A 57,435-nucleotide genomic window follows, 5' to 3' on the forward strand; every position below is an offset into this window, starting at 1 on the left:
AGCGCGATGAAGACGATCTTGAGCGCCTCAAGCCCTTCCTGGATGACTTCCGTAACGCCTCTGTTGAAGAGATGGAAAAGCTTCTCAAGCGCGCCAAGAAAAAGAAGCACGTGCCCCTGACCAAATCGGACCGCAAGCGGCTCAAGAAAATCTACAAAGAAGAAATGGTTAAACGCTCACACCTTGTGCGGATTGCGGCTGCGTGGATTATCACCGTGCCCGCCTCAGCCATTATGGCGGCTCTGTTGTTTTTCACCTTGCGTGGGCTGTTCGTCTGATTGTAGTGGCTGGTTGTAACGCTTAGGTTTGGCCATACTGTGTATATGCTACGGGAGCTGTGCGCTCCCTCAGAATTTATTTGCCCCGGAGGGTGAGGTATGAGTACACCGATTGAAAGCCGTCGCCAGGCCAAGGTGATTGATGAGCTTCGAGTGTTTATCAAGAAGGTGTTAAGTGATCCGACTATCGCGGTAAAGTCTATCGACATTGCCCGAAAGTATCGGTCTCAGCCCGGCTCCGACGAAGTAATCGCCCGGGAAATCAGCGCTAACACAACCATCCGTATCCCGGAAAAGTGGAGTGATGCGGATCGAATGTTTCTGGAAATTATTGATGAAGTATTGGATGACGAAGAGGCACTTTACTGAGTTAGTTGCCCCCGGAAATCCGGTATTAGAGGCTAGCACGGAGCGAGGGAGGGAATCAGGCTTCCAAAACCGTGCGGAGCCATGGATGGCGGAGCCGAGCGTACAGGGAGGTATTTACAGCGTGTTTTGGAAGCCTGATTCCCTCCCTTGCGGTTCCTGAAGGGTAATTCCACTACGTCAGGCTTGCTTCTGACCCTGCTCATGCTGTTTCAGCACCGCATCCGCCATCTGATGCAATATCCTGATTTCGTCCTGAATTCCCTCTTCTCCTGAAAGCTCACGCTGCTCTTCCAGAATGTCCGCCAAAATCTTCGGCGTGGTCAGAGGATTCGCCAGAACAACCCGGAATACGATGCACGGAAACTTGTAGTAACAGGCAGGCTCCAGCCGGGTTCTTGAAACAAACGCCTTGCCCCGTTCCCGTTGGGTTTTCTGGATAAATTTGGTGACGCTGTTCAGGCATGCATTAAGCTTTTCCGCCTGAAGCGGGTCCGCCAGAGCCAAGGCTTGCTGCACGTTTTCCGGGCAGTAGCGGTAGGTAAGAATGTTCAGCTCAGGCCGGGTCACCAGCTCAAAATCTGGTTGAGCATCAATCATTTCGGCAAAGCTTGCCGCCTTTTCAATGCCCTGATCAATCAGTATCTCGTAACCTTCCCGAGCCAATATTTTCAGGCCGGAATGGATCAGCATCGACATGCCGGGGCGTGAGCCTTCCAGTGTGGTAGAGCCCAGATCGCGAGAGCCTTTGCGGATGATGTATTGGGCATGGTGCTCAACTGCACTGGCGAGACTGGGGTCTTTGAACACCACCAATCCAACACCCATAGGAACATACAGTTGCTTGTGGGCATCGAAGGTGACTGAGTCTGCCTTTTCTATGCCGCGCAATAAATGACGGTAGGTTCGGGAGAACAGTGTTGGGCCGCCCCAGGCTGCATCTACGTGGAAATGGGCACCGAATTCCCGTGCGATGTCTGCCATAGCATCCAGAGGGTCAACGTTGCCGGTCTCGGTGGTGCCGGCGATGCCGCAGATGGCCATAACCTTGATTTTCTGTTTCTGCAATTCCAGACACTTGTCGCGCAGGGCGTCTGTCTGGATTCGGTTGTCATCGTCTGTGTCTACTGCAACCAGAGATTCACGGCCAAGGCCTAGCACGTCGGCGGCTTTACCCAGAGAGTAATGCCCGCGGCGGGATACCACTATGGCAGCGCCTTCGTAGCCATAGTATTTCAATGCACGGAACAGGCCTTCCTGGTGCAGGCCGCGGAAGCTGCCTTCAGCCGGGAAAGCACGGTTGCGTGCAACCCAGAGTGCGGTGAGGTTGGCGACGGTGCCCCCGGAGCACATGGCTCCCAGGGAGTGGCGGGGGTCGTGCATCCATTTGCGATAAAAGGCGCCGTCTTCCTGATACACCAACCGGTGAATCATGCCCAGCACTTGCCGCTCCATAGGCGTGAAGGCCTTGGAGGTTTCAGTTTTTACCAGGTTCTGGTTCAAGGCAATCATGATCTTGGACAGCGGCAGCATGAAGTATGGCAGTGCTGAGGTCATGTGGCCGATAAAGGCGGGTGATGCAGTGTGAACGGAGTTAGCAACCAGTTTGTCGAGCAGGAATTGCGCCTGCTCTGAAACGAACACGGGCTTTTCCGGGATGGTGTAGTCGGAGAAGTTTTTCTCAACGTCTGCAAGATCCCGTTCAACCGCAACGATATGCTCCTGCAGGAAGCCTGCAAGGTTGCGGGAAATGTTCTGGTCAATACGGCTGAGCGTGGACTCCGGTGCCTCGGGCACGGTGAACACGCGATACATGGCTTCAACTGAGGCCTGAGCCGTTTTTTTCTTGCCGGTCATAGATACCACACACAATCAGTGGTCACCGCAGGGCCTGTTCCCGATGCCCAACGGATACAGCCGGGGTCTGTTTCCGGCATTGGTTACTTGTCACCTGTCGCTTCCAGGCACACTGGCATCCCTGAGGGGGCGTAGTATACGGGCTGCTTAAATGTTGTGCCACTGAGCTTTTTCAGAGAATTTCCCGGTGAATGTCGAGTATAGCGGCATCGACCTTTTCCTGTATGGCTTTCTCTACTTGGTCGAGGCGCTGGGTGATTTGCTGCGACGAGGTGCCCAGGGCAGCGATTGTCCAGGTGGCACAATCGAGGGCTTCCAGATCGGCGGTTTCTGCTACGGCCAGGTCGGGCTCTTTGCCCCAGATGGCACGAAGTGGGGTGAAGACTTTGCGTTTGGCCTTGAGGTCTTCGCAGCCGTAGAGCTGGAAGTGCAGGGTGAGCACGCCTACGTGGGGTGTGATCGCGGTGTTGTGTTGGGGCGCATTGCCTTCTTTGAGTAATTTTCTTAGTGCTTCTGACATGTTACTCCGTGAAAGAGCAGGTGGGGCGCAGCTTCTGAAACACGCTGTGGATACGTCCGTGTACGCTTGGCTCCGCCATCCCTGGCTCCGCACCGCTTCAGAAGCTGCGCCCCACCCGCTCCCTTAAGCTGCTGATAGGTTTTGCTTAGCCTACTACAGGCGTTGCCCGCTTGATAATAGCCGCAGCATCAATGCCCGAGGGCAGGTTGCCGTAGTTCATGCCGCCATTGGACTGCAGTCGTGAGGCGCAGAAGGCATCGGCCAGCGTTTTGTCGCCGTTGCGCAACAGCAAAGAGGCTTGCATGACCAGTGCCATTCGGTCTACCAGGTTGCGGGCTCGGTACTGGAAGTCGCTGATGTCGGCGAAGTCGTTTTGTAGCTGCGCAAGGAACTGGTCGAAACGGCGATCTGCACCTTTTGCCTTGGCGGCTTCGAGGAAGAAGGCGTCGAGGGTTTCGGGTTCTTTCTGAATGGCGCGCAGGGTGTCCAGGCACTGCACGTTACCGCTGCCTTCCCAGATGGCGTTCACCGGGGATTCACGGAACAGGCGGGGCATGATGCAGTCTTCCATCACGCCGCTGCCGCCGATGCATTCCATAGCTTCGTAGGCGTGGTTGGGTGCGCGTTTGCAGATCCAGTATTTGCCTACGGGTGTTGCCAGGCGGGCAAACAAGCGTTCGTGTTCCTGATCCTGGTTGTCGAGGGCGCGGGCGACTCGCATGGTGTAGGCAAGGGCGGCTTCATTTTCCAGAGCCAGGTCAGCCAGTACATTTTGCATTAATGGCTGGTCGTTCAGTCGGCTCCCGAAGGCGCTGCGATGGCGGCAGTGGTGTGTGGCCTGAGCCACGGCCTGGCGCATGCCAGCAGAGCTACCGATCATGCAGTCGAAGCGGGTCATGGCAACCATTTCTATGATGGTGGGTATGCCTCGCCCTTCTTCGCCGATCATCCAGGCCAGGGCCCCGCGCAGCTCTACTTCGCTGGAGGCGTTGGCTACGTTGCCCATTTTGTTTTTAAGGCGCTGGATCTGCCAGGGGTTTTTGGTTCCGTCCGGGCGCCAGCGTGGCATCAGGAAGCAAGACAATCCGGCGGGCGCTTGGGCCAGGACCAGAAAGGCATCGCACATGGGAGCCGAGACAAACCACTTATGGCCTACCAGCTCATAAGCCTGTCCGGGGCCCTTGGCGCCTACCGGGTAAGCCAGGGTGCTGTTGGAGCGTACGTCGCTGCCACCCTGTTTTTCGGTCATCGCCATGCCGATGGATACCGAGCGTTTTTGACTGTCGGGCAGGTTGCGGGAGTCGTAGCTGTTGGCCAGTATGCGGGATTCCCAGAGCGCCGCCAGTTCCGGTTGTTTTCGGATGGAGGGTATTGCAGCGAAGGTCATGGTGACCGGGCAGCAGTGTGCAGCCTCTACCTGGGAGTGCATATAGTACTTTGCTGCGCGGGTTACATGAGCGCCTTTGCCGGGGTTTGTCCAGGGGCTGCTGTGAAGGCCGCTCTCGAAGGCAATGCTCATCAATTCGTGGTACGAGGGGTGGAAATCCACTTCGTCGATGCGGTGGCCAAAGCGGTCGTGGGTATTGAGTGCCGGTTTGTTGTTATTGGCCCGGAAACCGAGGTCGATCGTTGCAGCGCTGCCGGCAAGGGTGCCGAAAGCCTTCAGATCGCTTTCCGCTTTTCCGGCGCCTTCGCGATGAATCGCATTCTGCAGGGCAATATCCTGCTCATACAGGTTGTAGTTTTCCAGCGCTGGCGGCTGGTTGAGTACTTCGTGTGTGATCGCCAAATAGCGATCACTGGGTGCTTTTTCGGGTGTTCCGGACACGGGCTGTGGGGTATTCATAACTACCTCCTGATGCCGGTCAACCCCTGTAAGCAAAAGCAGATGATTGTGTTGACCAGCTGGTCGTTGTTTTCAGTTTCTTTCGCGGCTGCCAGGTTGGTTTGGGTTGGTGACAAAGGGCCAACCAGGCTTTCCGCAATAGCGCCAACCAGACAAGTACTGCTTTGGCGGGCGTTTTGATCCGGAATACACCCTTCTTCGATGCCCTCCCGGATAGCTTGTTCAAACAGGCCGGCGTAGGCCTTTCTATAAGCCAACCGCTCTTCTTCAACCTTAGGGTCCACCGGCTCTGCAATGAGGGACCAAGCCATAACAGGTCCCTTCAGTGCGCGCTCGGCAAACTGCCGCAATGCTTTCTCCAGTCGCTCAGTAGCACTTCCCGACGTTGCCAGGGCCTTTGTTACCTTGGCTATTTCGCGCTGTGTGGCTTGCCTGAATATTTCAGCGAACAGGTCCTCCTTCGACTCGAAGTGCCGGTAAATCGTTCCTGTGGCAACATCAGCGAGCTGGGCAATGCGAGTAATTCGTGCATTGCGAAAGCCGCCCTCCGCAACGCATTTGTAGGTGCATTCAGCGATCCGCTGACGCGCGGCGGCTTTACGCAGTCGCATCTTCTCTGTTTCACGATAAGCCATTCCGGGCTCCCGCTATTAGTGAATATTGATTCATTCTTTTGTTTGGTGCAAACACTTATTTGTCACCTTTATTTTATCCATTAAATTCATGAGGATGCGGTTAGTTACAAAAAGTTACAAAAAACTTATTGGTGGTAATAGCTCTGCCATGAAAAGCAGATTATAAAGACGCCAAGACGGCGCCGCAGTAGCGGCTGGTCGAGACGAAGTGCGGCTGCTTAATTTGGGTTGCCGCGCTTGTAACACTGTTTTCGTTGATGGAGATAACCATGAGCGAGTTCGACGAAAGCAATCTGGAGCAATCCGGTAACTGGGCTAACTCAAACAGCGAAAGTGACGATACACATTCAATCGCTGGCAGGGCGCGGGTGCGGGCGCAACTACAGCAGGATATCGAAGCTTTCCTGAGTCAGGGAGGCAGAATCCAGGAAGTTGAGACATCGTTTCGCGTTGACTCCCCTCGTAAGGTGGAGACGGGCTTTAATAACCGCGCACTTTGAGTGTTGTCTTTGCAGGCCGGGGTTTATGCTCCGGCCTGTTTTTGCGGTCTGTCTCGGTCAAACGTCCAGTTTCCGCCTATTATGGCCCGCATAGGCGCCTCGATCTTCGTTACCCAGGTCGTAGCCAAGCCACCCATGGCCGGAGCTGCTCATCATCATGAAATCTGTTTCCAAACTTTCGTTTGCCGTCCCTGTAATCATAGCAGTTGTAATTGCACTCTGGCTGCTTGCTGATAGCGCCCAGCATCAGCCCACCTCCGTTCGCACTGTTGAACGCCCAGACAATCTGAAAACGGATGACGCAGGTTTTTCTGCAGGCCGCCCGCAGTATCCTTCCAGGCTGGTTAATGACTCCGCTGAACTTACCGTGCCCGATCATCTACCGCCTTCGCTGGAAGGCACGACGGAGCCCGGCGGTTGGGCGATAACAGACCGTTTTGGCAACCTCATCCCTACAGGGGAATTGCGGCAGTTGTTTGAGTACTATCTATCGGCACTGGGCGAAGAAGAGTTGTCTCAACTGGTGGCAAGAGTTCGGCTTACCCTGTCTGTGCTGGAGGAGCCTGCGCGGGGCCAGGCGCTTGATATCCTTGGTCGCTACCTAGATTACAAACTCGCATTGTCTGATCTGGAAGCGGCATACGGTGAGGCAGGGGTGTCCGGTGCGGGTGAGATGGAGCGCCGGATGCTGGAGATTCAGGCTCTGCGCAGAACCTGGATGAAGGCAGATACTGCGGAGGCTTTCTTTGCGGATGAGGAAGCTATAGATCGGTATCAACTCGAAAAGCGACGCATTGGAGGTGACGGCAGCCTGACGGCTGAACAGCGCGAGGAAGCCTTCGCTGAGGCCGAAATGGCCTTGCCAGAACCTCTGCGGCAGGCGCGGGAGAATACTCATAAATTCGCCCGTTACGAGCAGGCGCGCGAGACGATGGCGAACGATCCGGAGGCGCTGCGGGCCTGGCGTCGGCAAGAATTTGGCGATGAAGCAGCCCAAAGGCTGGAGGCCCTGGACGCAGAGCAAAAGGATTGGAATCGTCGGTGGCAGTCATACGTTGAAGAGCGTGAAGCCCTAAAGACTTCAGGCCTGGCAGAGCCGGAAAAGGAGGAAAGCCTGAGCCAATTACGCGAGAAATATTTCAGCGAAACTGAACGTATTCGGGCCAAGGCGCTGGATTCCATTCAGTAACAGGACTTGTGCAAAAGGCGCCGTCCGGGACCTGCTTTAGATCGATTATCGGTTCGGACGCATTGCCTGCATACGTTGGTAGCCTGCAACCAGAGGCCCCGGAGGTGTATGATGGTGCAAACGGCGCCGCCAGGGTGTCAGGATTTTCAATCCTACTCATTGTTATGCCATTCAGGAGGTTTTCTGTGCCTTTATCAACGCCACGAGTCTTCCCAAGTACCCGTCTGCGTCGCAACCGCGCCAGCGACTTTACCCGTCGGCTGGTAAGGGAGAACCAACTGACGCCGGATAACCTGATTTACCCGGTTTTTGTATTAGAGGGCGAAGGTCAGCGCGAACAGGTGCCGTCCATGCCCGGGGTGGACCGCCTGAGTATTGATTTGTTGGTGGAGCAGGCCGCAGAACTGGTGGAGCTGGGTATCCCTGCGATAGCGCTATTTCCTGTGGTTGCGGCGGACAGAAAGAATCTTTCTGGCTCCGGGGCCTGGGATTCAGACGGGCTGGCACAGCGAGCCGTCCGGGCGCTGAAGAAGGCGCATCCCGAACTGGGCGTTATCACGGATGTCGCATTGGACCCATTCACCACTCACGGGCAAGATGGCATCATCAATAATGAAGGTTATGTGCTGAACGACGTTACCGTCGAAGCCTTGGTGAATCAGGCGGTTTCTCACGCTGACGCCGGTGCCGACATCGTTGCGCCTTCAGACATGATGGACGGCCGAGTTGCTGCCATTCGTGAGGCGCTGGAGTCTGCGGGGCATATTAATACACGTATTCTGGCGTACTCTGCCAAGTACGCTTCCGGTTATTACGGCCCGTTCCGGGACGCCGTTGGTTCCGCCGCCAATTTGGGGAAAAGTGATAAAACCACTTATCAAATGGACCCTGCCAATAGTAACGAAGCGATTCAGGAAGTGATGATGGATCTTGCTGAAGGTGCGGACATGGTGATGATCAAGCCCGGCATGCCATACCTGGATATCGTGCATCGGGTAAAAACCGAATTGCAGGTGCCCACATTCGTGTACCAGGTCAGTGGCGAGTACGCTATGCATATGGCAGCAGAGCAGAATGGCTGGCTCGATGGTGACACCGTAATGATGGAGAGCTTGATGTCCATGCGTCGCGCGGGAGCAGACGGCATCCTGACCTATTTTGCAGTGCGCGCAGCCCGATTGATGCGGGCCAGGCAGCGCTGAAGCTGTTAACGGACTACCCCGGGCCGGGAAGCGGCAGGCGGATAATCAGATAGGAATTGAGAGGCCATGAGAGCGGAAATCGTCAGAAATCTCACAACGGGTGGTGGGCAAAGTGTACCTGCTCCCATAGATCTTCCATCCGAAGGAGAATTGGTCGATCTGGATGCCAGTGAAAACTACTTTAACCGTGAACTGAGCCAGCTTCAGTTCAATTACCGTGTGTTGAAACAGGCGCTGGACACCACTCATCCGCTGATCAATCGGTTGATTTTTTGCTGCATTTTCAGCAGCAACATGGATGAATTCTTTGAAATTCGTGTGGCTGGCCTGCGCCAGCAGATCAAGTACGGCAGGGAAACTCTGGGTGCTGACGGCATCATGCCGGAACAGGCGCTGGGTGAGATCAGCCGTATTGCCCACGAGTACATTGATGAGCAGTATGACATTCTGAATCATGTGCTTATTCCGGAGATGGAAAAGCAAAACATCCATTTTGTGCGCCGCAGAGAATGGACGCCGGAGCAGGCCGAGTGGGTGCGCAATTATTTCGATGAAGAAATTCTCCCGGTAGTCAGCCCCATTGGATTGGATCCTTCGCATCCGTTCCCTCGGTTGGTTAATAAAAGCCTGAACTTTATTGTTGAACTGGATGGCAAAGATGCCTTTGGGCGCGAGACGGGCATGGCCATAGTGCCTGCGCCGCGCTCTTTGCCACGGCTCGTGCGCTTACCGGACGAAGTCTGCACCGGTGGAGAGAATCTGGTTTTCCTGTCATCTGTAATCCACGCTCACGCCGATGAGTTGTTCCCGGGGATGGAGGTCAAAGGGTGTTATCAGTTTCGGCTTACTCGCAACGCCGATCTGGAACTGGAAGACGACCTGGAAGATTTGGCATCTGCGCTACGTGGCGAGCTTCTCAGTCGCCGCTTTGGTGATGGGGTTCGGTTGGAGGTTGCGGACAACTGTCCTCAGGAACTCGTGCAGTTTTTGCTGACGGAATTCGGCCTTGGGCAGAGAGATTTGTACCAGGTCAACGGGCCGGTGAACCTCACACGGTTGATGGCGGTTACCGGATTGGTGGATCGTCCTGATTTGCACTATTCCAGCTTCTCGCCTGCCATCCCCCGGCAAATCCGCAGCAAAGAAACCATCTTTGATGCCATCCGTAAGCGGCCAATATTGCTGCATCATCCATTTCAGAATTTCAGCCCTGTAGTGGATTTGCTGCGCCAGGCCGCGAAAGATCCGCAGGTTTTGGCTATCCGCCAGACGCTATACCGCACGGGTGCCAATTCAGAGGTTGTAGAAGCGCTGGCAGATGCGGCCCGGCGCGGTAAAGAAGTCACTGTAGTTGTTGAATTGCGGGCTCGATTCAGCGAGGCGGAGAACCTGGAGCTGGCCAGCCGGCTGCAGGAAGCCGGTGTGATCGTGGTCTATGGCGTTGTGGGCTATAAAACCCATGCCAAGATGATCCTCATTGTACGTCGTGAGGAAGGGAGGCTGCTCCGTTATGTTCATTTGGGAACCGGAAACTACCATGCGGTGAATGCGCGGCTCTATACCGACTACAGCTTCATGACCTGTGACGAGTCCATTGGGGACGACGTCAATAAAATCTTTCAGCAGCTAACCGGTATGGGGAAGGCCCTGAAAATCAAAAAATTGTTCCATGCCCCGTTTACCCTCCATAAACGCTTGATCAGTCTGATTGAACGTGAAACGGCCTTGGGAGAGAGAGGGCAGATCATCATAAAGATCAACGCCTTAACAGAAGTGCAGCTTATCAAGGCGCTGTATCGAGCCTCCCAGGCGGGAGTGCAGGTTGATCTGATTGTGCGTGGTATCTGCAGCATCAGGCCCGGGGTTCCGGGGCTGTCAGATAACATTCGTGTGCGCTCCATTGTGGGGCGTTTTCTTGAGCACACGCGAGCCTACTATTTTGGTAATGACGGTAAGCCCGACGTGTTCTGCTCAAGTGCAGACTGTATGGAGCGCAACCTGCTAAGCCGGATTGAAATTGCGTTTCCAATTGAAGACCCGGAGCTGATAGCGCGAGTGCGCGAAGACCTGGACACGTACCTGGCGGATAACTGCCAGTCATGGATGTTGCAGCCCGATGGCAGTTACGTTCAGAATCAGTTGGCCGAAGGTGAGGAACGAGTGGCCTCGCAACTGGTTCTTCTGGATCGCCTGACAGGCAAATCCTGACATTTTCAGACGGAGAGCGTTTTTTGAAAGCAAAATGGATCATTGCCGGTGTAGGTGTATTGGTTGTCGCCGGCGCAATGCCTTGGGTCGTGGGGTATGTAACTGAACAGCAGTGGCAGCAAGCTACCCATGAGCTGAATCAGTCGCAGCCATTTATCCAGATGCAGACGGACGACTATCGCCGGGGCTATTTTGGCTCGGACTTGAGCGGTGCGGTCACGATGGTTGATCCGGAAAGTGGACAAACACACCGGATAGCCTACCGTGCCGGCGTGACCCATGGCATCACCGGGAGCTTTATGGATTTTGTGCCCGTTGAAGGCTGGGCGCCGAAGGGCGCTGACTGGTTTCAGGAGCGGCCAAGGCTGACTCTGGAAACGCGTCTTTGGGGTACAGCTGTGCTTGAGCTGGAAGCGCCAGCCATGGCCATCAATAACCCGGAGACCGGTGAATCATTGAGAGCCAGTTCTGGTGTTGCTCGTATTGAAGTAAGTGACGCAGGCTCTCAGGCTGAAGCGTTGGTCGTTTGGCCACAAATCAGTCTCTCCGGGCCGGATATGAACATCCGGGTTAATAACTTCCGGATTGAGCAGAGTATGGCTCATCTGATTGGTGGCGTCTGGACAGGTACCATGGACGCGTCGATAGCCTCTGTTGAATTGACGCCTCCTGACGCCGCCCCTTTAACCATCGAAGGTTTGCTTGCCCGCAGTAGCACTGAGGCGAAAGACAGGGCAGAGCGCCTGGATTCCCGGTTGTCGGTCGAGGTGAAAAAGGTTCGGTTTGAAGATCAAACCTACGGCCCACATAAACTGGCGTTCGCACTGGAAAACCTCGATGTAGAGAGCTGGAACAGTTTGAGCACCAGCATGACCGAACTCCAAGGTATGGTCTTTGCGCCAGATGCCGGCGGCCGCGAAACGTTTGAGCGGCAGATGGAAGCCATGGGGCAGGTGAATACGGCCATGAGGAACTTGGCAGCAGCAGGATTTTCGATAGGTGTTCCGGAAGTGTCTTTGGACACGCCAGAAGGCGCTGTAACCGGTAACCTGGTGCTCAGTCATCCGGAACTGACTGGCGAGCAGAAAGAGAACATGTTGATGGTGATGCAGCAACTCACCGGAGATATGAACTTGAGCGTACCTGCCGTGCTGGTGGATGAGTATCCGGCTGTGCGTATGCAGCTTGCGCCGCTTGTCAAACAAGGCCTGTTGGTGCCCGATGGTGACCGGTTGGTGTTGTCAGCGAAACTGGCCAACATGGTTGTTGAGGTTAATGGCCAGGAAATTCCTTTGCCTCCGGTGTTTTAACGGGACAAAGCCAACAAAAAAGCCCCATAACGGGGCTTTTTTGTTGCTAAACACTGTGTGTTAGAGCTCGCTGAATTTCTTTTTCAGCGCTTTTGCCACAATCGGATCCACGAAATCCGATACATTCCCATCCAGAGAGGCTATTTCCCGGATCAGGCTTGAGGAAATATAAGACAGGTGGTTGGAGGGCGTTAGAAACACGCTTTCCAGTTCCGGAGCCAAACTGCGGTTCATGTCTGCAAGTTGAAACTCATACTCGAAATCGGAAACTGCCCGTAGGCCCCGGAGAATCACCGTGGCATTCTGGTCCCGGACAAAATCGGCGAGAAGATAGCTGAAACCGGTCACACTCACGTTCGGAATGCCGACGGTTGCCTGCCGCACCAGCTCACAGCGTTCTTCCAGATCAAATAATGGCTGCTTCTTGGAATTGTAGGCGACGGCAACTACTACCTCATCAAACAGATTGCTGGCCCGTCTGATCAAGTCAGTATGGCCGTTGGTAATAGGGTCAAAGGTGCCCGGATAGATGACTTTAGGCATTCACAGCTCCTTTTTTAACAGGCGCCCAGAGTATCAGTATTCCAGGAGTTTCTGTAGACCGGGTGGCAAGCTCTTCACCAAAGCGAAGAGCCATGGTGATTATGCTTTCAGCCGTTGTGCCAATCGTGCGCTGTTTCTCGCGGCCAGGGCATAAACCGAGAGCTGAGGGTTTGCACCAATACTGGTGGGGAAAATCGAGGCGTCGTGAACGCTCAGATTGCTCACGTGATGATGCTCGCCAAAGCCGTTAACCACAGACTCTTCCGGATTGCTTCCCATAGCACAGCCGCCCATCTGATGGGCGGTGAACAAGCGAACCCGGTGAGGCTCCATGGAAAAGCGATCAATGGCTGCCTTCGCGTCCGCCCAGTTGGAGTACCAATCAGAATCCAGGTGCATCAAACGCACTTTGTCCGCGCCGGCGGCAAACTGGATTTCTGCCATGGTGTAGAACGCGCTACGAAGGCCTTTCCAGAGATAGTCGCTGACAGGGTAATCCAGCATTGGGCTGCCATCGTCCCGGAGGGACACAGTACCGCCGGGGCTGTCCTCGTGAAAACCGTCCCGAACTAAAGCGATAACCGATTGCATCCATGGCAGGCCGGCCAGGTTCTTAGCCTGCTCATCGCCGTGCCCGGGGACAACGCCTGCCGACATGGCCGGGTGCAGAGGGGGGACCTCCAGCTTATAACCTGCCTCGCCATCCACGCCGTTGCGGAAATTGAACTCATCGGAATAAATTGACTGCGGTGCGCCGTAAAATGGGTCGACCAGTTTGGGCATTTGCGCAACGCTGGCGTTAACGGGGTGAATAAATGACCGCTTGCCAACCCGTTCGTAAGGATCGGGCAGCTTGGAGCGCAGCAGCAGGCCGGGCGAGCCTATGGCACTTGCAGCAACCACAAAGTGCCTGGCTTTGAGGGTTACCGTAACTCGGGTAGGCGTGATGCCATCGCTGGCCATCGCAGTGGCTTCGAGGGACTCGATTCGATCCTGATTCATCACCAGTCGTTCAGCGCGCAGCCCGTGGTACATGCTGGCGTTGTTATCCAGCGCACCGGGAATGGTGGTCATCAGCGCGCCCTGCTTGGCGTTGGTCGGGCAGCCTACGCCGCAGTATCCGAGGTTCCAGCAGCCTTTCACATTGCGCGGGATAATCTGCCAGCTAAAGCCGAGCTTTTCGCATCCCTGCCGCAATACGTCGTTATTGAGGTTGGGATCCATGTTCCAGGGCGACATGGAGTGGCGAGTTTCACGGCCGTCAAACCAGGGCGCCATAGCCGCCGGGCTCAGAGCATCCAAGCCAAATCGCTTGCCCCAGTAGTTAAGTGTTTCGTCGGGAGTGCGAAAACTGCTGGTCCAGTTGACTGTTGTTGAACCACCCACGCAGCGCCCCTGCAAAATAGCGATGGCACCATCTTTTGTAGTGCGGCTCATGCCTTCCTGATAGAGGTTTGCGTAGGACGTGAGTTCGTCCATTTTGAAATCTTTTTGATAGTACAGGCGGCCTTCCTCAACCAGGATAACTGAGAAGCCACTTTTGGCGAGTATCTCGGCGGTGGTGCCGCCACCCGCTCCAGTGCCCACAATAACCACATCCGCCTCAGCAGTATGATTTTCGGTAAGCGTGGCGCCGTCGATAACTTTCCAGCCGGATTCCAGGCCTTGGGCAATGCGATCGCTGAACGACATGGTTGGTGGTTCCCCTTTGGGTAAAATAGCAGGCTGAGTGTCAGGCTTTGCGGAATTGTGGCAGAGCTTTAACGGCCCAGTCGGGTGGTCCCGGATAGCCCGAAAGCTGCCAGTTCTCCTGGTAGCCATAGAATGCCACGTTGCTTATTTTGGTCAGCGCCATGTAGCCATTGTTGAAAAGGCCAATGCTGCTCGAGCGCCATCGCTGTAGAAACGCATCGGCTTGCTCTGTAGTGGCGTCGCGCCATGCTGGCCAGACCCGAGCAATGGTGACCCGTGTAAGACCAAAGTTGAGTAGGTCGAACAATTGCCTGAGCTCTTTCTGGTTCGCGGGGCCAAATTTGTGAATGCCCATATCAATGCGTTCGACCGTGCCCGCAATTGCGATGCGCCTGTTGTTAGCTTGTTCCGGAAGTGCGGAACCGAGGATGGCCGGGAGCAGAGCTTCTAATAGTTCTATGTCATCAGCGGATAGAAACTGGAATTGGTAGCGCGCATCCATGCGAGTGGCGACAGCGCCAAGGCGGCCGGCGGGCGCTGTTGCACAGCCACTGAGGCCAGCAGTGACACTAACGGTGCCCAGAAATAAAGCGCCCCCCAGCCCGGTGCGAAGAAAACTGCGTCGGTCCAGGGAGAGAGCATCCAGCCCTTCGGGTGGGGTGAGAGGGTCGGTCATAATCGGCTCGCTCTTGTTTTGGATTAGGCGATCGCCGGGGCGTAGGGCCCCGGTTGCTGTGCGAAGCGCTTAGCGGATGAACAGCTTGTAGATCATTTTGTGGGCAGATGTCCCGTAAGGGGGATATACAAATTTGCCGCTGTTAAACTTCTGTTTCGCGAAAATGGCGCGCTGGTGTGAGAAGGTCAAAAAGCCCTCCTTGCCGTGGTAATGGCCCATTCCGGAATCCCCCACGCCGCCAAATGGCAGGTCGTCCTGAGCAACGTGCATCAGTGAATCGTTGATACACATCCCACCAGACAGCGTTTTATTGGTCACTTGGCTCTGCTGTTCGCGGTCGTAACCGAAAAAGTACAAAGCCAGAGGGCGCGGGCGGTCATTGATGAATTGAATGGCTTCATCGAGATTGCCATAACTGACAACCGGGAGGATCGGGCCAAAAATTTCATCTTGCATGAGCTTCATGTCGGGCGTGGTTTTCAGTACCAGCGTCACCGGAATCTTGCGGCTGCTAACGCTCACATTCTCTTTTGCCGGGTTGATCTCGATCAGCTCAGCGCCTTTGGCTTTGGCATCTTCAAGGTAACCCTTTAGACGGTTGTACTGCCGTTCATTGATGATCGCGGTGTAATCGTCGTTGTCATTTATAGAAGGGTACATTTTAGAAAGCTGGGCCCTGAACTCGTCCACAAAGGCCTGGGTGCGGTCCGCCGGGCAGAGCACGTAATCCGGTGCTACACAGGTTTGACCAGCATTGAACGCCTTGCCGAAGGCGATGCGCTGGGCAGCGTCTTCAAGTGGAACATCCGGGGAAACTATGGCCGGTGACTTGCCGCCCAACTCCAGGGTAACCGGCGTCAGGTTCTCGGACGCGGCGCGCATTACCAGCTTGCCTACGGAGGTGGAACCGGTGAACAGCATGTGGTCGAAAGGCCGCGCTGAAAAATCAGCTGCGACGTCGGCTTCGCCATTGATAACGGCAACCAGGTCTTCCGGGAACGTGGCTTCAATAAGCTCTTTGAACAAGGCCGAGGTATGAGGGGTGAACTCAGACATCTTGACCATGGTGCGGTTGCCAGCCGAAAGTGAGGCAACGAGAGGCCCGACTGCGAGATAAAGTGGGTAGTTCCAGGGCACGATTACCCCTACGACACCTTTAGGCTGGTAGCAGACTTTGTTGCTGGCAGGTTGAAACAGGATGGATACGTGCCGACGCGAAGGCTTCATCCAGCCTCCGAGATTTTTCTGAGTGTAATTGATTCCCTGAATGGAAGGCATGACCTCTGCAATCAGCGATTCATCCCGTGAGCGACAGGAAAAGTCCCGGTCAATGGCGTCCAGAATACGATCCTGATAGGACAACAGGGCCTGCTTAAGGCGTTCCAGGTTTTCCTGACGCTCCGCCAGCGTAGGCGCCGGGTGATCGTGAAACGCTTTTTTCTGAAGCTCAAACACCCTGTGGGTCTGTTGAATGTGACTTTTGCTCTCTGTGGGCTGAACAACGCTGGCACCCATGGTGTCCTCCTTTTGGCTTCGTCGCGTAACGGCGGCGGCCTGATGTTTTGTTGTGGCGAAAAAACGCTCAATTTGCACTGTAGGCTATTATTAGAGTATATACTCTAGGTAGTCAAGCGAGTCCAATGGCCAATGAGGCCATCTGAGAACCGCAAAACAACAAACGCCGATGAGCTTATGAAGACCAGAGACAAGATATTACTGTCGAGCCTTGAATTGTTTAACGAGCAGGGCGAGCGTAACGTAACAACCAATCATATTGCTGCGTACCTGGCGATTTCGCCGGGCAATCTCTATTACCATTTCCGCAACAAGTCCGACATCATTTACGAGATATTCCAGGAATACGAAAAGCTGGTGGATTATTACCTCGATATCCCCGAAAACCGGCCCCTGAACCTGGACGACATGACGTTCTATCTGGAGTCTGTTTTTGACGGGCTGTGGAGTTATCGGTTTCTCCACAGGGATCTTGAAAACCTGCTGGATAGAGATCAGCGTTTGCGCAATGACTATCGAGAGTTCACCGATCGTTGCTTGGCGGCCATAAGCAAAATATTCGAAAAGCTGGCCGAGGGTGGCATTCTGGAGCCTCAGCCCGATGCTCTCCGGGCCGCTATGTCGCTGAACGTCTGGTTGATTGTCACCAACTGGATGGCCTTTCTGAAAACCGCCCACGGTGAAAAAGCGTCCGCATGCCTGACGCTGCATGAGTTGAAGCAGGGTATTTATCAAGTGTTGACGCTGGAACTACCGTATGTGACGCCGGTTTATCGTGAGCAGGTTATGGAGCTTCGGGAGAGATACCGGCCAACCATGCCAGAGCAGGAAGATGGGCGTGAAGTTTCAGCAGGCTGAGCTCGGATTTCCTGCGCGGAACTTTTCCGGACAGGGTGTGTCTTAATTAGTGGCGCTGGCAATTCGGACATTTCTGGCGCCTCCCTGAGTGAGTTCTCAGGTTTTAACACGTCGCAAACCCTGACGTTTTTACCGGCCTGTTTTCACAGGCCGGTTTTTTCTGCGCTATTGGCTGCCTTCTGCCGAATCTTCCAACCAGTTTGTCAGTGCCGCCCGGCACTCATCAACCCCGCGCTTGGATGTTGACGAGAACATAATCAGGTGCTCAACACAGGTGAATGCCTTTAGCTTTTTGGCGATCTCCAGCATGGTAGTTTTGGCTTGCCCGAATTTCAGCTTGTCGGCCTTGGTTGCCAAAATCATCAGTGGCAACTTGTTATGTTCGCACCATTCCACCATCATCTGATCAAATTCGGTGAGCGGGTGGCGAATGTCCATCACCAGAACCAGGCCCTTTAGGCATTGGCGTTGGTTCAGATATTGTCCCAGGTGCTTTTGCCAGTCATCCTTCATATCCCGGGATACTTTCGCGTAGCCGTATCCGGGCAAATCCACCAGCCGAGCGTGCTCGCGGTTCAGGGAAAAAAAGTTGATCAGGCGCGTGCGGCCGGGGGTTTTACTGGTTCGGGCCAGCTTGCCGTTTGCAGTAATGGCGTTCATGGCGCTGGATTTCCCTGCGTTCGAACGTCCGGCAAAGGCGACTTCTGCGCCAATATCTGTTGGGCAGTCTTCCAGCCGGGGCGCGCTAATCAGGAAGCGAGCGCTGTTAAAAGAGATGCTTTTTTGAGTCAGGTCAGAGTCCACAGCGGTTGGCTTTCCTTTGGATTTCAGTTATTAGAGATTAATGTATAATGCTACACCAATTCCGGGCGGTACGCTTGGCGTAACCGCTGTCAGCCTTGGTCTTGAGCCTGACTGAACAGCGCCTGCCGGCTGTAAACCAAGAATATATTCGAGATGAGAGAAGCGGAGCGAGCATGAAGAAACTGATCGCAGGATTTGTTTTCGGCGTTGGCCTTACAGCAATGGCGCATGGGGCAGGTGATCCTGAAGCGGGAAAGCAGGCGGCGGCCGCGTGCCAGGCCTGTCATGGTGAGGGTGGAGCCAAGCCGATTATGGGGGCTTATCCGAAGCTATCCGGGCTGGGCGAAAGGTATCTGTTTGACCAGTTGGTGGCCATTCAGGAAGATTCGCGCTCAATTCCTGAGATGACAGGCCAGCTCACTGGCAATTCCAAGCAGGACCTGCAAGATCTGGCAGCGTACTTTGCGCAGCAGGAGATGGTAGTCAGTCAGGCCGACCCGGAGTTGGTAGAGAAGGGCGCCGCGCTTTACCGTGGTGGCAATTTGGCTTCTGGTGTTCCCGCTTGCGCTGCTTGCCACAACCCGCAGGGTAAAGGTAATGAGCCAGCCGGGTATCCGCACATTGGTGGGCAGAATGCCGAGTACCTGGCTAAGCAGTTAGAAGCCTATCGCGATGGCACCCGTGCAAGCGGATCAAACGCGGCGATTATGATGGATGTTTCTGCCAGGCTGACCGATGCAGAAATCAAGGCTGTTTCCAGCTATATTTCTGGACTGAACTGATCCAATTGTTCGCAGCCTGATAAAAAGCCCCGCCTAGTGCGGGGTTTTTCGTCTGTCGAACCTGTAATCCACTAACGGTGGAACTTTTCAGGTTTGGCGGGTCATAATTCCCTTATAACGATATTTACAACATCTGGAGATATTTCATGTTTCGAGCACTCAGAACAGTCGGACTGCTGTTGGCGGCCTTGGCAGTTTTTGGCCAAGCCAATGCGGATGACTGGCAGGAAGGCGTACATTATAAAAAGCTGGACACTCCGGTACGTACAGACAGTGGCCCTGGTATCGAGGTAGCCGAAGTGTTCTGGTACGGCTGTCCGCACTGCTATAACTTCAAGACCCTTGCCGAAGCCTGGGAAGCCAATGCTCCGGATTATGTAAATTACGTGCGTATCCCTGCTGCGCTGGGTCGTTCCTGGGTTCCCCACGCACAGGCATTTTATGCGCTAGAGGCCATGAATTCGCTGGATAAGGTGCACGACGCTCTTTTCGAGGCGTTGGCGGGCCAGCGTCGGCCGTTGAATGATGCTGAATCTTTGGCTGATTTTGTTGCAGGTTATGGCGTGGATCGTGATGAATTCCTGAATAATTTCAAAAGTTTTGGGGTTAATGCGCGTATGCAGCAGGCGCAGGCGAAAATCCGGGGCGCGCGGATTACGGGCACACCGTCTATGCTGGTAAATGGTAAGTACACAGTTAGTGCATCGATGGCGGGTAGCCTTGAAGCGATGCTGGCCGTTGTGGATTATCTGGTGGAGAAAGAGCAGGCTGCGAACCCTTAAGCGGTGCCTCGCCTGGCTTTCTTGCTTTTAGGGTTGGGAAACGGAGCTAAGCAGCAGAAGTATCATGTATAAACGCTTCAGAAAGCAGCTCGATGGCATTATCAGTGCCCGGGACGAGCCGAAAGGCTCTAACTCGGGGCTTGAGCATGTGCCCTTGTTCGAGCCCCAGCGCCACCTTCGGTTGCTCACGTTTAATATACAGGTGGGCATCAGCACATCGTCTTATCGCCACTACCTGACCAGAAGCTGGCAGCACTTTCTTCCCCATCGTAACCGTATCCAGAATCTGGATCGCATAGCGTCACTACTGAGAAACTACGATGTGGTGGCGCTGCAGGAGTGTGATGGTGGGAGCCTGCGCAGCGGGCATATCAATCAGGTTCAGTACCTCGCTGAAGCAGCGGGCATTCCCTACTGGCATCAGCAGCTCAACCGCAACCTGGGGCAGATTGCCCAGCACAGCAATGGTTTGCTGAGTCGGTTCCGCCCCCTGGACGTAAAAGAATACAAATTGCCTGGGCGGCTCCCCGGGCGAGGCGCCATTGTGGCCCGCTATGGCACCGAAGAGGACCCGCTGGTGTTGGTGATGATGCACCTTGCCCTTAGCAAGTCAGCGCAGCAACGACAGTTGGGCTTTATCAGTGAGTTGATATCAAAGTACCGACATGTGGTGCTGATGGGGGACATGAACGCCCATGCGGAGCAGTTATTGACCCAGACGCCCTTGAAAGACACAGATCTGATACCTCTACCGGACAGCGCCCACAGTTTTCCAAGCTGGCGGCCCGAGAAGGCTCTGGATCATATTCTGGTGAGCCCGAGTTTGCAGATACGGAATTCGGAAGTGGTGAGCTATCCCATGTCAGATCACTTGCCGATCGCCATGGACATAGCGTTACCTGATGGGTATCTGGAAAAGTTCTGACGCGTTTTTCTGAAAAGAGACCACAAAAAAACCCGACACATTGCCGGGTTTTTTTGTGGGTGCCGGATCAGGAATTACTTGATCTTGGCTTCCTTGTACGCAACGTGCTTACGGACAACCGGATCGTACTTTTTGATCTCGATTTTTTCCGGAGTGTTACGCTTGTTCTTCATGGTCGTGTAGAAGTGACCCGTGCCTGCTGATGAAACCAGCTTGATTTTTTCGCGCATGATGCAGCTCCTTATACTTTCTCGCCGCGGGCACGAAGATCGGCCAATACAGCGTCAATACCTTTTTTATCGATGATGCGCATGCCTTTGGTAGACGTGCGCAGCCGTACGAAACGCTTTTCAGACTCAACCCAAAAGCGCTTGCTTTGCAGGTTAGGCAGAAAACGACGACGGGTGTGGTTCATCGCGTGAGAAACATTGTTACCGGAAACCGGACGCTTACCGGTTACCTGACAAACTCTGGACATACTTGCCTCCGACCTGAGCAATGGTCTTGATAAATACGAATTCGATTTTAATTGCGTCTCTGGTTGCCGAGGAGTGATTAGACTCCTGTTTGCGCCCCTGAACTGAACGCTGCTCGCCAGACGCCGCCAGAAAGGGACGCTTTTATACCAGAACCAGCACCTCAACGCAAAAAATTGTTGGGATTTTGTCCAGTTTTCGCGCATTCGCCTGCGACGGCTTACATTAATCCACGTTCTGCGAGGGATATTACCTCACCGTGGCCAATCACCATATGGTCAAGAACCCTGATATCCACCAATCCGAGTGCTTCCTTCAAGCGCTTGGTCAGCGAGATGTCTGCCTGACTGGGTTCGGCGACTCCGGAGGGGTGATTATGGGCGAAAATAACGGCCGCCGCATTATCTTCCAGCGCTTGTCGCACTACTTCTCTTGGATACACGGCTGCGCCGTCAATAGTACCTCTGAACAGCTCGCGGTATTGAATGACCCGGTGCCGGTTGTCCAGAAAAAGACCCGCAAAAACTTCGTGAGGGTAGGTGCCCAGCCGGCTGGTGAGAAAACGCCGGGTATCCTCCGGTGAGCGAAGTGGGTCGCCTTGGCGCAGAGGCTCGTCCATTACACGGCGGGCCATTTCCATGGCGGCTTGAACCTGTGCATATTTCGCGGTGCCCAGCCCTTTCACGCCACAGAATTGCCGACGGGAGGCTGTCAGCAATCCGCGCAGGCCAGAAAACTCCTGCAGAAGAAAGCGCGAGAGTTCCATAACCGGCATGCCGGTGGTGCCGGTGCGTAGAAAAATGGCCAGCAGTTCTGCGTCAGACAAGCTTTCGGGGCCGTGGGCGAGTAGTCGCTCGCGAGGGCGCTCATCCATAGGCCAGGCGGGGTCGGTCATGTCAGCTTCCTTGCGAATTGTTTTCGGGATTTTCCAGGGTTTTCGCGCTTCCTGCGCCTTTCAGTTACGAAGACTACTTCAAAAAGCAACAAATGGTAAACGAGGGAACTACCTTGCAGGCTGTCGGTATCCGCTGGGCATGCTATCTTATAAGCCTTTCATATTAAGCGGATACGGAGCCTTATGATGGCCGTCAGAAAAATTCTGCTGGGTGTAACCGGTGGCATTGCAGCCTATAAAAGTGCCGAGCTTGTGCGCTTGCTGAAAAAGGCTGGCTATGAGGTAAGGGTTATCATGACGCAAGGCGCTGAAGCCTTCGTAACCCCTCTGACCTTCCAGGCGCTTAGTGGTGAGCCAGTGCGGACGTCTCTGCTGGATCCTGAAGCCGAAGCTGGCATGGGGCATATAGAGCTGGCCAAGTGGGCCGATCAGGTAGTTATTGCGCCTGCTTCTGCGGATTTTATCGCGCGGTTGGCACAGGGCATGGCTGATGACCTGCTGACCACTGTCTGTTGCGCAACTGAGGCGCCCATCGCGGTAGCCCCTGCCATGAACCAGGCTATGTGGGGCAATGAGCGTACCCAGCGCAACATACGTTTGCTGGAATGTGATCTGCAAATTTCGCTCTGGGGCCCGGCACAGGGTGAGCAGGCCTGCGGTGACAATGGGCCTGGGCGAATGCTTGAGGCCGCGGAAATCGCTGCCTTGATCATGAATACGCATTCCGGGGCTGGAGAGCTTGCAGGCAGGCGTGTCGTAATTACCGCCGGCCCTACCCGTGAACCCATAGATCCTGTGCGCTATATCACTAACCACAGTTCTGGCAAGATGGGCTATGCGTTGGCGGTAGCGGCGCGGGATGCGGGTGCCAGCGTTGTGCTGGTGAGCGGCCCGGTCAACCTGCCTGCTCCTGCGGGAATTGAAATACGCCCGGTAGTTACAGCCGAAGACATGTTGAAGGCATCCATGGACGCAGTAGATGAAGGCTGCGACCTGTTTATCGCAACGGCAGCTGTTGCGGATTATCGGCCAGAAAGCCGTGCTGATGACAAGATCAAAAAGTCCAGTGAGTCCATGGCTCTGCCACTGGTGCGTAACCCTGACACGCTGGCAACCATTGCCGGGCGCGACGATGCGCCGTTTACTGTGGGCTTTGCAGCTGAAACTACTGACGTGGCCAGCTACGCCAAGGACAAAATGCAACGCAAGAAGTTGCGCATGATTGTCGCCAACGACGTCTCTGTTCCCGGCCTCGGCTTCAACAGCGACAATAACGCCGTCACGGTATTCTGGCCGGATGGGCAAGAGGCGATAGGACCAGACACCAAAAAAGCTATTGCATCGCGCCTCATAGCGCTGATTGGCGAACATTTGAAGCAGGACTAATATGAGCAAAAAGAATTTACAGGTACGTATTCTTGATGATCGGATCGGCAACCAGATTGCGTTCCCCGAGTATGCCACTGAAGGATCGGCTGGGTTGGATCTGCGGGCTTGCCTTGATGAGCCCCTGACCCTGAATCCCGGGGATACCCAGCTCATAAGAACCGGGCTGTCCATTTATATTGCAGACCCGTCTCTGGCTGCCATGATCCTGCCCAGAAGCGGGCTGGGTCACAAACACGGCATCGTGCTGGGTAACCTGGTCGGATTGATCGATTCCGACTACCAGGGCGAATTGATGGTGTCCTGCTGGAACCGCGGCAGCACCGCCTTCACTGTGGAAGTAGGCGAGCGGATTGCTCAGCTGGTGCTGGTGCCGGTAATTCAGGCGGATTTTGAAGTGGTTTCCGAGTTTGATGCCAGCTCCCGGGGCGAAGGCGGCTTTGGCTCTACCGGAACCCGGTAGCCTTAGCGCAGAAAGCCGCTGTGGCGTCTATACTTTTCCGACAAGTGCTTGTCCAGGACAAAAAAGATAATTTGCAGGATGAACTATGAAACTGGGTAAGAAGAAAGTGTCTGAGGCGCCCGTTGATGAGCAACCGGCTGCTAAAGCAGAAAAAAAACTGAAACCCCGGGCTTCCGCAAGCTCTAAAATGACACATCTGGGACAGACGGCGATCAAGCAGGCGCTGGTTGTTTTGGTGGCTGCTATTGCTGCAGTGGTTCTCGTTTATTTTCTGGTATTGCTGCCGGCGGCCGAACAACGATATAGCGCCTGGAAAGCCGCTGAAGCCGATGCCGCGGCTCAGCGCATAAGTCAGTACCTTGCCTTGATGCAGCAGAGCGTGAATGGTCTGGCTACCCAACCTCATGTTGTGGATGCGCTGATGGATCGCGCAGATCCCGCCATGGTCCAGCAGAGATTGGCGACCGCCTTACCCGGCGTGCAGGCAGCCTACCTGTTTCCATATCGCCAGATTCCCAGGACTGGTGACGCAAACGGCTTGCTTGGTTTTGCGGGTCTTGAGTTGGCTCGTCGCGCTGAGAACACTCAACTTCTGCACCCGGATGCGTTCCCGCGTGAAAATCGTTGGTATGTCCAGATGGCCGTTCCGGTTCGCAACCCATCCAGTAAGGCGGTCGTGGGCAGTCTTTTGCTGGTATTTGATGCCACTCAGTTGCAGCCGCTTCTCTCCGTTAACAACACACAGCTTGGAGGCGAGTTAGCATTGGTGCAGACAGTCTCCGGAGCATCCCGCACGTTCGCGAGTAACGGCGGCAGTACTGGAGCAAATGCAAGTACAGCTGAAACCCGGACTCTCGCCAACCCTGACTGGGTTCTGCGCTATACACCGAATGCTGCACCAGAGCCTCCCATCAATATCATCTGGGTTGCGCTGTTGATGGGTGTGCCATCTGTCATAGCCGCCATACTGGTGTGGGTATTGCTGATTAGCGCCCAGAAGAATTTGCGCCAGGAAGTGACCAACTTGATTCAGTGGGCTCACAAGGTATTTGGTGGTGAGCGTCAAAAGTTGCCCAGCTTCCAGTGGGATATGGTCGCCTCCGCTGCCGAGGTGCTTTACAGGCTCTCCCAGGTTGTAGAAAAGCGCCTGACAAAAGCTGCAGAGACAGCGAAGCCGAAGCCCGCCAAAAAAAGTGGGGCGGCCGAGATTGGCGATGCTGAGCCGTTGTTTCAGGATAGCGACATACCTGATATTGATATGTTGGACGGCGATGAAGACGTTCTGGGCTTTGGCAGCGGCAATAATGACAGCTCATTCTTTACAGGCGGAGAAATGCCAGATGTAGAAGAGATGGATGAGCAAGTTGTTGAGATGTCGCCGGACATTTTCAGGGCCTACGACATTCGAGGCATTGTTGGTGAGACCTTATCTCCGTCTGTTGTGCTGCAGATAGGCACAGCCATAGGGTCAGAGGCTATCAGCCGAGGCCTGTCATCTTTGTGTATTGGCTACGATGGCCGCCATTCCAGCCCTGGGCTTGCAGATGCGCTGGCTCGTGGTGTTATGGCTTCCGGCTGTAATGTTATTCATGTGGGCGCAGTGCCAACGCCGGTGCTGTATTTTGCGACCCATCATCTTGAGAATGGGTCAGGCGTTATGGTGACAGGAAGCCATAACCCGGCTAATTACAACGGCCTCAAGATCATGCTGGGCGGTGAAACCCTCTCTGGCGATGCCATCAAGGCGCTGTACAAGCGAGTGCAGACAGGTGATCTGGCCGCTGGCCGTGGTGAACAGTCTACTGAAGATGTTCGCAGGGCTTACCTTGATCGGATTGTGGGCGATATCGCCGTGGCCGCGCCGCTCAAGGTTGTTGTAGATGCCGGCAACGGCATTGCAGGCGAGCTGGGGCCGATGCTGATTGAAGAACTTGGCTGTGAAGTTATTCCGATGTACTGCGAGGTGGACGGGGACTTCCCGAATCACCATCCGGACCCTGGCAAACCAGCCAACCTTGCGGATCTGATTGAAAGGGTGAAGGCCGAAGGCGCAGATCTTGGTGTGGCGTTTGATGGCGATGGCGACCGGCTGGGCCTGGTGACGAATACCGGCAAGATCATCTGGCCAGATCGTTTATTGATGCTCTTTGCCCGTGATGTGGTGTCACGGAATCCCGGTGCCGACGTGATTTACGATGTGAAGTGCAGCCGTCGGCTTGCTGGCGTGATTTCGGAAGCGGGTGGGCGCCCCATCATGTGGAAAACTGGCCATTCGTTGATGAAAGCAAAAATGAAGGAAACTGGCGCTTTGCTGGCGGGAGAGATGAGCGGCCATATTTTCTTCGCCGAGCGCTGGTACGGTTTTGATGACGGGCTATATGCTGCGGCCAGGCTGCTGGAAATACTGGGCATAGAAGACCGGCACAGTAGTGAAGTGTTTGAAGACTTCCCCGAGGATATAAGCACGCCGGAGCTTAACGTTGAAGTCACTGAAAGCAGCAAGTTCACCATAATGGAGCAACTTGGTGCAGAGGGTGATTTTGGCGACGGTAATATCAGCAAGATTGATGGTATTCGTGTGGATTACACCGATGGTTGGGGTTTGTGCCGCGCCTCAAATACCACACCCATGCTGGTACTTCGCTTTGAAGCTGAAACGGAAGAGGCGTTGGAGCGGATAAAAGATGTTTTCCGGGCCCAGCTCCAGAAAGTAGCACCGGATCTTGTGGCTGACTTCTGATGACAGCCCAGTAGGAATCCTGTTTTTATTCTGATTTATTAAGGCAAAAAGATGACGCTGGATCGTGAAACAGCAATGCAAGTGGCTACTGTTCTAAGCCGTGGTTTACCGTATATTCAACGGTTTACCGGGAAAACAGTGGTTATTAAGTATGGCGGCAATGCCATGGAAAACGAGGAGCTGAAAAGCAGCTTCGCTCGTGATGTGGTGCTCATGAAGCTTGTGGGTATCAACCCGATTGTTGTTCATGGTGGTGGCCCGCAGATTGGCGAGCTGCTGCAGCGCCTCAATATTCAGTCCCGCTTTGTGAATGGCATGCGAGTGACCGATGCCGCCACCATGGATGTGGTGGAAATGGTGCTGGGCGGCCAGGTGAACAAGGAAATTGTGTCCTTGATCAACGCTCAGGGTGGTACCGCCATCGGCTTGACCGGAAAAGACGCCAACCTCATTCGCGCACGCAAGCTGGAAGTAGTGGATCGCTCACCGGAGTTGGAGCGCGCCGAGATTATCGATATCGGGCGTGTTGGCGAGGTGGCGAGTATCAATGTGGACGTGATTGATATGCTCACCCGCAGCAACGTGATTCCGGTCATTGCGCCCATTGGAGTGGGCCCGGATGGCACCTCCTACAACATCAACGCGGATCTGGTAGCCGGTAAAGTTGCAGAAGCTATGAAGGCTGAAAAGCTCATGCTTCTGACCAATGTGTCTGGCCTCAAGAGCAAGGAAGACAAAGTGCTTACCGGGTTAACGGCGCAACAGGTAAATGATCTGATTGAAGATGGCACCATTCACGGCGGCATGCTGCCGAAAATTCGCTGCGCACTGAGCGCCGTGGAGAACGGTGTGCGCACCTCTCATATCATTGATGGCCGCGTGGCCCATGCCTGCCTGCTGGAAATCTTCACCGATGAGGGTGTTGGCACCCTGATATCCCGTAACTGATGATTTTCTGTAACTGACGCGCTGCCTGAGGACTTTCCGGATGAAACGCCTGCTCACAACTCTGATACTGGCAGCTTTGATTGGTTTTGCTGTATTCAAGGCCGGGGTCTGGTGGCTGGCGGACCAGCGCATGGCAGAAGCGCGCCAGACGCTTGGTGAAAGCGGCGTTCTGGAGCGGGGTAAAATTGGTTCCGGCGTAGAAGGGCGATTGGTATTCACTGAGGCATCTTGGCAGGGCTTCGAACTGACCCAGCCTCTGGTTATTGGCCGCGCTGAATTTGAGGCCGGGTCGCCTGTTGCTTTGCTTCAGGCTCTCGTCGATCCAGCCCAGCTGCCGGCCAGCTGGTCGTTGCAGGCCGAAGGGCTGGCGCTGGTGCTTGAGGCAACCATGTTCCGCAACTGGGTAACAGCAGACGGCGCCAGCGGTCGTGAACAGGCTGCACTATTTGCTCTTCCCTGTGCTCCGGACCCGCGCCAGCATCTTGGCAGTGGCGACCTGTTGCGCATGGGCATTACCCGCTTATCCGGCGAATTGGTGCTGGAGCAGACACCTGAGCGGCTTCACCTTGAACTGAACTCGGCAAATACCGGCAGCCTTGAGCTCAACTGGCCGGGTGCCCGCATTAACCTGATCTCGCCAGAAACAACCTTGACGAGCTCATCTCAGCCTCTGGAGGTTACTGTCAGAGACGGAGGGCTCATGCGCCGGGTGGCGGCCTATTGTGCCCGAGAGTCCGGTTTGGGGACCTCGCAGTGGGCTGGGCGCGCACTGGAAACCTTCGAAACTGGCCTGAACGCTCGCGGCTGGCGCCCCAGTGAGCAGTTACTGGCGCTGTACCAGCAGTGGTTACTTGAAGGTGGAGAAATAACCGCGACTGTGCGGTTGGACGCCGAAGCCCTTGGTATTCCGGTGCGCAAAGAGGATGAACGTTCGGATGGCTCCCTGGCCTGGGCCGTAGAATACAATGGCGCAAGGGTGCCGGATGTGTTTCTTCGCAAGGTCGAACCTGTTGTGCCAGAACTTCCCAAGGAAGCGCTTGAGCCGCTTGTGCCCCGTGAAAACCCAGCGGCAGTCAGCTGGCACGCGGAGGATCTTGAAACCGCACTTGAGTGGGTTGGTCGCAAGGTGAGGGTGACACTCTCGAATGGGAATATGGTGCAAGGTCGTCTGGCGAGCGTTAGCGAACAGGAATTGGAAGTTGCGCGTGAAGTCGCTGGAGGCGAGGTGTCCTATCCGATCGTGATGCGCGCGATTGCAGGGTTCGAGGTCTGGCGACGCGGCCAGGCACAATAGCGCTCCAGCAGGAGCGAGGAGACACAATGCCGCAGTTTGGCGACGATACCGACAGTCGTAAAACGTTCAACAGGGCCAACTCGGTTCCGGGCGTGCGTGACATGCTGACCACGCTGGTTTCGCTGCCGTCGATCAGCAGCGCTTCGGCGGAATGGGATCACAGCAACGAGCCAGTGGTGCGGCGGCTGGGGGAGTGGCTTGAGGCTCTGGGCTTTGCCGTTGAGCTTCTGGCGGTGCCTGACACGCCCGGCAAGTATAACCTGATTGCAACGCTGGGCAGCGGCTCCGGTGGATTGGTGCTTGCCGGTCACACGGATACCGTGCCGTTCGATGATCAGCGCTGGCAAAGCGACCCTTTCACCCTGACAGAAAGGGACAATCGCTGGTACGGCCTGGGCACTTGCGACATGAAGGGCTTTTTCCCTCTGGCTATTGAAGCCGCCAAAGCCTTTACGGCCGCGGACCTGAAACAGCCCCTGATTATCCTCGCGACAGCCGACGAGGAAACCTCCATGAATGGCGCCAGAGCGCTCGCTGAGGCCGGCAAGCCGAAAGCCCGTTATGCGGTTATCGGAGAGCCCACCAGCCTCAGGCCTGTGCGAATGCACAAGGGCATCATGATGGAGCGGCTGACGTTTGAGGGCCAGTCTGGCCATTCTTCTGACCCCAGCCTTGGCCGCAATGCGCTGGAAGGTATGCACGAAGCTCTTGGTGAGCTTCTGGCCCTGCGCACCGATTGGCAGGCGCAATACCGCAATCCGAATTTCGAGGTGCAGGTGCCAACCCTCAACCTCGGCTGCATCCACGGTGGCGATAACCCGAACCGTATTTGCGCCCGCTGCGAGTTGCATTTTGATCTGCGCCCACTGCCCGGTATGAGCATGGAAAACCTGCGTCAGGATATTCTCCACAGGCTTAGGCCAATGGCTGAGCGGCGCGAATTAACGATGGAATTTGAACCGCTGTTTGACGGCGTCCCACCCTTCGAGACGCCCGCAGATGCGGCTCTGGTGAAAGCCTGTGAGGCGTTAACCGGCCACACTGCCCATGCTGTCGCTTTTGCGACCGAAGCGCCCTGGCTGCAAAAGCTCGGTATGGAAACCCTGGTTCTTGGCCCGGGCTCTATCGATCAGGCGCATCAGCCCGATGAGTTTATAGAAATGTCTCAGTTGGAGCCCACAGTGAAAATCCTTCAGGGGCTCATCCGGCAGTTTTGCCTTTAAGTTTCTTCTAGTGTGCGGACGCGCGGAAAATCACGTAAAAATACGATTGGGGAATAACATTTGAAACCAAACGACTGGCTGCATTCTTTTCGCCATTCATCGCCTTATATAAACGCACACCGGGGCCGTACGGTAGTGCTGACCATTCCTGGCGATGCCTTTGAGCACGAAAATTTTATTAATATCATCCATGACATCACGCTGCTTGCCAGCTTGGGTGTGCGCTTGATTGTTGCTTATGGCGCCCGCTCGCAGATACAGAAACGCCTGGATGAAGCTGGTCTGGAATCATCTTTCTCCCGCGGCCTTCGTATAACGCCCGAAATCCATTTGCCTCTGGTTATGGAGGCAACCGGTGGCCTCCGTGCTCACCTCGAAAGTCAGTTGTCCATGGGGCTGGTGAATTCACCCATGCACAATGCACGTATACGGGTAAGCAGTGGCAATTTTGTCACTGCGAAGCCGGTTGGGGTGTTGGATGGTATTGACTTCGGCTACACCGGCAAGGTGCGTCGTGTTGACGTAGCCGGTATTGAAAAGCAGCTGGAGCAGGGACACATCGTTTTGCTTCCGCCTATGGGTTATTCGCCCACCGGAGATGCCTTCAATCTTTCCTATGAAGATGTGGGTAGTCAGGTCGCCGCGGCTTTGCAGGTGGAAAAACTCATCGTATTCATTGATGACCAAGGCTTGCTTGAGCAGGATGGCTCCCTGATTCGCGAACTCTCGGCCCGCCAGGCGCCCGAGCGGTTGGCGGATGGCACGGTTACCGGGCATGACGCAGATCTGTTGCGCGCCGCCTGCGATGCATGTGTAAAGGGCGTCAGGAGGGCACATTTCATCAGTTATGTGAACGATGGTGCTTTGCTGGAGGAGCTGTTCACCCGGGATGGCACAGGCACGCTGGTCAGTGGCGACCACTATGAGCAAATCCGCCAGGCCCGAGCTGAAGACATTGGCGGCATTCTGGGGCTGATCGAGCCATTGGAAGAACAAGGCATTCTGGTGCGGCGTTCGCGGGAAATGCTGGAAACGGATATTGAGCACTATGTTGTTGCAGAGCGTGACGGCACCATTGTGGGCTGCGCTGCCCTGCACAATTACCCGGAAGAGGGGGCAGGTGAGCTCTCGTGCTTCGCGGTCGATTCCGCTTATCGGCGGGCTGGCAGGGGCGACGATATACTGCTGATGGTGGAAAAGCACGCCCGTGGCCAGGGCATCCAGAAGCTATTTGTGCTCACCACGCAAACCGAGCACTGGTTTCGCGAGCGAGGCTTCCTGCCCAGCACGGTGCAGTCTTTGCCTGGGCCAAAGCTTGCGGCATACAACACCCAGCGCAATTCAAAAGTTTTCTTCAAACCGCTCTGAAAGCAATTTTAGTGCTTGCTGGCGCTGATCATCAGGTTTTCTGGAGAGAGTCTCTGCTGCACCGTAAAATGCCGGGAAATCGTAGCTGGATTGCTTTAGTAACTGCCGAAAGGCCGGTACGTGCTGGTTGTATTGGGCGAAAAGCGCAATCCTGGCGTTGTTGAAAGCCACCGGGGGAGGTCCGAACGGGCCAATATTGGTTGACCTGCTGGTTAGCAGTTGTTCATAGCGTTTATTGAGCTCATCAAACAGGCGTTGTTTTCGCTCACGTAGACTGCTCGGCGAAACTACAGCGTGTTGTTGATAGAGTTGTTCCAGCCTGGCACTTGTAGCAGCCACCAGGGCATGGGTTTCGTTGCGCAGTTCAAGCTGCGCCAAGGCCCGGTCGAACGCCTTTGAATCGCCTTTTTGATCCAGCCACAGCCTCAGGCCTTCCAGCTCAACCGCAGTGGCAAAGCTTTCATTGAAGGCAGTATCCCCTTTGATATAAATCACCTGGTGGGCTAACTCGTGGAACATCAGGGCCACCATGCGATCATCTGCAAGATTGGTAAAACCGGAGTGCAGTGGGTCGTCAAACCAGCCCAAAGTCGAATAGGCGGTGACCCCACCTATAAAGGTATCGTAGCCCTTGGCGCGGTAGTTTTGCTCTTCTTTGCGGGCATCCTCAAGGTGAAAGTAACCCCGATAGGCCTGGCAACCCAGCACCGGATAACACCATTGGTGAGGCTGCAGGGAAAATTCAGGTACCGCCACAAGATTGACCACAACCCAGGGCTGTTCAAGAACCACATAGTCAGTAAAGGCCGCTCCGGGCGTGAGCCGCAGGCGATCCTTTGCAAACAGCAGCGCCTCGCGGGATAGGGCAAGCTTGTCCCGGAGCTCTGGTGGCGTGTCTTCGCTGGCAATCAGGCTGTCGACCGGTTTACCCGCTATAGTTAGAGCCAGGTGGCCGCGAACGGCCTGAGTGTAGTAGCTGATTGTGGTGCAGCCATTCAGTAGTGTTATCAGTAGTAAAACTGTATATATCTGACTAAGCTGTTTCATAGACCAAGATGTTACGGTTAGGCGGTATATGTGTCCGTCACTGATCGCTATAGTACACTTATCGTATTGGTATTAAGCACCAGCATTAATTTATAGAAGCAGGTGGCAGCGGCCACTTTTCAGGGACGTTAGTCGCTGGCGAGCAGAATTTCCGGCCGCCCCGGCTTTGCGCAACATCAGGTAGTTCATGGATCCGAGAGAACGTCGAAGCAGCCCACGCAAACCTATCAAGCTTGCTGCCCAGATTGACCTGGGCACGGGTGAGACATGGCCGTGCCAGATTGCGGATTTTTGCGCTGAAGGGCTTTTTGTCCGCTACTCCGGTGAGACATCCCGTAAACTGGACCGGGCGTTTGCCACGGCAGGTCGACCTGAACTGACTGTGCGATTCCGCGGCCCCGATGGTAAGCAGCGACATGAGCTTCGCGTTAGTGTTGCCAGGCGTATTGATGGTGCTATGGGCGTCAGTTTCACCCGCAATAACCCGGAAGCCGTTGCGTCTATGCTGCAGCAATGTGGCGGGTCCGATAGCCAGGCACGGGCTTCATTACGCGCTCCGAGTGAGCGAGTCCAGTTTGTCCTGCACCAGTCGGCGAGGGCGGTTATCCAGCACATAGAACCGCTTATGGATGCCTGCTTTGTGCAAATGGCCGATACCCTGAAAGCAGCGGCGCAGAAAGCTACAAATGATCAGCAGGCGAACGAGTTAATGGATTTTTCGGGCCAGGTTAAGGCCCGGCAACGGGTTATCTGGCATCAGATGGCTCGTAGTCTCGAATCGCCGCTTAAACCTGCGCCTAAAGGCTTCCCGGGTTCCGAACTGTCTGTTGTGGACAAAGGAGAGTTTGAGGACTGGCTGACTATCCGGGTAATGGTGACAAAAGCCGACACCCAATATCGCAAGGACCTTCTTCAGCTCAAGCTTCGGTTGGACAAGCTGGGCATAGCCAACGCGACCGGGCACCACAATCCGCTAGGACCATCGCTCGTGTGTGAGTCCTTTCATGGGGGGCTTTCTCAGCTCAAGGCTTCCAGAGAAGTCGAGAAAATTTGCCTGAAGGTGTTTGAGCAGTCAGTCCTGCACCACCTTGGTCCACTTTATAAGGAACTGAACAATATTCTGATTCGCCATGGCGTGCTGCCGGATCTCGATCTCAGTAAGTACCTGAGTGAGCAAACCGCCAGTAGCCCTGATGGTAAGTCAGCAGAGGAGCAAAGCCCGCCACAGCCTGTGTCTGCGCCGTTGGAATCAACGCGTAACACTGCGCGGCAAAATAATCAGGCTCAGCCCGGCACAGAACCGTCAGTGCCCCGTGACGCCGGCGCCGGAAAATCCCGGGTGGGTACTGAGTTCCGAGGCTATGCCCAGGCGGCTCAAACAGCCTTTGCGACCGTGCGGAACCTGCTGGGAACACTCTCAGCTACCCGGGCCAAAGGCGATAGTGCTGCGCCAGCACCTTTTCCCGTTAACGCCCAGCCTATGTCCCCCGGTGAATTGCAGCGCGAACTCCAACAACTGCAGGCGGAGCCGGTTGAAGCGACAAATAATGTTGTCCCCCTGCGCGAGCGGGTGGTGGAAAAAGTCCGCGAGATGGGCGGCAAGAAACTGGATGATGAACAACAAAGTACACTGGATGTTGTAGACCGTTTTTTTCACTCGATTACTGAGAGCCCGAAGCTCAGCGAATACGCTCAAGAGCGAATGCGCCAGCTTCAGGTTCCGGTATTGAAAGTGGTGATGCGCGACCCCGCCTTTTTTGACGACAAAAACAGCCCGGTTAGAGGGGTTATGAACCGACTGGCCCAGTTGGGTGTCAAGGGTGGTCGTCTGAACCCGGTGGTGCAGCGTAAGGTTGATGAGCTTGTCCAGCGTATCACTACCGAGTTTGAGCAGGATACCGGCGTTTTTGAACACACTGTGCAAGAGTTGGATGGCTTGATTGACCGGCAGAACCTTGTTTATCGGCGCAACGTCGAACGGGTAACTGCCGCAGCCGAAGGCGCTCAAAAAGTAGCGGAATCGAAGGTTGCCGTAGCGGAGATGTTGAGCCAGAAGCTGGCGGGCCGGAAGGTTCCGAAAGCGGTGCTCAGTCTGTTGGATGGCGGCTGGCGGGATTTGCTGTCACTGACCTGGATTCGCCAGGGCCCGGACAGCCAGATCTGGGACGACTACCTTGCGGTTGTCGATTCGCTGCTGACGTTTTCAGAAGATCGTGATTCCGCCATAAACCTGCCGGAATTGCTCCGGGTTATTCAGGATGGGCTAGCGTCTATTTCCAGTAACCACCTGCCATCATCCCAGATACGGGATGAGCTGAAACAGTTTCTGGTGCGCAGTCCTGAGAGCCCGCCGGAAATGGTGGAAGTGCCTAAAACACAACCTGTCAAAGATCTTAAGCAGTCGCTGTCTGAGCGCGAACAGCGCAGTCTGCAGCGCTGGATAAATCGCGCCCAGAGGCTGCGTACGGGTGATTGGCTTCGGGATCAGGAAAAGCCCGACGAGCCGCAGTATATCCGTCTGGTCTGGGTGGCTCGTGGATTCACCCGGTTCGTGTTTGTGAACCACCAGGGTATGCGAGTCGTGGAACTTGAGCTGGAAGCCCTGGCACGCCAGATGCGTAAAGGAATTATCGTGCCCGATGGCCAATACGAGCGGCCGTTGGTGGATGAGAGCATCGACCGAATGGTGCGCAAAGTTTATGACCAGTTATCCTGGGCCTCCACCCACGACGAGCTCACAGGGCTGCTCGGTCGCCGTGAATTTGAGCGAATGCTTGACCAGCAATTAGCAAGACGCGAAGACGAGCGCTCGCTGCTCAGGCTGGATCTGCGCAAGTTCCGGTTATTGAATGACACAGCGGGTTATCAGGCGGGTGACGATGCGCTCAAACGTGTGGCGGATTTGTTGCGAGAACATGTAGGGGACGGAATGCCTCTGGCAAGGCTCGCGGGGAACGAGTTTGGCATGCTGGTGCCAGCGGAAAACGCTGACGATGCAGCCCGCAATCTTATTCTGGCTGTCGAAGCGGCTGAGTTTGTTTATGGTGAGCGCAGCTATCAGTTGTCTGCCTGTATAGGTGTTGTGCCGGAGTTGCCAGGTTTGGTTAGCGCCGAGCGCTGGCTGCGAGCGTCTGAACAGGCTTTAGGTAGCGCCAGAACGAAAGGTCTTGGCAAGGTGGCGGAGTATTCTCTGGATGCCGGCGATCAGGCGCGGCAGGAGCAGATAGCGGCGAAAGTCGCCAGCCTTGGTGATCTCGACGAAGAGCGCATGCTCTTGCGTTGCCAGAAAATTATTCCACTGCACAGCCGTACCAAAATGGCGGCACAGTACGAAGTGCTGATCAGCATGTACGATGACGCCGGGGTGCTGATTACCGGGCGTGATTTTGTGCGCATGGCAGAGCGGTATGATCGCATGCAGGCGGTAGATCGCTGGGTAGTCGGCCACATGCTGGACTGGCTGCGGGTGCAGGCGCCGGATCCCCGCCATCTTGGCGGCGTGTGTATCAACCTCTCGGGCTATTCATTAAACGACCAGTCGCTGCTTGAGCACATTTATGAAAAGCTGAGCGAGAAAGACGCCCCCATCGAGCGCCTCTGGTTTGAAGTCACCGAAGCCTCCGCCATCAATGATGTGCAGGCGGTGGCTGACTTTATTATCGAGATGAAGGAGCTGGGTTGCAGGTTCTGTCTCGGAAACTTTGGCAGTGGCCCCAGCTCATTCGAGTTCATGCGCTCGCTCCCGGTGGATTTAATCAAGATAGACAGCGCCTTCACTGGCCAGCTCAGTACCAGCGAAACCGATCGTGCCATGGTGCAGTCCATGGTGGATATGGCGCATTATATGGACCGGGAAGTGATTGCCAGCCAGGTTGAATCCCGCGACGTTCTGGATACACTGAGGCAGTTGGGCGTGGATTACGCTCAGGGCTTTGTGATTGAAAAGCCCCGCTCGCTCGACAGCCTTGCCTGACGTCTTCATGGCGAACATCCAACATTCACCAGAATTATATACAACCGACGGCGCACTTCAGCCATGTCAAAACGTCATCCCATTATTGCCGTAACCGGCTCGTCCGGTGCGGGCACCAGTACCACAGGCCAGATATTTCGGCGCATGTTTGCGAATGAGGGGCTAGCGGCGGCGATGGTCAGCGGCGACAGTTTTCACCGCTACAACCGTGAGCAGATGGCTCGGCTGGCTGCAAAGGGTCAGTTTGGTGAGCGCAACCACTTTGCCCTTGCCGCCAATCACATCGACAAGTTGGAAGCGCTGTTTTACGACTACAGCCACACAGGCAATGGCCGGTACCGGCAGTATGTGCACGATGAAGATCGCGACCTGCAGGCCGAAGGCCATAAGCCGGGCACCTTTACGGCTTGGGGGTCTTTGCAGGCAGACACGGATCTGCTGTTTTACGAGGGCTTGCACGGGGCGGTAGTCAGTGAAGCCTACAATATTGCCCAGTATGTGGACTTGATGATTGGCGTGGTGCCTATCGTAAACCTGGAGTGGATCCAGAAAATACACCGGGACACCCATCAGCGTGGGTACAGTCAGGAAGCCGTGGTTACCACCATCATCAACCGTATGGATGACTACGTTCACGATATAGTGCCGCAGTTTTCACACACCCATATCAACTTTCAGCGTATCCCTCTGGTAGATACGTCCAACCCGTTTGTGGTCCGGGATGTGCCCACCGAAGATGAAAGCATGTTTGTGATCCGGTTTCGGGATGCTTCAGAGGTAGATTTTTCCTACCTGCTGCAGGCGATACAGAACAGCACGCTGTCACGCCACGACACTCTGGTTATTCCAGGCACAAAAATGGCGCTGGCCATGGATCTCATTGTAAGACCGATGGTGCAGCGCCTGATCGCACAAAAATCTTTCGCCTGAATCTGCCAGGGTTGCACCTGGCAGAAGCCGTGCCGGGTGCTCTTACTCCATGTTGCGAGAGTAGAATATCTCCAGCTTTTCGCGACGAAGTCGCTCTTCAATCGTGCGCGCAATCTCAGGGTCAAGATCTTCCGCATTTTCACCGAAAACGTGGTTGTCGAGGTTGAACTCTTTCACCATCATTTTGGTGTGGAAAAGGTTTTCCTGATACACGTTCACATCGATCATCTGATAAGCATTCTGCGTATCTTCGGTCAGGTAGTTCTGGATCGAGTTGATGTCGTGATCAATGTAATGCTTGGTGCCGTCTACATCGCGGGTAAAGCCACGTACACGGTAGTCAACGGTCACCACATCCGAATCGAAGCTGTGAATCAGATAGTTCAAAACCTTCAAGGGCGATATCAGGCCGCAGGTGGACACATCGATGTCTGCCCGGAAGGTACTGATTCCCTCGTGGGGGTGACTCTCGGGATAGGTGTGTACCGTCACGTGGCTCTTGTCGAGGTGAGCTACGATGGTGTCGGGTAGCGGGCCGGGTGACTCTTCGTTGTCGGGCTCTTCACCGTCGGTCAGTTCATGCTCGGCGATGAGCATGGTCACCGATGCCCCATGGGGCTCGTAATCCTGACGGGCGATGTTGAGCACGTTTGCGCCAATGATCTTGACCACATCGGTCAGAATCTGGGTAAGGCGCTCTGCGTTATACATCTCATCGATGTAGTCAATATAGCCTTCGCGCTGCTCTTCAGTCTGCGCATAGCAGATGTCGTAGATATTGAAGCTCAGGGATTTAGTCAGGTTGTTGAAACCGTGCAACTGGAGTTTTGATTCCATGCTCAGGCCCTCCGATCTATGGAGATGAATGACGGCAGGGCGGTCGTTACACGCTCTGCGCAGGCCGCCACCGGCAAGGATTCAGGTTGTTCACCTTTTGTTCAAGCCGGCGGAGAAAGGGCGGTATTATGCACGCCCCGTTGAGTATTGAATAGTGCTGTGGGTCAGGCTTGGGCTGCGGTCCGGATTTCATGGCTGTGGCTGATTTCCACACCGGCTTTTTCAAGCATAATCGAAGCAGAACAATACTTCTCAGCAGACAAACTAACAGCGCGTTTTACCTGGCTTTCTTTCAGGTTGTGGCCGGTCACCACAAAGTGCAGGTGAATTCTGGTGAACACTGAAGGCACAGCATCCGCGCGCTCGGCTTCCAGCTCGGCATGGCAAGCCGTGACATCCTGGCGGCTTTTCTTCAGGATGCTCATTACATCAAAAGATGAACAGCCACCAAGGCCCATTAGCAGCAGCTCCATGGGGCGCGGCCCCAGGTTTTCGCCACCGTGATCGGGTGGGCCATCCAGCTGTACGGAGTGGCCAGTGCCACTGGTCGCTCGGAAGCTGGCGTTGCCGGTCCAGTCGACGGTTGCTTTCATCAAGGGTGTACTCCTGTTGCGCGGTGGTGGGCAAGGGCCCGCCTGGGTGGTATCGAATGGACAGGATGCTAGCATAACCGCTAGCCTCTGGCAGTCGATGGCGCATGCCGTTGATACATTCGGTATACTGTTTCCAGTTGCCCGAAGCAGACCTTCTTGCTATAAGTTGTTCTGTTATTTGGCAAAAAATAAACCCGCATGGAAAGCCGGGCAAACAACAAACATCGGATCCCGCCAGTATTTGAGGAGGCACGTCCCGCACTATGGCCACTATCATTAAGCCAGTTGAGCAGAAAACCAAGCATCTCGACTATTTTCTATCGCAGTGCCATCGCCGCAGATATCCGGCAAAGAGCACCATTATTTACGCGGGCGATAAAAGCGACTCCCTCTTTTACATCGTTAAGGGATCCGTCACGGTTATCATCGAAGACGATGATGGCCGCGAGATGATCATGGCCTACCTCAATGCCGGAGACTTTTTTGGCGAGATGGGGCTGTTCGATAATATGGATTCCCGCAGTGCCTGGGTGAAGGCAAAAACCGAATGTGAGGTGGCTGAAATCAGCTACCCCAAGTTCCGGGAAATTGCCCAGCAGGATCTTGGGGTTCTCTACTTTATTGGCGAGCAAATGGCGTCGCGCCTGCGCCAAACCACCCGTAAAGTGGGCGATCTGGCATTCCTGGACGTAACCGGCCGGGTTGCTCGTACCTTGCTCGACTTGTGCAAGGAGCCAGACGCCATGACTCACCCGGATGGCATGCAGATCAAAATCACCCGCCAGGAAATTGGCCGCATTGTGGGCTGTTCCCGGGAGATGGTTGGCAGAGTGCTTAAAACCCTGGAAGACCAGGGGCTTGTGCGGGTAAAAGGCAAAACCATGGTGGTTTTCGGAACCCGTTAAGAACGAATAAAACTGCGTACTGCACTGGCAACGGCGTCTGGTTCTGTGAGCTGCGCCCAGTGCGGTGCGTTTAATTGCACTCGAGTAAGTTTGCCCGCCCATTGGTTTAGCTGCCCGAACAAGTCGGCACCCACATAACTGTCGTGCTTCAGAATGATCAGTTGTACCGGGCAGCTTGCGAACCTTGGCTGTGGCCTGAGCAGGCGGGACACGAAGTTGGCCCGGTACAATTGCACGCCGTAACGCCCGTCCTCCTTCTGCATGCTGCTGAAGCAGGCATCTGTCACCCCCTCCCGCTTCTGCAATATAGCTGGCCACTTTCTATCAAGCCCCATGCTCCAGATGGTTTCGGGTATAACGGGCAGCTGAAACAAAAAAACGTACCAGGATTTAAGCAGCTGTTTGGCCACCCTAACTGGGCCACCATCAGTCAGGTTCCAAGCCTGTGTTCTTAACCAGGCCCCGACATGGTCAAGGCAGGGGCCAGAAATAGAGGTAAAGGAAAGAATGCGCTCTTGAAGAGGGCTAGAGCCTACCGATTCCCAACTCTGTATCGAGCCCCAATCGTGGGCCAGCAGGTGAAAATGGCGATTGGGCAATAACTGATCCACAACGGCTTCAAGATCCTTGGCCAGCAGCGATAAGCGGTAGTCTCGGGTGCGAACCGGCTTGTCTGAAAGGCCAGCACCTCGAACGTCGTAGCGCACGAGAAAGAAATCTGACGCCAGAGCGTCAACAACCTTGTCCCACACGCGGTGGTTGTCCGGGTAACCGTGAACCAGAACCAGAGGTATGCCGTCTGGATTCCCTTCGGTCACGGCATGCAGTGAGATGTTGTTACTGGTGATGCGGTGAGTGCTGTACATCATTGCAGGCCCGTTATCAGGAGTTGAACGGTGTGTGCAAAGAAGCTTACGTGTCTGAATCCGCAGAGGCTGTGGCCAAAAGGGCCATAACCCGGTCCGGTTGATCAATCAACAAGGGCGACGGACTTGATCTGCAACCAGACGTGCTGCCCGGGCTCAATGGCCAGAGCGTGCACGGCCCGGCTGGTCAGGCGTGAAAGAAAAGGGGTTTTCCCAGCCAGTAAGCGCACAATGGATGTGCCCGGGCTGACCTCCAAGGCTACTTCATCAACGATCGCAGGCAGCAGATTCTGGATGCTCTGGTCGGTTTGCTCGCTCCGGGCCAGGCTGACATCCCTTGCGAGCACTTGTAGCCGAATTTTCTGCCCGATCATCAGGCGTTCATCTGCGCGCAGCCAGAGGTGGCCTCCCTCAAAATCCGCACGGCACAGATGCCACTGCTCATCCCTTTCCGACAGGGTGGCATCGAGAATTACCCCTGCATCGTCCTCAAGCCCAAAGGGCTGGTTCGTGCGAGCCATAATCTGCTGCAGTGGGCCTTCTGCAACAACCCGTCCGCCATTCATCATCACAATGTGGTCCGCCAGCCGTGCAACTTCGGCTGTGGAGTGGGACACATAGAGCATGGGGATGGCAAGGTTGTCCCGCAGGGCTTCCAGGTAGGGCATGATGTCCTGTTTGCTGGCCTGGTCGAGGGCAGACAGGGGTTCATCCATCAGTAACAACTTGGGGCTTGTGAGCAGTGCCCGGGCAATGGCCACACGCTGGCGCTCCCCGCCAGAGAGTTTCTCCGGCATGCGGCCAAGCAGGTGCGAGAGCCCCAACCATTCAACCGCCTGGTCGAAGGATATTTGGCGGTCGCTTTGAGGAATGCGCTTGTACCCGTACATCAGGTTGCGCTTTACCGAGAGGTGAGGGAACAGGCTGGTTTCCTGAAACACATAGGCCAGAGGCCGTTGATGAACGGGGCGGCTACCGGTTTCATTCTGCCATTCGTCGCCGTTCACACGCATGGCGCCGTCCGACGGCTGCAGGCCTGCCATGCAACGCAGCAAGGTTGTTTTGCCACAGCCTGAATGCCCGAACAGGGCGGTGAGCCCGCTACCCGGGAGGTTCAGATCAACGTCCAGTTCAAATGTCCCAACGTTGCAGGCGAAACGCGCCTGTATTCCCGATGCCGCCATTATCTCACCAGCCCGGACTGTAGCCGGCCATTCAGTGAATACAGGGTTACAAGCACCACGAAGGAGAAGACAACCATGCCCGCAGCCAGCCAGTGGGCCTGGGTGTACTCCAGGGATTCCACATGGTCGTAAATGGCCACCGAAAGCACCTTGGTTTCACCGGGTATGTTGCCGCCGATCATAAGCACAACACCAAATTCGCCGATGGTATGGGCGAAGGTGAGCACGCTGGCGGTTAGAAAGCCCGGCCTTGCCAAGGGGATCACAATAGAAAAAAAGCGATCCCGGGGTGACGCCCGAAGCGTGGATGCGACTTCAAGAAGTTGCTGATTAATGGAGGCGAATGCGTTTTGCAGGGGCTGAACGGTAAATGGCAGGGAATAGATAACCGATGCAATGACCAGACCTTCGAAGGTGAAGGGCAATAGGCCAAGCCCCAACTGCTCGGTGATCCGGCCAACCATGCCTTTCGGTCCCATCAGCACCAGAAGGTAGAACCCGAGAACCGTAGGCGGCAATACCAGGGGCAGGGCAACAATCGCTGCAATGGGCTGTCTTACCCAGTGATTACTGCGAGCCAGCCACCAAGCGATGGGCGTTCCCACCACCAGAAGTATGGCGGTGGTAAAACCTGCAAGCTTCAAGGTGAGCCACACTGGCTCCCAGTATATGTCCATGGAGTTGGCCGGGTTACGTTTTAATGGTCGGTTTCATAACCAAAGCTCTCAATGATGCCTCGGGCTTTGTCGCCGCGCAGGAACTCAAGCCACTGGTGGGCTGCATCGTTCTTTTCGCTGCGAGCCAGAAGAATAGCTTGTTGGTTGATGGGGGAATAGTCGGCTTGGGGAATCATCCAGAGCGAGCCGCCTTTGTCATCCCATGAGCGCACCTGTGAGAGCGCGACAAAGCCGGACTGGGCATTGGTGGTGGCGACAAACTGGAAGGTCTGGGCAATAGAATCGCCGCGAACCAGGCGATCCTGCAAAGCGTCCCAAAGGCCCATCTTGGTGAGAACTTCCTGTGCCGCGAAACCGTAGGGTGCTGTTTTCGGGTTCGCAATCGCCAGGCGAGCAAACTCGCCGGACTCAAGCCAGACTTTGGGATCATCAAAAGTACCGGGTACCGGGCTCCAGAGCGCCAGCTTGCCGCGTGCATAGGTGAATCGGGTGCCTGCTACGCCTTGGCCATTTTTCTCAAGCAACTCCGGTCGAAGGCTGTCGGCGGCAAGAAACACATCGAACGGCGCGCCGTTATCAATTTGAGCGTAAAGCTTGCCGGTGGAGCCGTAGCTTGCAACTGCCTCCAGCCCGGTTGCTTCACCAAAGGCAGCAATGAGTTCACGTGTTGTGTCGGTAAAGTTGGCGGCCACGGCGATGCGCACATCGGCCGCATAGGCAGTGCCGCCGAATGCCAGCAAGAGGAACAGACATGCCAATGAACGATAAGGCTTTCGGGACATGGTTTATGGTCTTTTATTCGAAGTATGTAAAGAATGTTTCGCCTGACTGATTTTCTGACCCACGGCGGGTGGCATTTCAGGCTTCGGGTTCCCTGGGAGCAAGTAGCGATAGTATATGCTCCCGAACTTCATCGGTGTTGGTTTCGTTCAGCATCTCATGGCGGCCGCCTTCAAATAGCCGAAGGCTGGTATCTTTTACGCCGGCTTGGCGAATGTCTTCAAAGTGCCGGGTAATACCTTTGCCCATTTCCCCTACGGGGTCATCTGTACCGGCAAACAGGTGAACCGGAAGATCTTTGCGCCACCCGGAAGGCCTGATTGTTAGCATCCCTTGAATGAAATCATGCCACAGGCCTGTGGTGCACTCGAATCCGCAGAACGGGTCTGCAATGTATTTGTCTACCTCGGCAGTATCCCGGCTTAGCCAATCGCAGTCGGTCCGGTTGGGCTTGAACATGCGGTTAAATTTGCCGAAGGACATTTTTGCAATCGTTGGGCTTCGGTGATGCTTGCCGTGGAATTGCCGGATGCCGTTAATCAGGAGCCCGGATACCCATAGCTGTGGTCGGTGAATGCGGTTGGTGGCGCTGAGTATTAACATATCCAGAGACGCCGGATGTTGCTGGGCGCAGCTCTGAGCAATGAACGACCCCATGCTGTGCCCAAGCAGGGCAAGAGGGATTCCAGGAAAACGTTCACGAGTATCAAGCAGTACCTGATTCAGGTCGTCGACGACTTTTTCCCAGCCACCTGTATCACTGTAGTGCCCAAGCTGGTCAGCAGTGCAGGCCGGGCCATGCCCCCTGTGATTCATGGCCACAACAGCAATGTTCCGTTGGGTCAGCCATCGGGCGAAATCAGCATAACGGTCGGCGTGTTCCGCCATGCCATGGGCGATAACCAGAACGGACCGGGGCATGTTTGGGGAAAAAATCCTGCCCGTGATGGTGTGGTTATTTTGGCCGTTCAGGCTCAGAGATTGCTCTTGCATGGTGTGTTCCGGACGCTGTTGGAGTCGGGCGTTCCCACTCTGGTGGTTTCCAGAGATGGCTTATTCGAGAGGCTAGTTTACCCGGGCGGGCCATGTCACGGAACAGATCCACGTATTCATGTGTCCATAGCACAAGCAGATTGTTGGATGGCGCCGGGCGGGTAATACCATACTCCACCGGCATGTTGGCATCTTCTGCTGTAAAGGTTCCGAACAGGCGGTCCCAGATGATCAGGGTGCCGCCGTAGTTCCGATCAATATATTCCGGGTTGCGGCCATGATGAACACGGTGATGGCTAGGGGTGTTAAATACCTGTTCGATCCAACGGGGCAACTGCCCGATCAGTGTGGTGTGAACGAAAAACTGATACACCAGAGACAGCGCGTAAACGATGCCAATCCAGACCGGATTGAACCCCAGTAGCGCCATGGGTAGGTAAAATGCCCAGCCGCCATTGAATATGTTGGTGGCGTTCTGGCGCATGGCGGTGGAGAAATTCATGCGCTCTGATGAATGATGGACAACATGGGCGGCCCAAAACCAGCGCATGCGGTGGCTGGCGCGATGCATCCAGTAGAAACAGAAATCGACGCCCAGAAAGGTAAGGACGCCTGTGAGCCAATTCAGCTCCAGTTCAAACAGGCGGTAGTGGTAGCAGAGGGCGTAAACCGGAAAGGCGATAATGCCCGCGAACAATAACTCCGTTGCCTGGTAACCCGCCCCTAGCGTGAAGTTCCGGATGGCTTCGCGAGTATCCATCAGTGCCGGGTTGTGCCTTATTTTCATGTACTCAAAGGCTGCTACCGCAATGAAAACCGGCGTCGCAATCATGAATATAAGTTGCCGTTCATCCAGCGCCAGCCAAGGGGATACGGCTTGCCAGATTGGCAGCATGCCACTTTCTTCAAGTACAGCGAACATCATTTCGGTCAGTGACACAGCTCGTCCCTCCTTTTCGATTCCACAGCATTCTGGCATGAGCTTGTGGAATCGGGAGAGTCGTATCGCGCCACCGGGAGTAGCGGTTTACGCCAAAGGGTTACCGGTTATCGCTGTACACTTTGGCAAGCACCTGTAGTTGGGGCTGCCATTCTGTAAGCCAGCCCTTGATTTCCTTCGGAATTCGCGCAGGCTTTGGCCAGGGAACCGGGTAGGCCTCAGGCTGAAAAAGCGGCGCAAAAAGGGATGCGGCTGTGAGATCTGCTCGGGAGAATGAGTCACCCGCCAGAAACGGCTGCTGGCTGTAGATTTCTGCCAATTCAGTCAGTAACTCTTCCAGTACCTTCCTCGATTCTTCGGCAGTTTTCTCGTTGATCTTCATCCACTTCCGCATAACTTCGTTTACGCGGCTGAATGCCAGGCTAAGCAGAATGCGATTGTAGAAGGGTGTGCCTGCGGCCAGTAGCGGCACTACTATTTTCGGGCGCTGCAAAAAGTGGTGGTAGGAGTAGCAGCGCACGGCAGGGCCCGCCAGATTATCCAGACGCTTTTCCCACGCCAGAGCCGCGGATTTTTCAGGCTCATCCATCGGAGTGAGGGGCTTTTCAGGATAGGTTTTTTCGAGGTAGTCGAGTATGTCAGAGGAACCCTGGATAACCTCGCCATCATGCACCAGCACGGGCACAGATGCGCCCGCGCCTTTGGTGAGCTTTTGCATGGTTTTTATGTGCTGTCCCGGCAACAGGTTTGTGGTTTCATAACTGAGGTTCTTGTAATCCAGTGCCCAGCGAATTTTCTCGCAGTAGTGGGATATAGCAAATTGATAAAGCCTGAGAGCCATGGGCTGCCTCCTGAGTGAGAAGGCTCAGCATAGCGTCGCGTTGTGTAGATAAAAAGTAAAAGGGGCAGTCAGGGTGCGTGTTTTTAAAGGTGACTGGGCCGCGGAAATTGGTTTTTAGGCATACGAGACATTAAGATGCCGGCATTCATTCACGAAATAACAGCAAAGGGCTTTCTATGCACTTGCAGCGCTTTTTGAAGGCATCTGCCGTCGCCGCGACGGGGCTTTTTATCTCCGCGTGTGCCTCGGGGCCAAAGACCTCGGGTGCTATTGGCAGCTACCAGTGTGGTCAGCTGGATGTCACGGTTGCCAGCGCGGGCGATGGCGATTTACTGGGTGTTGATTACCAGGGCAAACGGCTACTCCTGAAACCAAAGCAAAGCGCGTCTGGTGAACTTTATGTGGCCACCGGAGATGATCAGACCCAGTTCTGGAGCAAAGGTGAGCGGGCCACCTTTACTGTAAAAGGTCAGACTTATCCCGAGTGTTTGCAGGCGGGTGCGCTGGAAATGCCGTTTGAAGCTACTGGAAATGAGCCTTTTTGGCACATTCGTGTAGAAGGCGCGGAGCTGGTGCTAAACCGCCCTTATGACACCGGAGAGCCCGAAAGAGTTGCTCTGGAAACAACCGTTGCCAACCGCCACGGCCGGGAGTTTCGTGGTGAACTGGAAGGCCAGGAACTCACCATGAAAGTAGCCCGCCAGCTGTGTGAAGACAATATGTCTGGTGCCCAGTTTCCGGCTCAGGTTCGTCTGGAGTTGGATGGAGAGGTATTTCAGGGTTGTGGTGGTGATCCGGACCGCCTGTTCCGCGGTGCTGAGTGGGTGGTTCAAGACCTTGCAGGCGCAGGCATTATTGATCGCTCCCGTATAACCGTCGAGTTTTCTGAGGACAACCGCGTTGCCGGCAGAGCTTCATGCAACCGTTACGGGGGGCAGTACGAACTCACAGCCGAAGGGGTGAGTTTTGACCACATGTTTGCAACGAAAATGGCTTGCGCGCCAGCACTTATGAACCAGGAAGATCGCTTTCTGGAGCTCCTGTCAAAGGTGAAGCTCGCAGCTATTGGGCGCAACGGTGAGTTGGTGCTGACAACGGACACGGGGGAGACAATCACGGCGTTTCAGTCAACCGAGAACAAAGGCACCCCGTAGCCTGCAAGAATGTCATTGAGCCGGCCTGACTGTCGCAGATTTTTAATGCCTCCCGACAGAATGCGGGCCAGCTCAGCAGCGTTCGGGTTTGCAGGTGAAAATGCTATAAAGAAGGGTGCCCGGTAAATTTCGCCGGCGTTGCGCGGCACCGGCAAATCAGCCTGGTTCTGCAGTGCCCAGTTCATGACTAGCTCATCTTCTACAAAAACGTCTGTCCGGTGTTGATCAAGCAGAATAATCGCGCGGGCCAAGGGATCGGGGCCGGACAATAGCCATACGCTGCCCTGGTTTTCGCGGTTGCGCTCAATGTAGCTATCCAGTTCAGGTGAGTAGGAATAGCCGTTAATTGCGAGCAGTGTGTGCCCTTTCAGAGAGGCTATACCCTTATAGACCCACTGGCTTTCAGCGTTAGTGTACAGGTGTGTGCGTGAAACGCCGCTGGGTTCCTGGGGGAATACGAAATTCGGCACATCCCCTCTAAATGCGCCTGCCACAGCATCGGCGTGGTTATCTTTGGCGAGTTGAATAGCTCTTGCCCAGCCTGTATTTATGTATTCGACGCGGTATCCAGCCTCAGCAAAGACCGCTCTTGCTATATCTATGGCGTAGCCCTCGCGGTCAGAGCCAGCGGTGCAGTTATGGGGGCACCAGGGATCTGCGGCAATAATAACGGTCAGCTTGTCGCGATCCGCAGCCAGGGAGTTATCAGGCTTGTCAGAGGTTTGAGATACACCGCTGGCTGGCTTTTCATCCGGGGGAGAGCAGCCAGCCAGGCTGATGAGTAAGGCTGCAAGTATCGCTCGAAACATGTCAGTGGCCAGAGTGTTTTTGGGCAGGAGCATATTGAAATAATAGACTACGCACTCGCACTTTGTATCGGCCCCGAACAATGCGTCTAAGCTGCAGTGGCGTTGGTTAGCCGTTTGAGGGAACCAGCGCGCGTGTCAGTGCTTTCATACACAGGCTGCCCACTGCCTCGCCGTTGCGTACTACCCGGAATACCTTATCCGTATCGCCGCCAGATAAAGAAAGCACAGTTTCAAGATTGTCCTTCTCGGAAAGATCACCTGCATAATCTATATCCTTATCAACATCGCGGCTCATGATAGAGCGTACCCGAAGAACCCGTGCGCGATTGATATCGTTTATAAAGGCGACAATATAAGGGTCGGTGGGGTTGAGCAGAATGTCCTGGGGGTCACCTTGCTGAACCACTTCCCCGTCTTTGAGTATCACCAGGTGATCGGACAGTTTCAGTGCTTCGTCCAGATCGTGGGTGATGAAAATAATGGTTTTCTGAAGTTCGCTCTGAAGCTCCAGCAGCAAATCCTGCATGTCTGAACGGATCAGGGGGTCCAGTGCAGAGAAAGCTTCGTCCATAAGCATGACGGGTGAGTTGGAAACCAGCGCCCGGGCTATGCCCACCCGTTGCTGCATGCCACCGGACAACTGATGGGGAAACTGGTTCTCGTTGCCCTCTAGCCCAACCCTGGCCAGCCACTTAACCGCTTCACTTTCGAAGTCTGCGACTTTTGAACCACGAATGTTGAGCGCCATGCCAGCGTTTTCAAGCACCGTTTTGTGGGGAAGCAAGGCAAACTTCTGGAACACCATGGACATTTGTTCGCGCCTTAGTTGGCGCAGTTCTTCTTCGTTCAATTCGAGAACGTTCTTGCCATCAAGGCGAATTTCTCCAGCGGTAGGCTCAATAAGGCGGTTCAGATGGCGGATCAGCGTTGATTTACCGGAACCCGAGAGCCCCATGATCACGGTGATCTTGCCATCATAGATATCCACGTTGATGTCTCTCAGGCCCAGAACGTGGTTTTGCTGATCCAGAAGATCCGCCTTGTTCATGCCCCGTTTTACATATTCAAGCGCTACGTCTGGCGTGGGACCGAAGATCTTGTAGAGGTTTTTGATGGAAATCTTTATGTCATTTTCCACGTGCTGTCCTCACTGCTTTTGGGTGGCATTGATGCGTGCCAGAGATGCTTTGGTAACCCGGTCAAGAACCACGGCCAGGATAACGATGCCGAGGCCGGCAACCAGGCCGACACCGAGCTCCAGATTACGGATGCCGCGAAGTACCAGAACACCCAGGCCTGGTGCAGACACAAGCGAAGCGATAACAACCATGGCGAGGCTCATCATGATGGTCTGGTTTACGCCAGCCATGATGTTAGGCAGAGCCAAAGGAATCTGAACCTTGTACAGCTTTTGCCGTGGTGTCATGCCGAAGGCATCAGCTGCTTCGATCACATCCTTGTCGACCAGCCGAATACCAAGATTGGTTAGCCGCACCACCGGCACAATGGCGTAGAGGATAATTGCGATACCGTAGAGCTTGGATTCGGTCACGCTGAACAGGAAAGTCAGTGGGATAAGATAGACGAACGGCGGCAAGGTTTGCAGCATATCCAGAACCGGAATTGTAAGTCGCTCCATGGTGTTACTTCTGGACATGGCTATGCCTATGGGCACTCCAAACAGCACGCAAAGAAAGGCGCAGACGAAAATGATGGCAAGGGTCTGCATAGCGTATTCGTAGTAATCGATGAACGCCAAAAGACAGATGCTGACGCCCACAAAAAGCACCAGTTTCCAGGATTTTGTGACCAGAAAAACGACCGCCAACATGATGGGAATAACGATCCACCAAGGGGTATTGAGCATGCCGTAGAGGGCGCCGTCAAGTGCCCAGCTCAGTGGCTGGGTTAGCGGGTCAAGCACCAGGCTAAGGTTGTCTTTTACTGCGAGAAACCCCTCCTCAAGGCCTTTTGTAAGCTCCCTCGATTGAGGGAATGCGGCGCAGGAGTCGTTGAGAGTATCCAACGATGGGAATGGTACGTCCCATAGCGATTCTGGCTCTGCATCTTTGCCCTTGGCCTTGGCGAGCAGATCAGCCATCGACATCGGGCCGTCTTCTTTACCTTTCGCGCACCAGTCTTTTAACCCAAGTGCTGAAAACAGGGAGTCGTAGGTTGCCATCTTCGTATAGCCTCTTCTGCGCATTGGGAGTTATGCGCTACAAAATTCAATTGCTCTTATTGGAATAAGTGCCCGGACGCGGCATCCTTGCGAATGCCGCGTCCGGGTCTCGGGCAGGCTACTCAGTTCGAAAGAATGGCCGCAAGCTTCTTGCGGGCTTCGTCGTTCAGCCAGGTGGACCACTCATCACGATTGTTACTAAGGAAGTACACCGCAGCTTCTTCTGCTGAAGCGTTATTGGTGTCCATCCAGGCAAGCAGTGAGCTCATGGTGTCCGTTTTGAACGTCATTTTACTCAACATCTCGGCTACTTCTGGCTCACGATCCCTGAAATCGGTGGTAACAGAGGTGTAAACAGGTGCTGCAGGGAACTCGGACACCTTGGGGTTGTTTGCATCGGCCGTCTGATTCTTTTGGTGCACGTCTTTATTGTATTCGCCGAGTTCTACTCGGGTCATATCGAGCTTGCCAAGCGGCACAGTTGGGCCCCAATAGTAACCAAACCAGGGCTCGCCATCCTGAACGGCAGAGGCCATTGACGACGCCAGCGTTTCACCGGAACCGTGGTTGAACACTTTGATACCGGAATCTTCAAGGTCCAGAGCACGGATCAAGTTGTCGTTGACAATTCGACAGCCCCAGCCGTCGGTGCAGTTGTTGAAGCGTGAGCCGACCAGTTCAGGATTGGCCATAATGCCTTCGATGGTTTTCAGCTCAGGATGGGCATCGGCCAGGTATGTGGGAATCCACCAGCCTTCTACACCGCCGGGATCCAGTACTTTACCAAGCCGCTCGATCTTGCCTTCTTCTTCAAGGCGCAGGTAAGCCTCGCCTGCGGAGTTCAGCCACAGTTCAGTCACAATGTCCGGCTCGCCGTTTTCAGCAACCGATGTTACCGCCGGCACAGTGTCTGAAGGTACAACGGTTACATCGCAGCCATAACCCTGCTCCATGATGAACTTGGCTACGTTGGTGACCACTGTATTGGAGGCCCAGTTCATTTCTGTGATGGATACTTCGCCACAGTTGGCTTGTGCCATGGCAGGCACAGATAGTGCACATAGCAGTGCAGCAGACGTAAGCTTTCGCATAGTCACTTCTCCGTTTGAGGGTTGGTGAATTCTGGTATCAGCTGTTTTAATGGTTGTTCTATTGCTGATATGGAGTAACCGGGAAAGGCTCTCTGGTTTGCAGTTTTCTGGCAGTGCTGGGAGTAAAACAAAGCGGCTCGTCTCGGTTATCACGTAGCTACAAGCATAAGGGTCCTGAGCTCAGTTACAAGGTTTTAACGAGAATGTGGCACTTGTGAAGACGTATTTTGGTGGCGGGTGGAGTTTCTGGACAGTTGCTTGACGCAACCTTGTTTTCGGGCCAATCTCTCGATTGCTTATACCCATGACCTACACTGATTTTTATGGAACGGAGCTGATAATAATGAAGATTTTCGAAACAAAAACCGCCCCGAATCCCCGCCGCGTGCGCATGTTTATGGCAGAGAAAGGGCTGCTTGAGAAGGCCGAATTCATCGAGATTGATTTGTTGAAGGGTGAAAACCGAACGCCAGAATATGCCGCACGCAACCCTATGAAGAAAGTGCCGGTGATGGAATTGGACGACGGCACCTGTATTGCCGAAACCATGGCCATTTGCCGTTATTTTGAAGAAAGTTACCCTGAGACTCCAACGCTTCTGGGGAACACTCCTCTCGAAAAGGCGCTCATAGAGCAGTGGGTAAGGTGGGTCGAGTTTTACTTCTTTATGCCAACAGGCATGTGCTTTCAACACACCAGTGGCTATTTCAAAGACAGGATGAACCCGATCAAGGAATGGGGTGAAGACTGCGGGAAGAGTGTTGGAAAGTTCATGGCATTTCTGAACAACCACCTCGCGGACAAGGAATACCTCTGCTGCGACCGGTTAACCGCTGCTGATATCAACGCGTTCACTACGGTAGCCTTCGCCCGTGTGGTGAATATCCGCATCCTGCCGGAACACACGCACCTTCAGGCATGGTATGACCGCGTCAAGGCTCGTCCGTCTGCGCAGGCTTGATATCGATTGCGGTTACAGTCGGGTCCAAGCTGGGCGCGGCTATCGCTTCAATGCGGTTGCGCCCATTTTCTTTGGCGAGGTACAAGGCATCATCGGCGCGCTTTATGGCGCTTTCGATGTCACCAGTCCCTTGGCAGCTTGTCATACCCACGCTGATGGTTTGAGGAATGCTGTGCTCTCCGGCTTCAACGGGCTCGTCTGCAAGGGAAAGACGAGCTTTCTCGGCCACATGCAGGGCGCCATCCAGGTCAGTCTGCGGCAGGAGTAAAAGGAACTCTTCGCCACCCCAGCGACATAAGGCATCCTCGGCGCGAATTTGATGCCCCAACCTGCGCGCGGCTTCCTGAAGTACGATGTCGCCAATGTTATGGCCGTAGCAATCGTTTACCACTTTGAACCGGTCCAGATCGCCAAGGATAAGGCTATATGTCGCACCGTAGCGCCTTGCTCTCGCGTGCTCCTGCTCCAACAGATGGAGCATGGCTCGTCGATTCAGTAGTCCGGTCAATTGGTCGGTGGTTGCCTGTTCCCTGAGCTGTTGCCGGGCCAGAAACTCGTCTTTCCGGAGTTGCCTCAGCGCTTCACTGAGCACGAATCCAATAACTATCATAACCATCGGGTCAAACAAAAAGGGGAGCAGTGCCTTTGTAGCAATGCCCATTGCCAGCGCCACGAGTACAAAAATGGCCAGCGGCACCGCGAACAGGAGCCAAAACTCTTTCGGGCCTCTAACCGAGAGAACGGTAACCCCGAAAAAGCTGATAACCACTCCGTTGGTTACTTGATAGATGTTTTCATGCTGCCCACTGTAGTGAACCAGAAACAGTGACAGTATCATGGACATCACCGAGAGCCCCATGGCTCGGAGCAGATAGCGGCTCTGGCACCTGGGTTTTCCGGTGTAGTGGGAGACGAGCGTTAGCAATGCACATAGCAAAACCGGTAACCGGCACGCAGCCTCGGTCAGCCACACGTCAGCGTTGTGGCTAAGGCGCAACTGGTGGGTAAACTGATAAAAAACTACGGTGATCAATGGAACCCAAGCCGCAACAACGGCAACTTGTCGCTCTACTATCTGGATATGTGCCTCATAGGCCGTGCGCCATGGGGCCGGGATCTTTTTATACGGTGTTTTGGGGATTGAAATATTCACCATGGTCTTTATCCGGCTGCCAGTAGTTTAGATCATCAGGCAATACGAAAATCGGTGCAATAGCCCTCGAGGGGTAATTGTGTCGCAAAAGGAGACAGTATGAGTAGGGCATCTCTTAAATGTGTTCTGGATGCAATTGACGAAGCAAATCGCGCCGACCCCAATGAGGAGGTTGTGGCAGGTGAATCCGTGCCCAGAGAGTATGCCTACAGTTTGCATATGACTCGCTGGCTTTATGAGCTGGAGCCAGACCCTTCAGAACGAATGCAGATAGCCTGCCGTGCCCAGCATCTTGAACGCTGGAAGATGCCCCGCAGTGATTACCCGGAGGGCCGAAAGTCCTATTACGAGTGGCGTCTGGCCTGTGGGCGCATGCACGGGCGCAGGGCCGCTGAGATCATGGCGGAGTGTGGCTACCCCGAGAGCGAATGTGAGCGGGTTGAGGTGATTGTGACCAAGCGGGAGTTGCGTAAAGACGCAGACACACAGCTGCTGGAAGACGTCGCCTGTATGGTGTTTCTCGAGAAGTATTTTGCCCAGTTCTATGCGGATAACGCGGAATATGATCGGGAAAAATGGCTCCGGATTGTGCGACGAACCTGGGGCAAAATGTCTCAACGCGCCCATGAGCGAGCGTTGGCGCTGGCGGTGAACCTGTCGAGCCATCTGCAGGCGTTGTTACAGGAAGCATTGACCCCTGAGACAGGTGATTAAACACGACACTTGAGGCACCTTTATTCGGTGCGTATGATACTCATTATCATTTGATATCCGGTATCATTAAATGGCTGTGCCTGCCAGTAACAACCCAAAAATCCTGATTGCCGAAAGTAACCTGGTCCTGAGGGACCAGTTGGCAAGCAAGCTGTCCTCCCGCGGGTATCGAGTACTACAAAGCCATGAAGGTGATCAGGCGTTGGTTGCCGCTCTGGCTCAACGGTTCGACTTAATCCTTCTTGACGTTCTTTTACCAAAGATGACGGGTTTCGAAGTGCTCAAAAGGCTTCGCAAAACCAGTCAAACCCCAGTCATGATGCTGACTGCGTGCGATGCCGAGGATGAGCGCATCATGGGCTATAGGGAAGGCGCCGATGACTGCTTGCCCAAGCCTTTCAGCTTTACCGAATTGTTTCTGAGAATTGAGGCGCTGCTTCGACGAACGCGAGGCGATACCGACCAAAGAGCTGAGCCATCAACATTGTTGATCGGTGAGCTGAAGCTGGATCGACAAAAACTACAGGTAAGCTTCCAGGGGAGGCTGGTGAGCCTCACCCCCATTCAGTTTCGCTTACTCTGGATTCTGGTTCTGCATCAACGAGAGTCTCTGAGCAAGCCCTACCTGTACCAAGTGGTGCTCGAAAAAGAGTTCAATCGGTACGACCGCAGCCTGGATATGCATCTTAGCCGCATCCGCCGCAAGCTGGTTGCGGCGGGGGTGGCCAGTGACCGCCTGCAAACCGTACACGGCAAAGGTTACTGCTTTCTGTAAAGCGATGGATACGTGACAGAGCGAGAGCAGATGTAACAAATGTAAAACCGGTTTCCTTAGCGACACAAGTTATCGAGAATGCATGCCAAATACGAATCATTATCATGATGGAGTTTGGTCGCTATGGCAGTTTTTTCCACAGTCGCACAACCGAAACACTTTCGCCGCAGTGCTCTTTGGTTGGCTCTTGTATCCAGCCCTGTTGTGTATGCTGAACCCGTTGCCCTGGATACGATTCAGGTAACAGCCGATCGCGAGGCAGAGTCCGACGCAGACTCAGTGGTGGACGCTAAAAGTATTGAGCGTTTTCTCTCTGCCGACCTGGAAGATATCTTTGCTGGCGAGCCGGAAGTGAGTGTAGGCAGCTCTGTAGGCGTCGCCCAGAAAGTCTACGTTCGCGGTTTGGAAGATCCACTACTGAACGTGAGTGTGGATGGTGCCACTCAAGCAGGCGTGCTGTTTCACCATACCGGCAGAATCGCGGTTGATCCGGACCTGCTGAAGCGAGTGGAAGTGGATACCGGTGCCGGGAAAGCCACGGCAGGTGCCGGTGCTCTGGGTGGTGCGATCCGCTTTATTACCAAAGATCCGGAAGATCTCCTGCGTGAAGGTGAGGATGTCGGTGCTTTGGTCAAACTGGGTTCCTTCTCCAACACCAAAGGCTACAGCGCCAGCACCACAATATTTGGACGCCTTAACGATCAGTGGAGCACGCTGGTATCCGTAAATCAGAGCGATCATGAGCGTTATGAAGACGGTAACGGTGACGAAGTGCTCGGCACCGATGCCCGCCAACAAGTTGGTATGGCGAAACTGGTGGGGCACTTCGCCAATGGCCAGACACTGCGCCTGAGCCACGAAATACGCAATGATGAGGGTGAGCGCCCGCAGCGCCCCCAGTGGGTGGTCAGCAGCTTCAATAAACTCTACGACCTTGATGGCCGCCGGGATACGACCACTCTTAACTACGGTGTGGCGCCGGAAGGCAATCCCTGGCTGGACGCCGAGTTCACCTTGTATCAAACGGAATCAGAAGTAGAACAGAATGTAGAAGATCGCTGGGGGCGCTATTTCGGCTTCAGTCGCAGCATCGGTGGTGACGTGCGTAACACCAGTCGGCTGGGTGAGCACAGTGTGACCTACGGTGTCGATTACCGGGAAGACAAAGTGAATGCCGGTTATGCCGCTGACAAGCGAGCGGAAGAAGAAAGCGGCGATGTTCTCGGTATTTATCTACAAGCCGATGTGTGGCTCACCCAGCAGCTCCTGTTAAGTACCGGTGCTCGCTACGACGATTACAGTTTGCGTGACAATAACGATCAGACATTCAGCGAAGACGCTGTCAGTCCGAACGCAAGCCTGGCCTGGCATGCACTGGAAGGCCTGACCCTGAAAGCAGGATACGCCGAAGCCTTCCGTGGGCCCATGCCACACGATGCGTTCAAATTTGAAGGGGCGCAGAACGATCCGGATCTGAAAGGCGAAAAAGCCAAAAACACGGAAGTCGGTTTTGACTACGTGTATGAGAACTTCACTTTGTCCGCCGAGGTGTATCGCTCTGAAGTGAAAGACGCCATTGCAGATACTCTATTTGGCCCCGCGATATACCAGAACATTGGCGATCTGGAATCTGATGGCTATCGCATTGCAACCGGCTACCAGTGGAATGCCTTGAGTGCCGGCTTGAGCTTTCACAGCAATGACGCCGAAGTCGACGGCCAGCCTTTGACCGTGTACGAGCATAACCTGCTGGGCAACACCATCGGTGATACCTGGGTCGCTGACCTGACCTACCTCTGGAGCCATAACCTGGAATTTGGGTGGCAGGGCCAATTTGTGCAGGGAATCGACGACCTTGAAACCACTGTGGGCACGATCGATAAGCCAGGTTACGGGGTGCACGACCTGTTCGTGAACTGGCTGCCAACGGGTAATGAAGATCTGCGTCTGACTCTGGCGGTGAAGAATGTTGGCGACAAGCAATACCTCGACCATGCCAGTAATGCCGATTATCAGGGCATAGCAGGATACGAAGGTGTTGTGGGTATGCCCGCACCCGGTCGGGATATTCGCCTTGGTTTGGCCATGCGCTTTTGAGGCCGATGATGTTACGCATTCGATGCATAGCCGCCCTGGTGGGCGGCCTTTTCTGTTTGTGGGCTGACCTCTCTCTGGCTGCCCGCACGGTCACTGATTTAGCAGGCCGTTCGGTTGAGTTGCCAAGTGAGGTGAACCGGATCGTGCTGGGTGAAAGCCGCTATATCCCGGCGCTTGCCATACTGGACGGAGACGCGCTACCCGACCGCTTGGCCGGCATGCTGCCGGATTTCGAGATGACCGATCCGGGCGGTTACGCCCAGTATCTGAAAGCCTTCCCCGGACTGGCGGATGTGCCCCGGGTAGGGCACGCCTCAGCCGACAGTTTCAGCCTGGAAAGCGTGCTTGGTCTGGGTGCCGATCTGGCTATCTTCAGCCTGGAGGGACACGGCCCTGGGGCTCGGAACAAGATGCTGATCGATCAGCTGCAGCGTGCCGGTGTTTCTGTGGTATTCATCGACTTTCGCCAGAACCCGCTGGTGAACACGCCAAAAAGCATGGCGCTTCTGGGTGAGGTGCTCGGGCGACAGGAGGAAGCGCAAACATTCAACCGGTTTTACCAGCGGGAACTGGCAAAGGTGACCGATGTGGTTGTGCAGATTCCCGAAACTGATTGGCCGAGGGTCTTCCTCCATAGCCGTTTGGGACTGCA

Annotated in this window: 54 protein-coding genes (2 of these 54 only partly in view); 27 read left to right on the forward strand and 27 right to left on the reverse strand. The window is 54.8% G+C overall.

Translation table 11 applies throughout. The features are described from left to right. Together RG807_RS09305 and RG807_RS09310 are read left to right on the forward strand one after the other, a co-directional pair. Positions 1 to 278 carry the final stretch of an inorganic phosphate transporter gene (locus RG807_RS09305; RefSeq protein WP_309044667.1) on the forward strand. The gene continues 1,282 nt to the left of window position 1, outside the view, so 278 of the gene's 1,560 nt are visible here — the last part of the coding sequence; its start codon lies off the left edge, out of view; its stop codon occupies positions 276 to 278. 99 nt (positions 279 to 377) lie between these two features. Then, on the forward strand, positions 378 to 647 hold the full coding sequence (locus tag RG807_RS09310; protein WP_298452326.1) for a hypothetical protein: 270 nt from the start codon (positions 378 to 380) through the stop codon (positions 645 to 647). 177 nt (positions 648 to 824) lie between these two features. Here the strand turns inward: RG807_RS09310 and panP are convergent, their stop codons facing one another. The 4 genes from panP to RG807_RS09330 form a co-directional block, all read right to left on the reverse strand. Beyond that, positions 825 to 2,501, reverse strand: a complete 1,677-nt coding sequence (panP, locus tag RG807_RS09315; protein ID WP_309044668.1) for a pyridoxal-dependent aspartate 1-decarboxylase PanP — start codon at positions 2,499 to 2,501, stop codon at positions 825 to 827. A 172-nt stretch (positions 2,502 to 2,673) separates the two neighbouring features. Continuing rightward, positions 2,674 to 3,021, reverse strand: coding sequence for a DUF503 domain-containing protein (locus RG807_RS09320; RefSeq protein WP_309044669.1), 348 nt, complete (start codon positions 3,019 to 3,021; stop codon positions 2,674 to 2,676). 145 nt (positions 3,022 to 3,166) lie between these two features. Further along, complete coding sequence (locus RG807_RS09325; RefSeq protein ID WP_309044670.1) at positions 3,167 to 4,867, reverse strand: isovaleryl-CoA dehydrogenase; 1,701 nt, start codon at positions 4,865 to 4,867, stop codon at positions 3,167 to 3,169. A 2-nt stretch (positions 4,868 to 4,869) separates the two neighbouring features. Beyond that, positions 4,870 to 5,502, reverse strand: a complete 633-nt coding sequence (locus tag RG807_RS09330) for a TetR/AcrR family transcriptional regulator (RefSeq protein WP_309044671.1) — start codon at positions 5,500 to 5,502, stop codon at positions 4,870 to 4,872. A 269-nt stretch (positions 5,503 to 5,771) separates the two neighbouring features. On the opposite strand from RG807_RS09330, the gene RG807_RS09335 reads away from it, so the two are divergent. The 5 genes from RG807_RS09335 (at position 5,772) to RG807_RS09355 (ending at position 11,911) form a co-directional block, all read left to right on the forward strand. Continuing rightward, entirely contained in the window at positions 5,772 to 6,002 is a 231-nt protein-coding gene (locus RG807_RS09335) for a hypothetical protein (RefSeq protein WP_309044672.1), read from the forward strand. 157 nt (positions 6,003 to 6,159) lie between these two features. Beyond that, entirely contained in the window at positions 6,160 to 7,191 is a 1,032-nt protein-coding gene (locus tag RG807_RS09340; protein ID WP_309044673.1) for a lipase secretion chaperone, read from the forward strand. Between the two features lie 185 nt (positions 7,192 to 7,376). Beyond that, on the forward strand, positions 7,377 to 8,393 hold the full coding sequence (hemB, locus tag RG807_RS09345; RefSeq protein WP_309044674.1) for a porphobilinogen synthase: 1,017 nt from the start codon (positions 7,377 to 7,379) through the stop codon (positions 8,391 to 8,393). Between the two features lie 66 nt (positions 8,394 to 8,459). After that, positions 8,460 to 10,601 (forward strand): polyphosphate kinase 1, encoded by a 2,142-nt coding sequence (gene ppk1, locus RG807_RS09350; RefSeq protein ID WP_309044675.1) that lies wholly within the window; start codon positions 8,460 to 8,462, stop codon positions 10,599 to 10,601. 23 nt (positions 10,602 to 10,624) lie between these two features. Next, complete coding sequence (locus RG807_RS09355; RefSeq protein WP_309044676.1) at positions 10,625 to 11,911, forward strand: DUF945 family protein; 1,287 nt, start codon at positions 10,625 to 10,627, stop codon at positions 11,909 to 11,911. 60 nt (positions 11,912 to 11,971) lie between these two features. Here the strand turns inward: RG807_RS09355 and coaD are convergent, their stop codons facing one another. From coaD to RG807_RS09375, 4 genes are all read right to left on the reverse strand, one after another. Continuing rightward, on the reverse strand, positions 11,972 to 12,454 hold the full coding sequence (gene coaD, locus RG807_RS09360; protein ID WP_309044677.1) for a pantetheine-phosphate adenylyltransferase: 483 nt from the start codon (positions 12,452 to 12,454) through the stop codon (positions 11,972 to 11,974). 99 nt (positions 12,455 to 12,553) lie between these two features. After that, positions 12,554 to 14,146, reverse strand: coding sequence for a GMC family oxidoreductase (locus RG807_RS09365; RefSeq protein WP_309044678.1), 1,593 nt, complete (start codon positions 14,144 to 14,146; stop codon positions 12,554 to 12,556). 40 nt (positions 14,147 to 14,186) lie between these two features. After that, entirely contained in the window at positions 14,187 to 14,822 is a 636-nt protein-coding gene (locus tag RG807_RS09370; protein WP_309044679.1) for a hypothetical protein, read from the reverse strand. A 69-nt stretch (positions 14,823 to 14,891) separates the two neighbouring features. Continuing rightward, positions 14,892 to 16,337, reverse strand: coding sequence for a coniferyl aldehyde dehydrogenase (locus tag RG807_RS09375; protein ID WP_309044680.1), 1,446 nt, complete (start codon positions 16,335 to 16,337; stop codon positions 14,892 to 14,894). Positions 16,338 to 16,514: 177 nt separating this feature from the next. On the opposite strand from RG807_RS09375, the gene RG807_RS09380 reads away from it, so the two are divergent. Then, on the forward strand, positions 16,515 to 17,195 hold the full coding sequence (locus tag RG807_RS09380) for a TetR/AcrR family transcriptional regulator (RefSeq protein WP_309044681.1): 681 nt from the start codon (positions 16,515 to 16,517) through the stop codon (positions 17,193 to 17,195). 165 nt (positions 17,196 to 17,360) lie between these two features. Here the strand turns inward: RG807_RS09380 and yihA are convergent, their stop codons facing one another. Continuing rightward, positions 17,361 to 17,999, reverse strand: coding sequence for a ribosome biogenesis GTP-binding protein YihA/YsxC (gene yihA, locus RG807_RS09385; RefSeq protein ID WP_309044682.1), 639 nt, complete (start codon positions 17,997 to 17,999; stop codon positions 17,361 to 17,363). A gap of 173 nt (positions 18,000 to 18,172) precedes the next feature. Between yihA and RG807_RS09390 the strand changes: the two genes are divergently transcribed. From RG807_RS09390 to RG807_RS09400, 3 genes are all read left to right on the forward strand, one after another. Further along, a complete protein-coding gene (locus tag RG807_RS09390; protein WP_309044683.1) occupies positions 18,173 to 18,781 on the forward strand; it encodes a c-type cytochrome in 609 nt (202 codons plus the stop codon). Between the two features lie 146 nt (positions 18,782 to 18,927). Then, entirely contained in the window at positions 18,928 to 19,563 is a 636-nt protein-coding gene (locus RG807_RS09395) for a thiol:disulfide interchange protein DsbA/DsbL (RefSeq protein WP_309044684.1), read from the forward strand. A 64-nt stretch (positions 19,564 to 19,627) separates the two neighbouring features. Then, positions 19,628 to 20,488, forward strand: a complete 861-nt coding sequence (locus RG807_RS09400; RefSeq protein WP_309044685.1) for an endonuclease/exonuclease/phosphatase family protein — start codon at positions 19,628 to 19,630, stop codon at positions 20,486 to 20,488. Positions 20,489 to 20,562: 74 nt separating this feature from the next. Here RG807_RS09400 and rpmG read toward each other — a convergent pair whose 3' ends face one another. From rpmG to radC, 3 genes are all read right to left on the reverse strand, one after another. Further along, on the reverse strand, positions 20,563 to 20,718 hold the full coding sequence (rpmG, locus tag RG807_RS09405) for a 50S ribosomal protein L33 (RefSeq protein ID WP_071263342.1): 156 nt from the start codon (positions 20,716 to 20,718) through the stop codon (positions 20,563 to 20,565). An 11-nt stretch (positions 20,719 to 20,729) separates the two neighbouring features. Next, complete coding sequence (gene rpmB / locus RG807_RS09410; RefSeq protein ID WP_200202252.1) at positions 20,730 to 20,966, reverse strand: 50S ribosomal protein L28; 237 nt, start codon at positions 20,964 to 20,966, stop codon at positions 20,730 to 20,732. Between the two features lie 218 nt (positions 20,967 to 21,184). Beyond that, positions 21,185 to 21,859: a RadC family protein gene (radC, locus tag RG807_RS09415; RefSeq protein WP_309044686.1), complete on the reverse strand. Its 675-nt coding sequence runs from the start codon at positions 21,857 to 21,859 to the stop codon at positions 21,185 to 21,187. A 186-nt stretch (positions 21,860 to 22,045) separates the two neighbouring features. On the opposite strand from radC, the gene coaBC reads away from it, so the two are divergent. The 7 genes from coaBC to argA all read left to right on the forward strand — a co-directional run bounded on the left by coaBC (position 22,046) and on the right by argA (position 31,281). Beyond that, entirely contained in the window at positions 22,046 to 23,245 is a 1,200-nt protein-coding gene (gene coaBC / locus RG807_RS09420) for a bifunctional phosphopantothenoylcysteine decarboxylase/phosphopantothenate--cysteine ligase CoaBC (protein WP_309044687.1), read from the forward strand. Position 23,246: 1 nt separating this feature from the next. After that, positions 23,247 to 23,708, forward strand: a complete 462-nt coding sequence (gene dut, locus RG807_RS09425; protein WP_309044688.1) for a dUTP diphosphatase — start codon at positions 23,247 to 23,249, stop codon at positions 23,706 to 23,708. 85 nt (positions 23,709 to 23,793) lie between these two features. Next, the gene (locus RG807_RS09430; protein WP_309044689.1) at positions 23,794 to 26,448 is read left to right on the forward strand and encodes a phosphomannomutase/phosphoglucomutase; all 2,655 of its coding nucleotides are present in this window, start codon (positions 23,794 to 23,796) and stop codon (positions 26,446 to 26,448) included. Positions 26,449 to 26,499: 51 nt separating this feature from the next. After that, positions 26,500 to 27,396 (forward strand): acetylglutamate kinase, encoded by an 897-nt coding sequence (gene argB, locus RG807_RS09435; protein WP_200202247.1) that lies wholly within the window; start codon positions 26,500 to 26,502, stop codon positions 27,394 to 27,396. A 40-nt stretch (positions 27,397 to 27,436) separates the two neighbouring features. Continuing rightward, entirely contained in the window at positions 27,437 to 28,690 is a 1,254-nt protein-coding gene (locus RG807_RS09440) for an acetylornithine deacetylase (protein ID WP_309044690.1), read from the forward strand. Between the two features lie 26 nt (positions 28,691 to 28,716). After that, positions 28,717 to 29,913, forward strand: coding sequence for an acetylornithine deacetylase (argE, locus tag RG807_RS09445; protein WP_309044691.1), 1,197 nt, complete (start codon positions 28,717 to 28,719; stop codon positions 29,911 to 29,913). A gap of 60 nt (positions 29,914 to 29,973) precedes the next feature. Next, on the forward strand, positions 29,974 to 31,281 hold the full coding sequence (gene argA, locus RG807_RS09450) for an amino-acid N-acetyltransferase (protein ID WP_309044692.1): 1,308 nt from the start codon (positions 29,974 to 29,976) through the stop codon (positions 31,279 to 31,281). On the opposite strand, the gene RG807_RS09455 is transcribed toward argA, so the two are convergent. Then, the gene (locus RG807_RS09455; RefSeq protein ID WP_309044693.1) at positions 31,255 to 32,328 is read right to left on the reverse strand and encodes an aminopeptidase; all 1,074 of its coding nucleotides are present in this window, start codon (positions 32,326 to 32,328) and stop codon (positions 31,255 to 31,257) included. The two genes, argA and RG807_RS09455, sit on opposite strands and share 27 nt — an antisense overlap. Before the next feature lie 187 nt (positions 32,329 to 32,515). Here RG807_RS09455 and RG807_RS09460 point away from each other — a divergent pair, with 187 nt between their 5' ends. Together RG807_RS09460 and RG807_RS09465 are read left to right on the forward strand one after the other, a co-directional pair. Continuing rightward, a complete protein-coding gene (locus RG807_RS09460) occupies positions 32,516 to 36,301 on the forward strand; it encodes a DUF1631 family protein (protein WP_309044694.1) in 3,786 nt (1,261 codons plus the stop codon). A gap of 63 nt (positions 36,302 to 36,364) precedes the next feature. After that, positions 36,365 to 37,231, forward strand: coding sequence for a phosphoribulokinase (locus RG807_RS09465; protein WP_298452410.1), 867 nt, complete (start codon positions 36,365 to 36,367; stop codon positions 37,229 to 37,231). Positions 37,232 to 37,273: 42 nt separating this feature from the next. On the opposite strand, the gene speD is transcribed toward RG807_RS09465, so the two are convergent. Both speD and RG807_RS09475 read right to left on the reverse strand, forming a co-directional pair. Next, a complete protein-coding gene (gene speD, locus RG807_RS09470) occupies positions 37,274 to 38,068 on the reverse strand; it encodes an adenosylmethionine decarboxylase (protein ID WP_298452412.1) in 795 nt (264 codons plus the stop codon). A gap of 164 nt (positions 38,069 to 38,232) precedes the next feature. Next, positions 38,233 to 38,661: an OsmC family protein gene (locus tag RG807_RS09475; RefSeq protein ID WP_309044695.1), complete on the reverse strand. Its 429-nt coding sequence runs from the start codon at positions 38,659 to 38,661 to the stop codon at positions 38,233 to 38,235. A gap of 263 nt (positions 38,662 to 38,924) precedes the next feature. Here RG807_RS09475 and crp point away from each other — a divergent pair, with 263 nt between their 5' ends. Further along, complete coding sequence (gene crp, locus RG807_RS09480) at positions 38,925 to 39,566, forward strand: cAMP-activated global transcriptional regulator CRP (RefSeq protein WP_100638015.1); 642 nt, start codon at positions 38,925 to 38,927, stop codon at positions 39,564 to 39,566. Here crp and RG807_RS09485 read toward each other — a convergent pair. The 7 genes from RG807_RS09485 to RG807_RS09515 form a co-directional block, all read right to left on the reverse strand. Continuing rightward, a complete protein-coding gene (locus tag RG807_RS09485) occupies positions 39,563 to 40,435 on the reverse strand; it encodes an alpha/beta fold hydrolase (protein ID WP_309044696.1) in 873 nt (290 codons plus the stop codon). The genes crp and RG807_RS09485 overlap by 4 nt on opposite strands. A gap of 101 nt (positions 40,436 to 40,536) precedes the next feature. Continuing rightward, positions 40,537 to 41,616 carry a molybdenum ABC transporter ATP-binding protein gene (gene modC / locus RG807_RS09490; RefSeq protein WP_309044697.1) on the reverse strand — a complete coding sequence of 360 codons (1,080 nt, stop codon included), beginning with the start codon at positions 41,614 to 41,616 and terminating at the stop codon, positions 40,537 to 40,539. Beyond that, positions 41,616 to 42,293, reverse strand: a complete 678-nt coding sequence (gene modB, locus RG807_RS09495) for a molybdate ABC transporter permease subunit (RefSeq protein ID WP_309044698.1) — start codon at positions 42,291 to 42,293, stop codon at positions 41,616 to 41,618. Before modB ends, modC begins: the two co-directional genes overlap by 1 nt. A gap of 20 nt (positions 42,294 to 42,313) precedes the next feature. Beyond that, a complete protein-coding gene (gene modA / locus RG807_RS09500; RefSeq protein WP_309044699.1) occupies positions 42,314 to 43,075 on the reverse strand; it encodes a molybdate ABC transporter substrate-binding protein in 762 nt (253 codons plus the stop codon). Positions 43,076 to 43,151: 76 nt separating this feature from the next. Continuing rightward, complete coding sequence (locus RG807_RS09505) at positions 43,152 to 44,066, reverse strand: alpha/beta hydrolase (protein WP_309044700.1); 915 nt, start codon at positions 44,064 to 44,066, stop codon at positions 43,152 to 43,154. Beyond that, positions 44,029 to 45,006 (reverse strand): sterol desaturase family protein, encoded by a 978-nt coding sequence (locus tag RG807_RS09510; RefSeq protein WP_309044701.1) that lies wholly within the window; start codon positions 45,004 to 45,006, stop codon positions 44,029 to 44,031. Before RG807_RS09510 ends, RG807_RS09505 begins: the two co-directional genes overlap by 38 nt. 100 nt (positions 45,007 to 45,106) lie before the next feature. Further along, the gene (locus RG807_RS09515) at positions 45,107 to 45,847 is read right to left on the reverse strand and encodes a glutathione S-transferase family protein (RefSeq protein ID WP_309044702.1); all 741 of its coding nucleotides are present in this window, start codon (positions 45,845 to 45,847) and stop codon (positions 45,107 to 45,109) included. A 176-nt stretch (positions 45,848 to 46,023) separates the two neighbouring features. Here RG807_RS09515 and RG807_RS09520 point away from each other — a divergent pair, with 176 nt between their 5' ends. Next, positions 46,024 to 47,001: an META domain-containing protein gene (locus RG807_RS09520; RefSeq protein WP_309044703.1), complete on the forward strand. Its 978-nt coding sequence runs from the start codon at positions 46,024 to 46,026 to the stop codon at positions 46,999 to 47,001. On the opposite strand, the gene RG807_RS09525 is transcribed toward RG807_RS09520, so the two are convergent. The 4 genes from RG807_RS09525 to RG807_RS09540 all read right to left on the reverse strand — a co-directional run bounded on the left by RG807_RS09525 (position 46,971) and on the right by RG807_RS09540 (position 51,083). After that, a complete protein-coding gene (locus RG807_RS09525; protein WP_309044704.1) occupies positions 46,971 to 47,810 on the reverse strand; it encodes a substrate-binding periplasmic protein in 840 nt (279 codons plus the stop codon). The two genes, RG807_RS09520 and RG807_RS09525, sit on opposite strands and share 31 nt — an antisense overlap. Positions 47,811 to 47,916: 106 nt before the next feature. Then, complete coding sequence (locus RG807_RS09530; protein ID WP_309044705.1) at positions 47,917 to 48,948, reverse strand: betaine/proline/choline family ABC transporter ATP-binding protein; 1,032 nt, start codon at positions 48,946 to 48,948, stop codon at positions 47,917 to 47,919. Positions 48,949 to 48,957: 9 nt separating this feature from the next. Beyond that, positions 48,958 to 49,992, reverse strand: coding sequence for an ABC transporter permease (locus tag RG807_RS09535; RefSeq protein WP_309044706.1), 1,035 nt, complete (start codon positions 49,990 to 49,992; stop codon positions 48,958 to 48,960). A 122-nt stretch (positions 49,993 to 50,114) separates the two neighbouring features. Beyond that, positions 50,115 to 51,083 (reverse strand): ABC transporter substrate-binding protein, encoded by a 969-nt coding sequence (locus RG807_RS09540; RefSeq protein ID WP_298452447.1) that lies wholly within the window; start codon positions 51,081 to 51,083, stop codon positions 50,115 to 50,117. A 343-nt stretch (positions 51,084 to 51,426) separates the two neighbouring features. Here RG807_RS09540 and RG807_RS09545 point away from each other — a divergent pair, with 343 nt between their 5' ends. Continuing rightward, positions 51,427 to 52,044, forward strand: a complete 618-nt coding sequence (locus tag RG807_RS09545; RefSeq protein ID WP_309044707.1) for a glutathione S-transferase family protein — start codon at positions 51,427 to 51,429, stop codon at positions 52,042 to 52,044. Here RG807_RS09545 and RG807_RS09550 read toward each other — a convergent pair. Further along, entirely contained in the window at positions 52,016 to 53,200 is a 1,185-nt protein-coding gene (locus RG807_RS09550; RefSeq protein WP_309044708.1) for a GGDEF domain-containing protein, read from the reverse strand. The genes RG807_RS09545 and RG807_RS09550 overlap by 29 nt on opposite strands. Positions 53,201 to 53,296: 96 nt before the next feature. Between RG807_RS09550 and RG807_RS09555 the strand changes: the two genes are divergently transcribed. The 4 genes from RG807_RS09555 to RG807_RS09570 form a co-directional block, all read left to right on the forward strand. Next, the gene (locus RG807_RS09555; RefSeq protein WP_309044709.1) at positions 53,297 to 53,911 is read left to right on the forward strand and encodes a DUF4202 domain-containing protein; all 615 of its coding nucleotides are present in this window, start codon (positions 53,297 to 53,299) and stop codon (positions 53,909 to 53,911) included. Between the two features lie 70 nt (positions 53,912 to 53,981). Beyond that, on the forward strand, positions 53,982 to 54,686 hold the full coding sequence (locus RG807_RS09560) for a response regulator transcription factor (protein ID WP_309044710.1): 705 nt from the start codon (positions 53,982 to 53,984) through the stop codon (positions 54,684 to 54,686). A gap of 123 nt (positions 54,687 to 54,809) precedes the next feature. Beyond that, on the forward strand, positions 54,810 to 56,783 hold the full coding sequence (locus RG807_RS09565; RefSeq protein ID WP_309044711.1) for a TonB-dependent receptor domain-containing protein: 1,974 nt from the start codon (positions 54,810 to 54,812) through the stop codon (positions 56,781 to 56,783). A gap of 8 nt (positions 56,784 to 56,791) precedes the next feature. After that, positions 56,792 to 57,435, forward strand: the 5' portion of a protein-coding gene (locus tag RG807_RS09570) for a TroA family protein (protein WP_309044712.1). 505 nt of this gene lie beyond the right edge of the window; only the first 644 of its 1,149 coding nucleotides appear in the window; the start codon lies at positions 56,792 to 56,794; the stop codon falls past the right edge of the window.

Source organism: Marinobacter sediminicola (assembly GCF_031157525.1).
GTDB classification, from domain to species: domain Bacteria; phylum Pseudomonadota; class Gammaproteobacteria; order Pseudomonadales; family Oleiphilaceae; genus Marinobacter; species Marinobacter sediminicola.

Coding starts and splice junctions, on each gene's coding strand:
- RG807_RS09310 (WP_298452326.1), top strand. CDS start 378: ATGAGTACACCGATTGAAAGCCGTCGCCAGGCCAAGGTGATTGATGAG.
- panP (WP_309044668.1), bottom strand. CDS start 2,501: ATGACCGGCAAGAAAAAAACGGCTCAGGCCTCAGTTGAAGCCATGTAT.
- RG807_RS09320 (WP_309044669.1), bottom strand. CDS start 3,021: ATGTCAGAAGCACTAAGAAAATTACTCAAAGAAGGCAATGCGCCCCAA.
- RG807_RS09325 (WP_309044670.1), bottom strand. CDS start 4,867: ATGAATACCCCACAGCCCGTGTCCGGAACACCCGAAAAAGCACCCAGT.
- RG807_RS09330 (WP_309044671.1), bottom strand. CDS start 5,502: ATGGCTTATCGTGAAACAGAGAAGATGCGACTGCGTAAAGCCGCCGCG.
- RG807_RS09335 (WP_309044672.1), top strand. CDS start 5,772: ATGAGCGAGTTCGACGAAAGCAATCTGGAGCAATCCGGTAACTGGGCT.
- RG807_RS09340 (WP_309044673.1), top strand. CDS start 6,160: ATGAAATCTGTTTCCAAACTTTCGTTTGCCGTCCCTGTAATCATAGCA.
- ppk1 (WP_309044675.1), top strand. CDS start 8,460: ATGAGAGCGGAAATCGTCAGAAATCTCACAACGGGTGGTGGGCAAAGT.
- coaD (WP_309044677.1), bottom strand. CDS start 12,454: ATGCCTAAAGTCATCTATCCGGGCACCTTTGACCCTATTACCAACGGC.
- RG807_RS09365 (WP_309044678.1), bottom strand. CDS start 14,146: ATGTCGTTCAGCGATCGCATTGCCCAAGGCCTGGAATCCGGCTGGAAA.
- RG807_RS09370 (WP_309044679.1), bottom strand. CDS start 14,822: ATGACCGACCCTCTCACCCCACCCGAAGGGCTGGATGCTCTCTCCCTG.
- RG807_RS09375 (WP_309044680.1), bottom strand. CDS start 16,337: ATGGGTGCCAGCGTTGTTCAGCCCACAGAGAGCAAAAGTCACATTCAA.
- RG807_RS09380 (WP_309044681.1), top strand. CDS start 16,515: ATGAAGACCAGAGACAAGATATTACTGTCGAGCCTTGAATTGTTTAAC.
- RG807_RS09390 (WP_309044683.1), top strand. CDS start 18,173: ATGAAGAAACTGATCGCAGGATTTGTTTTCGGCGTTGGCCTTACAGCA.
- RG807_RS09395 (WP_309044684.1), top strand. CDS start 18,928: ATGTTTCGAGCACTCAGAACAGTCGGACTGCTGTTGGCGGCCTTGGCA.
- RG807_RS09400 (WP_309044685.1), top strand. CDS start 19,628: ATGTATAAACGCTTCAGAAAGCAGCTCGATGGCATTATCAGTGCCCGG.
- rpmG (WP_071263342.1), bottom strand. CDS start 20,718: ATGCGCGAAAAAATCAAGCTGGTTTCATCAGCAGGCACGGGTCACTTC.
- rpmB (WP_200202252.1), bottom strand. CDS start 20,966: ATGTCCAGAGTTTGTCAGGTAACCGGTAAGCGTCCGGTTTCCGGTAAC.
- radC (WP_309044686.1), bottom strand. CDS start 21,859: ATGACCGACCCCGCCTGGCCTATGGATGAGCGCCCTCGCGAGCGACTA.
- coaBC (WP_309044687.1), top strand. CDS start 22,046: ATGGCCGTCAGAAAAATTCTGCTGGGTGTAACCGGTGGCATTGCAGCC.
- dut (WP_309044688.1), top strand. CDS start 23,247: ATGAGCAAAAAGAATTTACAGGTACGTATTCTTGATGATCGGATCGGC.
- RG807_RS09430 (WP_309044689.1), top strand. CDS start 23,794: ATGAAACTGGGTAAGAAGAAAGTGTCTGAGGCGCCCGTTGATGAGCAA.
- argB (WP_200202247.1), top strand. CDS start 26,500: ATGACGCTGGATCGTGAAACAGCAATGCAAGTGGCTACTGTTCTAAGC.
- RG807_RS09440 (WP_309044690.1), top strand. CDS start 27,437: ATGAAACGCCTGCTCACAACTCTGATACTGGCAGCTTTGATTGGTTTT.
- argE (WP_309044691.1), top strand. CDS start 28,717: ATGCCGCAGTTTGGCGACGATACCGACAGTCGTAAAACGTTCAACAGG.
- RG807_RS09455 (WP_309044693.1), bottom strand. CDS start 32,328: ATGAAACAGCTTAGTCAGATATATACAGTTTTACTACTGATAACACTA.
- RG807_RS09460 (WP_309044694.1), top strand. CDS start 32,516: ATGGATCCGAGAGAACGTCGAAGCAGCCCACGCAAACCTATCAAGCTT.
- RG807_RS09465 (WP_298452410.1), top strand. CDS start 36,365: ATGTCAAAACGTCATCCCATTATTGCCGTAACCGGCTCGTCCGGTGCG.
- speD (WP_298452412.1), bottom strand. CDS start 38,068: ATGGAATCAAAACTCCAGTTGCACGGTTTCAACAACCTGACTAAATCC.
- RG807_RS09475 (WP_309044695.1), bottom strand. CDS start 38,661: ATGAAAGCAACCGTCGACTGGACCGGCAACGCCAGCTTCCGAGCGACC.
- crp (WP_100638015.1), top strand. CDS start 38,925: ATGGCCACTATCATTAAGCCAGTTGAGCAGAAAACCAAGCATCTCGAC.
- RG807_RS09485 (WP_309044696.1), bottom strand. CDS start 40,435: ATGATGTACAGCACTCACCGCATCACCAGTAACAACATCTCACTGCAT.
- modC (WP_309044697.1), bottom strand. CDS start 41,616: ATGGCGGCATCGGGAATACAGGCGCGTTTCGCCTGCAACGTTGGGACA.
- modB (WP_309044698.1), bottom strand. CDS start 42,293: ATGGACATATACTGGGAGCCAGTGTGGCTCACCTTGAAGCTTGCAGGT.
- modA (WP_309044699.1), bottom strand. CDS start 43,075: ATGTCCCGAAAGCCTTATCGTTCATTGGCATGTCTGTTCCTCTTGCTG.
- RG807_RS09505 (WP_309044700.1), bottom strand. CDS start 44,066: ATGCAAGAGCAATCTCTGAGCCTGAACGGCCAAAATAACCACACCATC.
- RG807_RS09515 (WP_309044702.1), bottom strand. CDS start 45,847: ATGGCTCTCAGGCTTTATCAATTTGCTATATCCCACTACTGCGAGAAA.
- RG807_RS09520 (WP_309044703.1), top strand. CDS start 46,024: ATGCACTTGCAGCGCTTTTTGAAGGCATCTGCCGTCGCCGCGACGGGG.
- RG807_RS09525 (WP_309044704.1), bottom strand. CDS start 47,810: ATGTTTCGAGCGATACTTGCAGCCTTACTCATCAGCCTGGCTGGCTGC.
- RG807_RS09535 (WP_309044706.1), bottom strand. CDS start 49,992: ATGGCAACCTACGACTCCCTGTTTTCAGCACTTGGGTTAAAAGACTGG.
- RG807_RS09540 (WP_298452447.1), bottom strand. CDS start 51,083: ATGCGAAAGCTTACGTCTGCTGCACTGCTATGTGCACTATCTGTGCCT.
- RG807_RS09545 (WP_309044707.1), top strand. CDS start 51,427: ATGAAGATTTTCGAAACAAAAACCGCCCCGAATCCCCGCCGCGTGCGC.
- RG807_RS09550 (WP_309044708.1), bottom strand. CDS start 53,200: ATGGTGAATATTTCAATCCCCAAAACACCGTATAAAAAGATCCCGGCC.
- RG807_RS09555 (WP_309044709.1), top strand. CDS start 53,297: ATGAGTAGGGCATCTCTTAAATGTGTTCTGGATGCAATTGACGAAGCA.
- RG807_RS09560 (WP_309044710.1), top strand. CDS start 53,982: ATGGCTGTGCCTGCCAGTAACAACCCAAAAATCCTGATTGCCGAAAGT.
- RG807_RS09565 (WP_309044711.1), top strand. CDS start 54,810: ATGGCAGTTTTTTCCACAGTCGCACAACCGAAACACTTTCGCCGCAGT.